The following is a 57,252-nucleotide window of genomic DNA, read 5'->3' as shown; positions in this document are numbered from 1 at the left end:
AGCAGTTGGCTTTTAACCAATTGGTCGATGGTTCGAATCCATCACGACCCACCATTATTAGCGATATTGGTGTGTAACACGAATGTCGGGCCGCGAGGCCAACCCGTTTTGGGTCGTTAGCTCAGTTGGTAGAGCAGTTGGCTTTTAACCAATTGGTCGATGGTTCGAATCCATCACGACCCACCAAATTGACGCCGGTTAGTATCAGCCAGACTGACACCCGGAGTCTCAAAAAAGAGCCTGAGGGCTCTTTTTTTTTGCCCATTATAGCCGCACATACAAACACGCACATACAAACAAGAATGGAAGCGTCAAACACAAGGGTGTTACAGGCCCATGTCACTTCATTGTTCAATGGTATACTGGCGTCGACCATGGCACGTCATAGGTAAGGTGAGGCGTAATGACACGATCTAAAGACCGAATTCTGGTTCAGGAACATCTGGCGCACGAGGCGGAGCCTAAGCCGGTGGGTGAGGCCCAGCGAAAAGAGCTTGAGGCTCGAATCAAGCAGGCACTCAAGGACCGTGATGCAGTGCTGGTCGCGCATTATTATACGGACCCTGACATTCAACGTCTGGCCGAGGAAACCGGTGGGTGTGTTGCAGATTCTCTGGAGATGGCTCGCTTTGGTAATCAGCATCCGGCTTCAACGGTTGTGGTGGCCGGCGTCAAGTTTATGGGCGAAACCGCAAAGATTCTGAACCCGGAAAAACGCGTGTTTATGCCCACCCTTGAGGCGACGTGTTCATTGGACATTGGCTGCCCTGCCGATGAGTTTTCGGCCTTTTGCGACCAACATCCAGACCGCACTGTCGTGGTCTACGCCAATACATCCGCGGCCGTTAAAGCGCGAGCGGACTGGGTGGTAACGTCCAGTTGTGCGCAGGCAATTGTCGAGGATCTGGATGCCCGCGGGGAAAAAATCCTCTGGGCGCCGGACAAGCACTTGGGCCACTATGTTCAGAAAACGACGGGTGCTGACATGCTGCTTTGGGACGGCTCCTGCATCGTGCATGAAGAATTCAAATCGCGCGGGCTTGAAGATCTCAAAGCTGTTTACCCTGACGCCGCAATTCTGGTGCACCCGGAGTCACCTGACGCGGTTGTTGAAATGGCCGACGTGGTGGGCTCGACATCACAGTTGATTCATGCCGTGCAGACTTTGCCGAATGAGCGCTTTATTGTGGCGACCGACAATGGCATTTTCTACAAAATGCAGCAGTTGGCTCCGGCCAAGACGTTGATTGAGGCGCCAACCGCAGGTAATGGCGCTACATGCAGAAGTTGCGCCCATTGTCCCTGGATGGCGATGAACGGCCTGGAAAACCTGTTGCAGGTGCTGGAGCATGGCGGACAGGAAATTCTGGTTGCGCCGGAGCTGCGAGAGCAGGCGCTGAAACCATTGCGCCGAATGCTTGATTTTACCGCAGCCAATGCCCCAAAAGCGGTGGTCACCCAGTAAGAATTGAGCGGGTGATCGAGTTCAGGCCTATTGTTGGCGCTGTCGTATCAGCGCTTGGGATACCTGAGATAGCCGCTCATTGATGATCTGCCGCATGGGGGCGTCGGGCGAGATCTTTTCCTGGGCCTCCCTGAGCTGACGTTGAGCAGCCTCCAGATCCCCCATCAGCAATTCATATTCCGCCCGCGCCCGATGCACGCCCACTATATTTCTCGCCAGGCCTTCAGCTTCCGCGAGTTTGAGCCAGATATCCTCACGCTGAGGAAAGTCCCGCGTCAGTCCTCGCAAATAGTCCGCAGCTTGTTGAGGGTTTCCGGCGTCGCGCTCTACATCCGCCAGCATGGCGGTGATGGGGAAATTTCCAGGGTTTCGGTTGAGTGCTTTTTTGAGAAGTTCACGAGCTTCATCAGACCGCTTCAGGTCGTGCAGCGCTTCGGCGAGAGTGACTTGATAGGTGATGCGCCCCGGTTGACGGGACAACAGATCCTGAAGCAGGCTCGACGCATCTCCCGGCCGGTTGGCGGCCAGGTAAGCAACGGCAAGTCCATAGTGCGCCGCATCTGCCTGCGGGTTTGAGCTGGAGCGGATGTAGTCTTCAAATACCTTCACCGCATCTTCCGGTGTGCGGGTGTAATGAACCTGCAATCGGGCTCTCACCAAGTGGTATTCCAATTTATCAGCAACATCCGTCATGCTGTACTGCTCAGCACGACTCCGGCTGTCCGACACCCGGCTCTGGGTCAGCGGGTGGGTGGAAAGGTATTCTGGTACCTGGTTACCCTGCAATCGGTTTTGACGCATCATGATTTCAAACATCTCAGGCATGCCGCGGGGGTTCATGCCAGCGTCTGCCATGATGTCGAGGCCTACGCGATCGGCTTCTTGTTCATTGGCGCGACTGTATTGCAGCATATTCTGGATGGCCATCGCCTGGGTACCTGCGATCGCGGCAATGCCAACGTCGGATTTAGTAACCGCAGACAAGATAATGCCGGCCACCATTCCGGCGATGGTCAGTGGGGCGCTGGTCTCTTGCTGCTCAAGCCGACGTGCAAAATGCCGTTGGCTCAAATGCGCCAATTCATGCGCGATCACCGATGAGAATTGCTGCTCGGTCTGGGCGTTGAGAAACAGGCCGCCATTGATGCCAATTATATTGCCGGGCACGGCAAAGGCGTTAATTGCCGGGCTATCGATGACCACCAGAGACAGCTGTTTATCTTTGATGGGAACGGAAGGGATCAGGCGGTAAACAATGGCGCTAAGGTAATCGTAGACGAGAGGGTCTCGCACCTGGTCTGCAGACTGGCGGAGCGAGCGCATGACCTGCTGGCCAATATCAGCTTCTTGCTGATCTGAGATCAGGCCACCGCCCACGCCTCCTAGCGTGGGTAGCAGGTCTTCATTGGCGAATGCCACGGAAGGTGCAGGCAGTGCCAACACTGCTGATATCAAGAGGCTGGCAGCTTTGTGGCCAGTTACGCCATGGAAAGCTAATGCACGAACGAATTTCATAGGTTGCCTGATATACTTGATGACAATCAGTGCAATGCCGGACACTCACCGGCATAATGCACCGCTCATTTTATAAAACCAACATTCCATCGTAGACGCGACGCAGTATCACCAAATTATGGCCGATTTCACTCTGGATGCATCCGGACTCATTTGCCCGATGCCGCTGTTAAAGACCAAGCTTCAGCTCAATGCCATGAAAATTGGTGAGGAGCTTGAAGTCATCGCGACAGATGAAGGGTCGGCGCGTGATATTCCGGCCTTTCTAAAGCTATCATCTCATGTGCTTGTAAGCACGTCGGAATCTGGTGGCCATTACCGTTTCGTTATACGACGTGGAGAGTAGAGGTTTGTTCCTGAAGGCCCGGAGACGCAGATGGTAAGAATTATACGCGGTCTTGCGCATAAATATTTTTCAGACGATGAAGCCGTTATCCTGTTTCTTCTGCTGGTTTTTGGCACCTTGGTCGTTGTCATGTTTGGCCATATGCTGGCGCCGGTTATTGCGGCCGTGATCATTGCCTTTATTTTACAGGGCCTGGTGACAAAACTGACCACTCACGGCGTACCCGAAATTGTATCCATTATTGGCGTTTTTTTGGTATTCCTGGGAACTCTTATTGGTTTTCTGTTCGGTTTGCTGCCCATCATCTGGACTCAGGTCACCTCGCTGGCAGGTGAAACTCCCCGAATCTTTCGGGAAATGCAGACGTATTTTGAGCTGCTACCCCAGCAGTATCCAAACCTGATTTCCATCGAGCAGGTGAACAATATCTATCAACAGGTGGCGGGTGAAGCCGCGAGAATGACGCAGGTGTTGGTATCGTTCTCGATTTCAAGCATTCCTGATTTGGTGGCCTTGCTGATTTACATGGTGTTGCTACCGATACTGGTTTTCTTCTTCTTAAAAGACCGGAACCTGTTATTGGGTGCTGTGGGGCGGATGTTGCCGCACCAGAGACCGATGATGCACAGGATTTGGAACGAGGTGAATATCCAGTGCGCCAACTATGTGCGGGGTAAGGCGGTAGAGATCCTTATCGTGGGCGGCGCCACTTATGTCTGCTTCAAATTGATGGGTATGCCGTATGCTGCCTTGCTGTCGTTGCTGGTGGGGATCAGCGTTGTCATACCCTATATCGGCGCGGCGGTGGTGACGGTGCCTGTGGCCATTATCGCTTTGTTTGCCTTTGGATGGGGGAGTCACTTTATCTGGGTCATGGTGATTTACGGTATTATTCAAGGCCTGGATGGTAATGTTCTGGTGCCCGTCCTGTTCTCGGAGGTCAACAACCTGCATCCGGTGGTGATTATTATTGCGGTGTTGTTCTTTGGTGGTATCTGGGGGCTGTGGGGGGTGTTTTTCGCCATACCGCTGGCGACCATGCTCAAGGCTGTGTTTTCGGCGTGGCCCGTTAAGAATTCCTCGGTCGCTCCGGAGTTGGATCAGCCATAACGGACCGGCCTACAACGGCAAGAGGCAGGCGGATTGTTGCTACCCGCCTGCCTCTTGTTTATGTAAGATTTTTGACGGCTTCGAGCACCTCATCCACATGGCCATTCACTTTAACGCTCCGCCATTCCTTTCGCAGTACGCCCTGTTTGTCGATCAGAAACGTACTGCGGTCGATGCCCATGTATTCTTTGCCATAAAGTTTTTTCAGCTTAATGACGTCAAAAAGCTGGCACAGGGCCTCGTCTTTGTCGGAGATCAGGTCAAACGGAAAATCGTGTTTCGCACGAAAATTCTCGTGGGCTTTCAGACCGTCTCTGGATACGCCAAAGATTAACGTGTCTTCGGCGCTGAAGGCATCGATACGATCACGAAAATCTTGGCCTTCGGTGGTGCATCCAGGCGTGTTATCTTTCGGGTAGAAGTAGATAACGACGTTGTATTGCCCCTTGAATTCAGAGAGTTGTATTGTTTTGTCTCGAGTTGCAACTGCGGTAAAATCCGGCACTGGCCGATTAAGCTCAACGGTTGGCATGGGTATACTCCAGTAGAGTGTTTGAAGATTCGGAGGTAAGCATTTTTTTGATGGGTTCTGAATGCTTGGAAATCAATGCCCTGGGGCTAAAAAACATGGTGGATGCCGAGTCTTACAAAACCCTCATGATAGCTCGATGTTCAGCGGGTCACGCTTAAAACAGCTTCCACGATGGGCGGCTTCTTTTCACGCGAACCGGTTCGACGCGGTTATTCTGTGCTGAGGGTTTCGATTTGTTGGGCGCCTCCCTTGTGTCGGTTCTCTGCCAACATTACCATTACGCTTTTATTCCGACGGAGTTTTTATGATTACTGGTAGCCTTGTCGCACTGGTAACGCCGATGTTCCCGAATGGCGATATTCATTGGGAGCACCTGGACAACCTGGTGGACTTTCATCTAGAGAATGGAACCCATGGCATTGTAGCCGTCGGTACGACCGGCGAATCCGCAACGCTGGATCCTGATGAGCATTGTCGGGTTGTCGGTCACATCATAAAACGGGTCAATGGTCGCATCCCTGTGATTGCCGGCACTGGTGGTAATTCCACCCGTGAGGCGATCGAGTTGACCACAGAAGCTCATAAACTCGGGGCTGATGCCTGCTTGCTTGTTGTACCGTATTACAACAAACCGACCCAGGAAGGACTTTATCGCCATTTCCGCACGATTGCTGAGGCCGTACCCGTCAATCAGATACTCTATAACGTGCCCGGCCGCACTGCGTGCGACATGCTGAATGATACGGTTGAACGGTTGGCGGACATTCCGAATATCATCGGTATCAAAGATGCCACCGGTAATATCCCGCGAGGAGCAGATCTGATTCGTGCAGTCGAGGGCCGGCTCGTGGTTTATTCAGGTGACGACGCCACCGCCGCTGATCTGATGCTGGCGGGGGGCAAAGGCAACGTGTCAGTAACCGCAAACGTGGCGCCGCGGGGTATGTCTGCGCTTTGTGAGGCAGCGATCGCTGGCAATAAGGACGAGGTTGCCCGAATCAATGAGTCGTTGATGCCACTGCATCGCAAGCTCTTTCTCGAAGCAAATCCGATTCCGGTCAAATGGGCCTTGCAACGCATGGGGCTGATCGGTGAGGGCATTCGCCTGCCACTGACACCATTGGACGAAAAATTCCGCGGTGAAGTTGAAGATGCTCTTATCGCGTCAGGTGCCCTCTGAACGCTACCGATTCCTTACGTTTGGCTCTTTGGAGTAACTCAATGGTTGTGCAGTTGAAAAAGGCCCTGTCAGGCCCGGTATGTGGCTTATGTTTCGCCATGGGTGTTACAGGGTGCAGTTTGATGGACGACCGCTCTGAAGAGTATGTAAACGAACCGGCGGGAACACCGCTGGTACTGGGTGACGGCCAGGTCATGGAGCGTAATACAGACGCTTTGCCGATTCGGTCCATTGGTGCCAGTAATGGTGGCAAGCTCAACCCTTCCGATATACCCCGGCCCCCGGATATGACGTCGGAAATACTTGAAGAGAACTACATCATCGAAGAAGTGGGCAATCAGTCTTGGGTGTTGGTTAACGACGTGCCGGGCAGGGTCTGGCCATCGGTGGCTGCCTTCTTCAATGACCGCGGCTTGGGCGTGGCCGAAGACAGCACTCAATTGGGAGTCATACAAAGTGATGTGGCGAATTTCAGTGAGCGTGCCCGCACGCTCCTGAAGCTGTCCGACATCGATAGTGATGAACCGATGGTGTTTGTACAGGCAAGGGTGACGCCGGGAGTTCGTCGCAAAACCACTGAAATTCAAGTGCGAAAGCGCTTGGCGAGCGAAAGTCCTGAACAATTGGTGCAATGGCAATCAGAGCCTCAGGACCCGGCTATTGAAAAATCACTGCTGGCGGATTTGGCCGGCTTTTTAAAGAGCCGGGAGGACAGTAAATCCTACTCACGAGCAGCGCTGGCGATGGCGTCGGCCCCCAAAGTGACCATGGTGACCGATGCTGGAGAACCGGCCATGGAGATCAATGTGAGTTTCGACCGCGCCTGGGCTGAGGTTCGCCGTGCGCTGGAAGAAGCCAAGATACCGGTGGTTGATCTGGATCGCAGTATCGGACAGTTTTACGTGGACTACCGCACAGACGAAGAGCGGGATCTGGGCTGGTTCAGTTGGTTTTCTGACGAGCCGAAACCGGTATACACCTTTTATGTCCGACTCGAAACACAGCAAGAGCGGATTTTGGTGACCACGGGCAAAGCGGATGGTTACGACGGCAGCGATCGCTCAAAGCGACTCCTTTCCGAGCTGTTTGAATATCTTTATTAACACTGGGGCTGCAGGCCGTTTAGCCTGCGACAACTGGAGAGCATGAATGGAAAAGCGCGATGAGCTGTACGCAGGCAAGGCGAAATCGGTCTACAGGACCGATGACCCTGAGCGTTTTATACTGTTGTTCCGAGATGACACGTCGGCCTTTGATGGTGAAAAAAAGGAGCAACTGAATCGTAAAGGCATGGTGAACAACCGATTTAATGCGTTCATCATGGAAAAGCTGGACGCGGCAGGAGTGCCAACCCATTTTGAGGGGTTGTTGTCGCCGGTGGAATCGCTGGTCAAAAAACTCGATATGATCCCGGTCGAGTGCGTGGTAAGAAACGTATCCGCCGGCAGTTTGTGCCGTCGGCTCGGAGTTGAGGAAGGGCAAACATTGACGCCCTCAACTTATGAACTGTTTCTGAAAAACGACGCGTTACACGACCCTATGGTGAATGAATCGCTTGCGGTAACGTTCGGTTGGGCGACTAAGGATGAACTGTCGCAGATGAAAGCACTGACGTACAAGGTTAACGATGTGCTGAAATCGCTCTTTGAAGACGCCGGAATGTTGCTGGTGGATTACAAGCTTGAATTTGGACGTGCCGGTGGCGCGATTGTGTTGGGCGACGAATTCAGTCCCGATGGTTGTCGGATCTGGGACAAGGCGACCCGAAAGAAGATGGACAAGGACCGTTTCAGGCAGGGACTCGGTGACGTAATCGAGACCTATGAGGAAGTTGGTCGTCGTTTGGGCATTCAGTTTGACTGAGTCTGGTCGGCGGTTATTCGATAATTATCAGAAGGTTGTTGTATGCGTAAACTGATTCTTGTGGCTGGTACTTCGCTGTTAATCGCTGCGCCGTTCGCCAGTGCCGATGTCGTAGGCCTGGGTGCCAGCGTTAGCTACTGGGACTCTGAACTTTCCGGACAAGCTGTCAATAAAGGCTCGGCGGTGGACGTGGAAGATGAATTGAATCTGGACAGTGATTCAAATGCGAACCTGAGCGCCTACCTTGAGCACCCGGTACCGGTGTTGCCCAACGTCAGATTGAATTACACCTCTATCAAGCAAACCGGTCGTGGTGAAGTCAGTTCGAGTGGGTTCGATCTCATCGGTTCCGGTGCACAGGTTGACTCTAAGTTGGAGCTTGATCAGATCGACGTCACGCTTTACTACGAGCTGCTTGATAACTGGGTGAACCTCGATGCCGGTTTGACCGTTCGTAGTCTTGACGGAGAGTTGCTGGTAGAAGAACGTTTCCCTGGCAACAATGCCAGTCGCACCGAGATCAAGGCAGTGCTTCCCATGGGGTACCTGGCTGCTCGTTTTGACTTACCTTTGACCGGTGTTTCCATCGGCGCGGAAGGCAATGGCATCAGTTACAGCGGTGACTCGATATTCGACTACAATGCCTACGCCCAGTATGAGGTGTCAGTTGTGCAATTACGGGCGGGTTATCGTCAGATGAGCGTCGATTACGAAGACGGTGACGATAAACTCGATATCGACATCGATGGGCCGTTCGCCAGTCTTGGTGTCACGTTCTGAGGAACGTCGATCGATAAAAAAAAAGCGTCCCTCCGGGCGCTTTTTTTATGTCCAGTTTTCGTTAGCTAAACAGGTTCTCATTAAATAAATTCATTCTGCCCGTCAATTCAGGGTGCGATAGTGTGCAGCTGTTCGGTAAACTAGGCGCCGACATCAAGACGATTTTTGACTGACTCCAGGGAGATAGCTTTGAAGATTCTGGTAACGGGTACCGCCGGATTTATTGGTTCACACCTTGCTCACCGTTTGTTGGATAGAGGCGATGAGGTGATTGGAGTCGACAATGTAAATGATTATTACGACGTCAATCTGAAAGAAGCCCGTCTTGCACGTCTGACTGGTCAGGCGGGATTCACCGAAATACGGAAGGATGTCTCCGATCGGGAAACCATGGAAGCGGTGTTTCGAGAGCACAAGCCCGAGCGCGTTGTTCATTTAGCGGCTCAGGCCGGAGTGCGGTACTCCATCGAGAATCCAAATGCCTACGTTGATGCGAACCTGGTGGGCTTCATGAACATTCTTGAGGGTTGCCGCCATAATGGTGTAAAGCACCTGGTTTATGCGTCCAGCAGCTCCGTCTATGGCGCGAATGAAGCCATGCCATTCTCCGTTCATGACAATGTTGATCATCCCCTGAGCCTTTACGCGGCCTCCAAGAAAGCCAATGAATTGATGGCCCACACCTACAGCCACCTTTACAACATGCCAACCACAGGGCTGCGGTTTTTTACCGTTTATGGTCCCTGGGGTCGTCCAGACATGGCGTTGTTTATTTTCACCAAAAAAATTCTGGCAGGAGAACCTATTGATGTCTTCAACCATGGCCATCACAAGCGCGATTTCACCTATGTAGATGACATCGTAGAAGGGGTTATCCGAACACTGGACAGCGTCGCGACACCCAATGCTGAGTGGTCTGGGCAGCAGCCTGATCCGGGCACAAGTAAAGCGCCATACAGAATCTACAATATAGGCAGTAACAGCCCAGTTGAATTGTCACGATTCATTGAGATTATTGAAGAGCGGGTGGGGCGAAAAGCTGAAAAAAATCTCCTGCCACTGCAACCCGGCGATGTACCGGCCACCTACGCCAACGTGGATGCACTGATAGACGATGTGGGCTATAAGCCGGCAACACCGGTAGAGCAGGGCATCGCCAATTTTGTGGACTGGTACCGGGATTTCTACAAGGTGTGACCGTCGGGTGATCTGACAATTTCCACAAACAAAAAAACTCCCGAAAGGGAGTTTTTTAATTGGTAGGACCAGGCAGATTTGAACTGCCGACCTCTGCCATGTCAAGGCAGCGCTCTAACCAACTGAGCTATGGTCCTACACCGCAACGGGGAGGAAATATACTGATCCTGACCTCGCCGGTCAACCTCTTTGTTGGCTTAGCGGTTAAATTTTCGATCGCGGGGCATGGGCTAACCAGCTTTTGAGCACCTTCCTTAAGACTGACCAACGGTTAATCAGCAGAGCTGTAAAGATCAAGCTGCAACCGCCAAGCTGAACCGAACCCATGCTTTCATCAAACCAACCCGCAGCGAACAACGCAACCCAGACGGGTTCGAGCACCATGATAACCACGCCATGGCTCTGGTTCGAGAGACTTTGGGCGTAGGTTTGAACGATAAACCGGCCGGCTGTTCCAATCACCGCACTGGCAATAATCCACCAAGCTAACTCAACTGAGAAAGCTTGGAAGGTGGAAACCCATGGCTCCAGGAGAGCAGACATTACTGTTGTTACCAATCCAACCGTCAGTAATGCAATTGCCGTCAGCGGCAACACCGGCACGCGCTCCAATTGACGGGTTGTGCCGGCCCTGTCGGTTATCAGACGAGGGTTTGCGGCCCGTGTGTTGAGCGTAAAGTACAACGCAAAGATAAACGCCGCGCCGACAAAAAACAGTTGCCCAGCCTCCGGGCGGAAGCCATTTTTGAGCGACAACATGGCAAGACCTGCTATCGCAACCGGGATCGCCAACCAGGTACTGGCAGGTTGCGCCTCTTTAAAGAGCGTGCGAGCAATGATGGGCACGATGACCACTCCCAGGCTGGTCAGAAAGGCGCCTTCACCTACGTGGGTGCCCAGGAACAACCCCATTACCCAGAAACACATGGCGGTGCCAAACACGAGCCCGACGCGAACGCATCGAAACAGTTGGTCGGTTGAAATGCGGGTCAGATGCCGGTGTGCGACTACCGCCAGCAAGAGACCGGCAATCAGGAATCGAACCGCCATGAATAATAACGGTGGCATCAGCTGGACGGCCTCTTTGGAGAACATCCAGCTGACGGCGGCTAACAGGGTGGTGGCCACCAGTAGAAGGTCCGACTTTCGGGCATCGGTTATGGGCATCATGGGTGGCACTCCGAACCGGCATGTAGTCAGTGTGTAGCCCACAACCTTAACATGGTTAGGATGCGAATTAGCTTGGCAAAAAGTAAGAGATCGCTGCAAGAATGGGATTCGGGTGTGGGTCTGAAGAGCGGCGTTGACGGTGCCAAAAAAGGAATAGGCGAGCCCATCCATGGGCTCGAACCATTCAGTTATTCAACGTGTTGAATACCAGAGATGACATGTCGGTATTGGCCGACCCTGGCACCTCTATGTACTGGTCGCCATTCCCCCACCACTGCCACCAGGCGCGCTGATTGTAGGTGCGGCTGGCAAAGTCGACCCGCAAGCCATTCAAAGTAGTGTTATTCACAACCGGTACTGAAATATTGCCGGTTTCGCTCCCCAAGACACCGCTATGACTTGCGCCCTCGTTCATCAGGATGGGAAAGTGATTCCAGTACAGGCTACCGGGGCCGTTCTGGCTGGACACTTTGCCGCCGAGACTGAGGCCGGAAGTACACGAGTCAATGCCGTTGGCAGACGTCGCACCACATGATGAGTGGGTTGGGACCACTCCGTCATCCGTGCCGGCAATAAAGGGTTTGGTAATGCCACCGTAACTGGACCCGCCAGCAACAAAACGCAGTCGTGGAATGCTGTTGGGCGCCACCGCCAGGTTGCGAGCGGAGTTGGTTTGTAAGTCATTCACCACACCCATTTTGGTGGGTTGTGGGTCAATGCCGGTGAAGGCCTTCACAGCCGCCTTCACTGGTGCAAGGTACCAACTGTCGTTATAGGCGACATTCACTGCGAGATCCGCTAACTCCGTTCCGCCACCTGCTCCGGAAAAATCAAGCGCAGTCAGAATCTTCAATGGTGGTAGTCCGTCTGCTTGCAGCCAGCGTGCTTGGTTTTCCAGAATGTACCGGGTCACCAGGTCGCCGGTTGAGTGTGAGACAACAACGCAAAAATTGTTGCACAAACCTTGCTGGCTGATTGTCTTTATCTGTTGATAGGCTTGTTGCGCAATACGGCCCTCGACGCGACCATCACTGCCCCAATCGATGCGGGCATCGGATCGGGCCAGTCAGAACGTACGCCAATAGTCGGCGCCGTTGTTTTTGACAGCCTGAAGGTTCTGCGGTGGAGATGACAGGTCTTCTTGCTGGAAACCGTGCACAAGCACCACGTTGTGGCCGGCTAACTGGGCATTGGCTGATGTTGATAGAAGGGATGTCGCCAGTAGTGCTGCCATTCCTACCGATTTGGTTATTGTTCTCATATTAACTCCATTTAGGCACTTTCGTTGTTGTTATCGTCATTTTCCTCGCGGTGTCTCCCTTTGATTGTCGACTCTGCGTTCCTGCAGAGATTAGAATTTCCCCGCCATGTTTTTTAAGAGCGTGACGCGTTGCTGGGAAAGCGGGTCCCTTGCGGGCTCGTCGATCAGTGAATCGAGGTCGGGTGGCGAAAATTCGAAACCGTCATCGGGGCCAAATGCAAAGTCAGTGCGGTCTCCGGGGCGCATAGGCAGCCGGCGAATTTGCAGGTTTTTGAGTTGCATTGGCCCGTTAATCTCGTGGGAAGCCAACACAGAACCGTGAGCCTTCAATGGGATATCATGGTGCCCGCTGGTCAGTTGATGTTCGGCAGTCAGGTGTGCAATCGGTTGGTTATTATTAAAAAGCTGTCCGCTGAGGGCGTAGTAGCCACTCTCTTTGGCAGCAAACTCAAACGGAATGACCAGGTCATTGTCCTGAATGCGGACTGATCCGATGCCCTCAAACCTTCCCAGATCAGGCTCGATGGTCAACGTGGACACGTGACGAAGCGGTTTGCCGTCTACCGTCGCCGCTACGATAAGACGGTATTCCCCTGGCGTGATATCGCTATCAATGACGCCTTCCATAAAGCCGCCTTCAGCGGCTGACAACTCGGTAGTGGCAACTCGTTCGCTGTGTGCTGTGGCTTCCAGTCGCGCCGACATTCGGTGGCCTACGACCATAGGGCCGCTGAGGCTTGCAACTATCAGCAGCGTCTCCCCTCTGGTAAACCGGTATTTTTCAAGGGATACCGTAAACTCGCCGCCATTGGACAGGGGTAATACGATGGGGTTGTAGTGATTGCCTGCGTAGGCATCGGCTTGGTCTTTGGTGAGTGGCACTGAATAACTCGGATAGCGGGAGGTGTGCTGGTATTGCTCCGAAACCTGCACCAGCATAAAGCCAAGAGCGCTGTCCGAGGGCGGCTCAGGTGCTGGGAGTGCAGGCTTGCTGGCGGGTACTAAGTTGTTGGGCGCGGTAAAGTTGGTGGCTGTCACTGAGTTGGATTGAGCCGGCATCGGGCGTATGGCCGCGTTATCAACGGCAACGGCCCAGCCAATTCCGACAGCGGATGCTGCCATCAGTAAAACAACTATCGGACCTCGAAAGCGCATCTGTGACTCCCGACCGGCTGATGATTGAATGCCGGTTCAATTATTTTTGTTATCTGGAAAATACAAACACTCAGCTCAGTGATCAAATAATAACGGCTAATTGACTGATTACCGGGCCGAACCGTGATGCAGTTCACTATTAGCCGCAGTATTCATTCGGGACGGGAGGGCTCATTGGCAGAGACCAAAAAGTTCTCGCAGGTTTTGTCTTGAGGAGAGAGTTTCTGGTTTTGCAAGAGAGTTTCAGAACACCCTCATCTCGGGTGTAAGATCAGTACAGCGTGTTCTGGCATATATTAAACGACCAGGGCGATGACGATGGAGGAGAGAGCTGTTTGCAAGATGATCATGAGGTCAGACTGGTAAGAGAAGGGGCGTTAGCGGTTATTGCATTGGGCGGTGGCCTTGATAATTATTGGACACTGCCCGCGCTGACGGCATTCAGTGATCACTTAACTGACTTGAATCGAACGGGCGACTGCCGTTGCCTCATTGTGACGGGTGGCGTCATTGCGGAGGACTCGGCCGCATTCTGTCGTGGCTTGGCTCCCTCTCTGATGGCAGACGGTGATGTTTTGACAGGTGCCAGTCTTAACCGTCTATTCGCAGCATCGTATACGGCCCTGCGCCGCTTTCCGGGTGTCACGATTGCCGCGGTCAATGGTCCGGCCGTTAATGAGGGCGTGGCATTGGCTTTAAATTGTGACTTTCGGCTGGCAACCGTTAATGCGAGTTTTCAATTTACGGCCGGGTCTTCGGGACTGTTGCCGTTTGGTGGCAGTACCCAGCTGCTGCCCAGGTTGGTCGGTGAATCCTGGGCAAAGCGCCTGATGCTTTTTGAGCATGCGATTAGCGCCGCTCAGGCAGAAGCGATTGGACTGGTCGACGAGGTGTGTCAAATTGATCGGGTCGAACAACAGGCCCGCCAATGGTCAGCGTCGGTGTTAAAGCAAAGCCCCAAAGCGATGCGGGCCACCAAGCAGTTAATCGAGCATGCCCGCATGCGGCCGCTCGAAACTGGCTTTGCCGCTGAGCGCGAATGGGCGGCGCAGTTGATTGATGCAGGTGACTACCGGGAGGCGCGTCAGGCTCAGTTGGAGATACGTGAGCCAAACTGGTCGGATTTATAAGCGGTATAGGCCGAAGGGGCACTCTGGGCGCAAGCGATGGCTTGGTCGGTTGTGAATCCAGTCGGGTAGCTGTTGGCAAACTACAGGAAATCCAGCATGCGGTATATGCAGTCTTTTTACCGACGCCTGAGACAGATGAGAGAGGCGCGGGGCCTTTCGCTGACCGATGTGGCCGATCTGTGTGGTGTTGACGAGTCCCAGGTAGAGCGATGGGAGTCTTTCGAGCCCAAACGTCGGGCCTACCCAAGTGTCGAAGAGTTTCTGGATATATGTCTGCGAACCGGCACACCCATTGATGAGTTGCTGGATTTCGACGATCTGGCGGATGCCGGTCAGTTAGAACTGCCGGGTCTGGCATTCAGTAATAACAATGACCTGACCGACGCCTTGGTGCTATTGGGCCGTGAATTCCAGCGTCTGCAGTTGCCTGAAAGCGAGGTCGAACTGCTGCGCCGGTTCAGAAGCAGTACGACTGAAAACCGGCGCAGGGTGTTGCGATTGCTCGGGAATCGTTAATCAGCCCTGTCGCCCGTTCAGAGCTCCCAGGGCGGGGTGGGCAAGCGGTGGTTACTATTTGCCGGCCTTGTAGATGTGTTCATACACATAATTGGTCGCTTCAACGAACCCGTCGATACTGCCGCAATCGAAGCGCCGCCCCTTGAACTTATACGCCAGCACACAGCCGTTTTTGGCCTGCTCAAGTAGAGCATCGGTGATCTGTACTTCACCATTCTTGCCCGCCGGTGTGCGTTCAATAATGTCAAAAATATCCGGTGTCAGGATGTATCGCCCGATGATCGCCAGGTTGCTTGGTGCGTCTTCCGGGCTGGGTTTTTCCACCATGTCGGTGATGCGGTAAAGGCCGTCTTTCATGGACTCGCCCGCAATGACGCCGTACTTATGGGTTTCGTCTTTTGGCACCTCTTCAATGGCGACGATCGAACAGCGGAACTGGTTATACAGTTTCACCATTTGAGTCAGTACGCCGTCTTCTGCGCCATCGGCCATACAAAAGTCGTCTGCCAGCACGACCGCAAAGGGGTTGTCGCCGACCAGGTTGCGGCCGGTGAGAATCGCATGCCCCAATCCTTTCATTTCGTTTTGTCGGGTAAACGCAAAGCTGTTGTTGTCAATGAGATCGCGAATCGACGTTAATAAATTTTCTTTTCCTGACCCGGCAATCTGATGTTCAAGTTCATAACTGATGTCGAAATGATCTTCGATGGCTCGTTTACCGCGGCCAGTGACGAATCCAAATTCGTGAATGCCAGCTGCGGCGGCCTCTTCGACCCCGTATTGGACCAAGGGCTTGTTAACAATCGGAAGTATTTCTTTGGGCATCGCCTTGGTGGCGGGCAGAAAGCGGGTTCCATAACCTGCGACGGGAAATAAGCACTTCTTGATCATCTGGGCATCCTTCTCAGTTCAGCATTATGATAAAAAGCAACAGGCTAGCAGTGTACCGGAGTTCAAAAATAATCGGGGAAAAGATCCTCCGTTTTTTTGGTGCATCCTGTCAGCAATGTTTAAACACGCTTCGGGTCGGATTGTTGACAAAAATGACTATGAGGCGTAGTTTTCCGCCTCTAATACTCACTATTGTTAACAAAATAATGACCCAAGCAGCCATTCAAACCCAGACCAGAGCGGATGATGCCTTTGATTGTCTACAAACAGCCATCATTAAGGGTGATCTCGCGCCGGGAGAAAAAATAGGCGAGGTGGAATTGTGCGCTCGTTTCAATCTCACTCGGGGGCCTTTGCGTGAAGCCCTCGGTCGTTTGGAGTCCCGGGGTTTGCTGGTCAGGCGTCCCCACGCCGGAGTAAAGGTTGTTTCAGTCAGCCCGGAAGAATTGCTCGAGTTATACCGTATTCGAGAGGCCATGGAGGGACTGGCCGCCCGACAGGCAGCCGAGCGCATGGCCGACCGTGAAGTCGCTGAACTTCATGCCACGCTCGACAGCCACGAAGCGATGATTGAAAAGGCGCACGGGCAAGCGTATTACCAAGGTGAGGGGGATTATGATTTTCACTACCGGATTGCGGTAGGCAGTCGCAATTCAAAACTTGCTCAAATGCTCTTGGGTGATCTGTACTACATGGTGAGAATGTACCGCTATCGCCTCAGCACCTCCGCGGGGCGTCCTCATAAGGCTCTGAGCGAGCATCGTCGTATTGCCGAAGCGATCGCCCAGCGCGATGGTGAGTTAGCCGAATTTCTTATGCGAAGACACATCAATGCGGCGCGCAGAAACATTGAGAAAAAAATCGAAGATAATTCTTTAGGTCTTTGATTTAAATATACAAAAAACGTATTCAATAGTAGTCATCTGCTGGATCAATAAAGAGGAACATCGCAATGGTCAGCCATCTCTCGCCAGGCGCCCGTTTTCGGGCCGCTCTAAAAGCAAATCATCCGCTTCAAATTGTAGGCGCGGTCAATGCCTACGCTGCAATGATGGCGGAAAAAGTCGGACACCAGGCTATTTATTTGTCCGGGGGCGGCGTTGCAAATGCCTCCTATGGGTTACCGGATTTAGGCATGACCAGCCTGAATGACGTTATTGAGGATGTAAGGCGGATTACCGCAGCAACCACGGTGCCCTTGTTGGTGGATATCGATACCGGGTGGGGTGGGGCGTTTAACATTACCCGAACCATTCAGGAGATGGAGCGCGCAGGCGCAGCCGCGGTGCACATAGAAGATCAGGTGGCGCAAAAACGTTGCGGCCACCGACCCAACAAGGAAATTGTCTCGAAAGAAGAAATGGTGGATCGCATCAAAGCGTGCGTCGATGCCCGTCAGGACGACGATTTTTTCATTATGGCTCGTACCGATGCGTTCCAGCAGGAGGGGCTAGAGGCCGCCATTGATCGGGCACAAGCTTGTATTGACGCGGGCGCTGACGGAATTTTCGCGGAAGCGGTTACGGAACTGGAACATTATCGCGCGTTCTCCGATGCCCTGGACGCGCCGATATTGGCGAACATCACCGAATTCGGCGCAACGCCGCTGTACAATCGGAAGGAATTGGCAGACGCCGGGGCCGATATGGTGCTTTATCCGCTGAGTGCGTTTCGCGCGATGAACAGGGCGGCACTGGAGGTTTATCAGACCATTCTGGACAAGGGTGACCAAAAAGACGTCGTGGATAAAATGCAGACCCGGATGGAACTTTATGATTTCCTGAATTATCACGAGTTCGAGCAAAAGCTTGATGCCCTGTTCCAGCAGAAAAAGAACTGAAGCCGGGACAGGCCGATTATGGCTGGTAAGTCCGGTTTTAACTGCAATCTTTAGCGTCTGTTCAGACACTGGACGCGGCTAACGACGCCACGGCTAATGTGTCAAGAATACCGTTGGGCTGGATTCCCGCACAGCAGACAGAGGAAAGCTAACGCCGGGCCTGGTTTTAGGGAGTGCGAGCACAGGTCATCGACCATCGCACCCTGCAGGTGCGGCTTTAGCCGAGAAGACTTGAGTGGTCATACATAAAGTCCAAGCCCTTTCCTACAGAAGATCAGGAACATTAGCAGGGCCAGTATCAATCCGATAAAAATAGAAAATACGAAGATCAATGAGGAGAGAATCCAATGGCTGAGAAAAAACCAAATACCGCAGGCCTGCGTGGGCAAGTCGCTGGCGAGACCGCGTTGTGCACTGTGGGTCAAAGCGGCGCGGGGCTGACGTACCGGGGTTATGACATCACGGATCTCGCCGAAAATGCCCAGTTTGAGGAAGTCGCCTACCTGCTGTTGCGCGGCAAGTTGCCCAACCAGCAAGAGTTGGATGCTTACAAGCACAAGTTAAGCAGTCTCAGGACGTTGCCCTACGCCTTGAAAACGGTGCTTGAGCATATTCCTAAAAACGCGCACCCCATGGACGTCATGCGCACCGGATGTTCCATGCTGGGCAACCTGGAGACTGAGACGGATTTCAGTCAACAGGATGACAAAATTGATCGCATGATGGCGGCGTTTCCGGGCATCATCTGCTATTGGTACCGCTTTGTTACCGAAGGCGTGCGGATCGAGACCGACTCTGATTGCGAGTCTATCGGGGGGCATTTCCTCCAGTTGCTGCATGACAAAAAGCCGAGTGAACTGCATGAGCGTGTGATGAACGTGTCACTCATCCTGTACGCAGAGCATGAGTTTAATGCGTCGACGTTTACCGCTCGGGTGTGCGCATCCACGCTGTCGGATATCCACAGTTGTGTGACCGGAGCGATTGGCACTTTGCGTGGTCCACTTCACGGCGGTGCCAATGAAGCGGCCATGGCCTTAATTGAGCGTTTCAAAACCCCTGAAGAAGCCGAATCCGGACTGCTCGGAATGCTCGAACGTAAAGAAAAAATCATGGGCTTCGGTCATGCGATTTATCGCGAATCGGATCCGCGTAACGGCATCATCAAGAAATGGTCCCAAAAACTGGCCGAAGAAGTCGGGGACAAGGTTCTCTACCCGGTGTCTGTCCGGTGCGAAGAAGTGATGTGGCGTGAGAAAAAGCTGTTCTGCAACGCTGATTTCTTCCATGCGTCGGCCTACCATTTTATGGGCATCCCGACGGAACTGTTTACTCCGATCTTTGTTATGTCCCGGGTGTCAGGCTGGACCGCTCACGTGAAAGAACAGCGTGAAAATAACCGCATCATCCGCCCGAGTGCCGATTACACCGGCCCGGAACACAAGCAATGGTTGCCAATCGACAAGCGCTGATCAAACTCTGGTGAGTCGCAGGCGTTGCCCTGCGGCGTTCCTGTTTTGCGCCCGATATCGTCCTGTTGACCCCCAATAGATTGAGCTTTTGCCATGAATACTGATTATCGCAAATCGTTGCCCGGCACTGACCTGGATTATTTTGATACGCGCACTGCCGTGAATGACATCCAGCCTGGAGCGTATGACAGGCTACCGTACACCTCACGGGTGTTGGCCGAAAATCTTGTGCGTCGGTGCGATCCTGCGTTGCTCACAGACGCTCTGAAACAGTTCATTGAACGCAAACGCGACCTGGATTTTCCGTGGTTTCCGGCCCGCGTCGTCTGTCATGACATTCTCGGTCAGACTGCGCTGGTCGATTTGGCGGGTTTGCGGGATGCTATTGCCGCGAAAGGGGGCGATCCTGCGAAGGTAAATCCGGTGGTGCCAACCCAGTTGATTGTGGACCATTCGCTGGCGGTGGAACACGCCGGTTTCGAAACAGATGCCTTTGAGAAAAACCGAAGCATTGAAGACCGTCGCAACGATGATCGTTTTCATTTCATCAACTGGACTAAAACCGCGTTTAAAAACGTGGACGTAATCCCTCCGGGTAATGGCATTATGCACCAGATCAATCTGGAGAAGATGTCGCCGGTGGTTCAGGTTCTGGATCGGGTCGCGTTCGCGGATACCTGTGTGGGTACCGACAGTCATACGCCAATGGTGGACGCGCTAGGCGTCATCTCCATAGGTGTCGGTGGCCTTGAAGCCGAGAGTGTGATGCTTGGTCGAGCCTCTTATATGCGCCTACCGGACATCGTAGGCGTGGAGCTCACTGGCCGCATTCAGCCGGGTATCACCAGCACCGATCTGGTCCTGGCGTTGACGGAGTTCCTGCGTAAAGAGCGCGTGGTGGGTGCTTATCTGGAATTCTACGGCGAAGGCGCCTCCAGGCTGACGGTAGGTGATCGCGCCACCATCTCAAACATGACACCGGAGTATGGCGCCACGGCGGCGATGTTCTACATTGATGAGCAGACTATTGATTACCTGAAGCTCACTGGCCGTGACGACGACCAGGTGCAACTGGTTGAGCAGTTCGCCAAGCACACCGGTCTGTGGGCGGATAGCCTGAAAGACGCGGAATACGAGCGTGTATTGACGTTTGACCTGTCCTCGGTCAGCCGGACACTGGCGGGGCCGTCCAACCCTCATGCTCGTTTGCCCACCTCCGAACTGGCAGCCCGAGGCATCGCCGGCAAGGTGGAGAACGAACCGGGTAAGATGCCGGACGGGGCCGTCATTATCGCCGCCATCACCAGCTGCACCAACACCAGTAACCCCCGTAACATGGTGGCGGCAGGGTTAATCGCCCGGAATGCCAACAAGCTCGGCCTGACCCGAAAGCCTTGGGTAAAATCGTCCCTGGCGCCGGGTTCCAAGACCGTAAAGATGTACCTGGAAGAGGCCAATCTGCTGTCTGAGCTCGAAAGCCTTGGGTTTGGTGTCGTGGCGTTCGCCTGTACCACGTGTAACGGCATGAGCGGTGCGCTGGATCCGGTGATTCAGAAGGAACTGGTCGAGCGCGACTTGTACTCGACGGCAGTGCTGTCGGGTAACCGAAATTTCGATGGCCGTATTCACCCTTACGCCAAGCAGGCGTTCCTGGCTTCGCCGCCGTTGGTGGTGGCCTATGCCATTGCCGGCACCATTCGTTTTGACATTGAAAAGGACGCTCTGGGCACTGACCAGGAGGGCAACCCAATCACGCTGAAAGACATCTGGCCGAGCGATGAGGAGATTGATGCCATCGTAAAGGCGAGCGTGAAGCCACAGCAATACCGCGACGTCTATATTCCGATGTTCGACATTACCCGGGACACCCAGGCACAGATTGAGCCGCTGTATGAATGGCGTCCGCAGAGCACTTACATCCGACGTCCGCCCTATTGGGAAGGTGCGCTGGCAGGGGAGCGTTCATTGAAAGATATGCGTCCACTGGCGGTGCTGGGGGACAACATCACCACGGATCACCTGTCACCCTCGAATGCGATCATGCTGGACAGCGCCGCCGGCGAATATCTCGACAAAATGGGGTTGCCGGAGGAAGACTTTAACTCCTACGCGACCCACCGTGGGGACCATCTCACGGCTCAGCGGGCCACGTTTGCCAATCCAAAGCTGTTGAATGAAATGGTGCTGGACAAGGGTGAGATTAAGCAAGGTTCGTTCGCCCGTATTGAGCCTGAGGGCAAGGTGACGCGCATGTGGGAAGCCATTGAGACCTACATGGAGCGGAAACAGCCCTTAATCATCGTTGCAGGCGCTGACTACGGCCAGGGTTCATCCCGGGACTGGGCTGCGAAGGGCGTCCGGCTGGCCGGAGTAGAGGCCATTGTGGCCGAGGGTTTTGAGCGTATCCACCGTACCAACCTCGTGGGCATGGGCGTGATGCCGCTGGAGTTTGAATCCGGGACCACTCGTAAAACTCTGGGACTTGATGGTACCGAGACCTACGATGTCGTTGGCGACTTTACCCCCGGCGCCACTCTGACGCTGGTCATTCACCGGCAGGACGGAGAACATCTTGAGGTTGCAGTGACCTGTCGCCTGGATACGGCGGAAGAACTGTCCATCTACGAAGCGGGCGGCGTACTGCAGCGCTTTGCCCAAGATTTTCTTGAATCTGAAGCGGTTGCTTGAGGAAGGCTATGGCACACGTACCCCAAATAAGAGTTCCCGCCACCTATATGCGCGGCGGTACCAGCAAGGGTGTCTTTTTCAATCTCAGCGATCTACCCGAGGTGGCGCAACAGGCGGGTGCCGCAAGAGATGCGCTGCTCCTGCGGGTGATTGGCAGTCCTGATCCCTACGGTAAGCAGACAGACGGTATGGGGGGCGCGACTTCCAGTACCAGCAAGACCGTGATCCTGTCCGCAAGCACTCAACCGGACCACGACGTCGATTATTTGTTCGGTCAGGTGTCAATCGACAAGCCGTTTGTCGACTGGAGCGGTAACTGCGGCAATCTGACCGCTGCCGTTGGCGCTTTTGCCATCAACAGTGGCCTGATGGATGCAAGCCTTATCCCCCGGAACGGAATCGCCACGGTGCGCATCTGGCAGGCCAACATCAAAAAGACCATTATTGCCCGGGTCCCAATGACCGATGGCAAAGTACAGGAAACCGGCGACTTTGAACTGGACGGTGTCACTTTCCCCGCAGCGGAGGTGGCGGTTGAATTCATTGATCCGGCCGATGGCGACGGTGCGATGTTTCCCACCGGTAACCTGGTCGACGACCTTGAAGTGCCCGGCATCGGCCAACTGAAAGCCACCATGATCAACGCTGGCATTCCGACCGTCTTTGTCAATGCCGCTGACATTGGGTACACCGGAACGGAGCTGCAGGGGGCAATCAACGAGGATCCTCAGGCGCTGGCGATGTTTGAACGAATTCGGGCTCACGGCGCTGTTCGGATGGGACTGATCGAGCATGTGGATGAGGTGGAGGGCCGACAGCATACGCCCAAGGTTGCGTTTGTGGCGCCGCCTGAGGGCTATGTGTCGTCGAGTGGTAAAGCAATAACCAGCACCGACATTGACCTGCTGGTAAGGGCGCTGTCCATGGGTAAGCTGCACCATGCCATGATGGGGACGGCGGCCGTTGCCATTGGCACCGCAGCCGCGATTCCTGGCACTTTGGTCAATCTCGCGGCCGGCGGCGGGGATCGCCAGTCGGTCTGTTTCGGACACCCTTCGGGCAGTTTGCGAGTGGGCGCCGAAGCCACGCAACATAGCAACGAATGGGTGGTGACCAAAGCCATCATGAGTCGTAGTGCAAGAATATTGATGGAGGGCTGGGTGCGCGTGCCGGGAGACGCGTTCTAGACTACCTTTGTGTAAGAGGCAGTCACTATTGGTGAAGGAGGAGACAAGTCATGTCCGCAACGTTTGATTTGAATGAACGTCCCGACTACGACGATGTTTTGCAGCACATTGCTGACTACGTCCTGACCTATAGGATCGACAGTCCCGAAGCATGGGATACCGCGCGCAATTGCCTGATCGATACCCTTGGTTGCGGTTTGCTGGCTCTTCGGTTTCCGGAGTGCACCAAGCACCTTGGACCCCTGGTTGAGGGAACGGTGGTGCCCCATGGCGCCCGAGTACCTGGTACGTCCTTTCGTCTCGATCCTGTTAAAGCGGCCTGGGATATTGGCTGTATTGTCCGGTGGCTGGACTATAACGACACTTGGCTGGCGGCTGAATGGGGTCACCCCTCTGATAATTTAGGCGGCATTCTGGCGATCGCCGATCATCTTTCCCAGCGGCGTGTGGCAGACGGCAAGTCGCCTTTGACCATGCGCCAGGTGCTGGAATGCATGATCATGGCCCACGAAATTCAGGGCGTGCTGGCGCTGGAGAACTCCTTCAACCGCGTTGGCCTGGACCATGTCGTACTGGTAAAGGTGGCGTCTACGGCGGTGACCGCCAAACTCATGGGTGCCAATCGCGAACAACTGCTGTCGGCGCTATCCCATGCCTGGGTTGATGGCCAATCCCTGCGCACCTATCGCCACGCGCCGAATGCCGGATCACGCAAGTCCTGGGCGGCCGGCGACGCAACATCAAGGGCCGTCCGCCTGGCGGATATCGCCATGCGGGGAGAAATGGGCATACCCGGAGTCCTGACAGCGCCGCAGTGGGGCTTCTACGATGTGTTGTTCAGCAAGACCAACAAAGATCAGGCCTTGAAGCCGGTCGATAAACGCCAGTTTTCTCTACCCCAGGCGTTTGGCAGCTACGTAATGGAAAATGTACTGTTCAAGATTTCCTTTCCCGCCGAGTTTCATGCACAAACAGCGGCAGAAGCGGCCGTGATCCTGCATCCGGTCGTGAAAGACCGCCTTCAGGAGATTGATAGAATTGTCATCACCACCCATGAGTCGGCAATTCGGATCATCTCCAAAGTGGGCAAGCTTGCGAATGCGGCGGATCGAGACCACTGTTTGCAGTACATGACGGCTGTTCCGCTGATATTCGGTAACTTGATCGCTGAGCAGTACGAAGACAGTTTCCATGCTGCGAATCCGATCATCGACGAACTTCGCGATAAAATGGAGGTTGTCGAAGACGAGGGGTACACAAAAGAGTATCTGGAGGCCGACAAACGCTCTATTGCCAACGCCATTCAGGTCTTTTTCCTTGATGGCAGCAGTACCGACAAAGTGGCGGTTGAGTATCCGATTGGCCATCGTCGACGTCGGGTGGACGGTATCCCACTGTTGGAAGACAAATTCAGAAATAACCTGATGACGCGTTTTGCCGGGCAGCGGTGCGATGAAATCTGGTCTGTATGCAAAGACCAAAAACGCCTGGAAGAAACGCCGGTCCAAGACTTTGTTTCACTTTTTGTTATCTGAATCAAAGGATTAATTCGGTACGGTAGTTTGATTGGGTGGATAGGCATTCACTTCTGGATTGTTGCTGGATAACCCATGCCAAAGCGCACGGATATAAAAAGCATACTCATTATCGGCGCAGGTCCCATTGTCATTGGGCAGGCGTGCGAATTCGACTACTCCGGGGCCCAGGCCTGCAAGGCGTTACGGCAAGAGGGTTACCGGGTCATTTTGGTTAATTCCAATCCAGCGACCATCATGACGGACCCGGTGATGGCCGATGCCACCTACATTGAACCAATCAACTGGAAAACCGTCGCCAAGATCATCGAAAAAGAACGCCCGGATGCCTTGTTGCCCACCATGGGTGGGCAAACAGCATTGAATTGTGCACTGGACCTGGAACGAGAGGGTGTCCTGATCCGGTTTGGTGTGGAAATGATCGGCGCCAACGCCAAAACCATTGACAAAGCTGAGGATCGGGAGCGCTTTATACAAGCCATGAAAGCGATTGGCCTGGAGTGCCCACGAGCGACCATTGCGCATTCAATGGACGAAGCCTGGGTCGCCTCGACGGATATTGGGTATCCGTGCATTATCCGTCCCTCATTCACCATGGGCGGATCGGGTGGTGGTATTGCTTACAATCGGGATGAGTTTGAAGAGATCTGTACTCGCGGGCTGGACCTTTCACCCACCAGTGAATTGCTCATCGACGAGTCACTGATCGGATGGAAAGAGTATGAGATGGAAGTGGTTCGTGATTGTGCAGACAACTGCATTATTGTCTGTACCATCGAAAACTTCGATGCCATGGGTGTCCATACGGGTGACTCAATTACCGTCGCCCCGGCGCAAACGCTCACGGACAGGGAGTATCAAATTATGCGCAATGCCGCATTGGCGGTGTTGCGCGAAATTGGCGTTGAAACCGGCGGTTCCAATGTTCAATTTGGGATAGATCCGGAGACCGGGCGCATGGTGGTGATCGAAATGAACCCACGGGTTTCACGGTCTTCCGCACTGGCCTCCAAGGCCACCGGTTTCCCCATTGCCAAGATCGCCGCGAAGTTGGCGGTGGGTTTCACCCTTGATGAGTTGCGCAATGAAATTACCGGAGGCGTTACCCCGGCTTCATTCGAGCCCGCCTTGGACTATGTTGTTACCAAAATACCGCGTTTCACTTTTGAAAAATTTCCCCAGGCCGACGCCCGGCTGACCACTCAAATGAAGTCCGTCGGTGAGGTAATGGCCATTGGCCGAACCTTCCAGGAATCCATTCAAAAGGCGTTGCGCGGATTGGAAGTGGGTTCGGACGGGTTTGATGAGAAACTGGCGCTCACTGCCGAGGATAGCCGGGAAATCCTGACCAGAGAGCTGAGTGTCCCCGGTGCGGAGCGCATTTGGTACATTGGCGATGCCTTTCGAGCGGGCATGAGCGTGGCGGAGGTGCATCGGTACACGAGGGTAGACCCTTGGTATCTGGTCCAGATAGCCGACCTGATCGACGAAGAACTCGCGCTTAAAGCCACAGGCAATGCTGACATTGGCAAGGATTGTCTGTTCAGGCTCAAACGCAAAGGATTCTCGGATGCCCGGCTGTCCAAATTAATGGGCATTTCCGAAACCAGTGTCCGCAGCCTGCGCCATGAACTCGGAATCCGCCCCGTGTATAAGCGCGTCGACACCTGCGCAGCGGAGTTTGCCGCCAGCACGGCCTACCTCTACTCCACCTACGAACAGGCGTGTGAGGCCAACCCGTCGACTCGGGAGAAAATTGTGGTGATTGGGGGGGGGCCTAACCGCATTGGCCAAGGTATAGAGTTTGACTACTGTTGCGTTCATGCCGCACTTGCTATGCGTGAAGATGGTTATGAAACGATCATGATCAACTGCAATCCCGAAACAGTATCCACCGACTACGATACCTCGGACCGCCTCTATTTTGAGCCCATCACGCTGGAAGATGTGCTCGAAATCATCCATGTGGAGCAACCCAAAGGGGTGATTGTTCAATACGGTGGCCAGACGCCCCTGAAGCTGGCCAGAGGCTTGGAGCTGGCAGGCGTGCCAATCATCGGAACCAGTCCGGATGCGATTGACAGGGCCGAAGACCGGGAACGCTTTCAACAGATGATCCGTCGTCTGGGTTTGGTGCAGCCTGAAAACGCCACCGTGCGCAGCTTCGAAGAAGGGGTCTTGGCGGCCAGGCAAATAGGCTACCCTCTGGTGGTACGACCCTCGTACGTGTTGGGTGGCCGCGCGATGGAGATTGTCTACGATGAGGAGGAACTGGTTCGCTACATGCACCACGCTGTGCTGGTTTCGAACGACAGTCCGGTCCTGCTGGACCGCTTTCTGAATGCGGCGATCGAAGTTGATATTGATGCCATTTGCGACGGCACGGACGTCGTGATTGGCGGCATCATGCAACATATTGAGCAGGCAGGAGTGCATTCTGGTGATTCTGCCTGTTCGCTACCGCCATACTCCTTGCCACAACGAGTTCAGGATCAGATGCGTGATGCCGTTCGAAAAATGGCTGTTGAGCTGGACGTTGTTGGACTGATGAATGTCCAGTTGGCCTGGCAGGACGATACGGTCTATGTGATCGAGGTCAATCCGCGAGCATCACGGACCGTGCCGTTTGTATCCAAGGCCATTGGGTGCTCGCTGGCCAAAGTGGCAGCCCGGACAATGGTTGGCTTGTCGCTTGCGGATCAATGCTTCACCAGGGAACGTGTGCCTTCTTATTTTTCAGTCAAGGAATCGGTGTTCCCGTTTAATAAGTTTCCAGCCGTTGATCCGATTCTCGGGCCGGAAATGAAGTCCACGGGTGAGGTGATGGGCATTGCCCGTACGTTTGATGAAGCTTTTGCCAAGGCTGAAATGGCGGCGGGAGAGTACCTGCCGGAATCGGGAACGGTGTTTATCTCGGTACGGGATGAAGACAAGCCAGCCATTGTGGCGGTAGCACGAGGCTTTATCGAAGCCGGATTTCAGGTGCTGTGCACTGCGGGGACGTGTGAGTACCTGACCCAGCGGAACCTTCTGGTAGGGCGGGTAAATAAACTCGAAGAAGGTCGCCCAAATGTGGTGGATGCGATAAAGAATGGTGAAATTCAACTGATCATCAATACGTGTGATGGGCGGGCAACTGTCGCGGCATCATCGCAGTTACGCAAGTCCGCGGTGAGTTCAAAAGTGCCAATTGTTACAACACTCGCCGGCGGGGAGGCTTGTGGACGGGCCATTCGGTTTGGCTCAGACCATCAAATTCTGTGCCTGCAGGAACTCCAAGGTGGGGAAACCCAATAACGCCAAGTAAACAGTCAGTCAGGTGTTTTTGCTTCGGGGATGCGTCAGTGGCTTCACATTGTCGCTACTGCCAATCTGATTGCGGTCGTCTGAACGGTCGGAATGCATCTGGTCAAGCCGGCCATCAATGCGTTCAAGCGCTTCGGCGATGCGCAGCAGGGCGTTCATCATTTCAGGCTTGGATATCGCAGCAGTTGATCGTGCTGAGGGTGTTTTTCGGGGTTGCTGGACCTTTGGTTTTCGAGGCGACGCTGTTTTCGCCGGCAAGGTTTCTCCCAAAAGATCCCTGCGAATACTTTTAAGGTCATAAGGATCAATAAACGGCCGGTCTTCAGAGTAAGCACACATCAACATGCCATCGCAAAGCTTGTTTATAAGCCGTGGGATCCCTTTGCTGACCTTATGAATCTCTTTAACGGTTTCATTGTCAAATAAACGATTCCCGCCGTGGCCTGATACGAGCAAGCGGTAGTCAATGTATTCTGACGTCTCGGCCATTGTGAGCCCTTCGAGGTGGAAGAAAAGCTTCACACGCTGGGACAGCTGGGGGATGGCCGTTACACTGCCCTTGAGTTCTGGCTGACCAAGGAGGATGACCCGCATCGCTGGCCCACCCATGCTGTCCATGCCAGTGAGCATGCGAATGTCTTCAAGATTTTCCTTCGTCAGGTTCTGTGCTTCATCAATGGTCAATACTACCGGTGTGCCGGCTTCCGCCATTTTTTCCAGGTAGTCCGTAATCTGGAACAGCATCGCGACCTTGCTTTGATCCTGTATCTCAAGCCCCGCTTTGCGAAGGATAAGTGCAAACAGGTCTTTGGATTCAAGGTTGGTGTAGGAAATGTTCAATAATTTGAGGTCACCCTCCATGTTGCGAATGGTTTTCTTTAGCAGGGTGGTTTTGCCGGAGCCGATTTCCCCGCTGATGACAACAAATCCCTCGGAGCTCCAAATGGCGGAAGACATATAGACATAAGCCCTGGAGTGTTGCTGGCTCATATAGATGAAATCGTCTTCCGGAGTGATCCGGAAAGGGTGTCTGTGGAGCCCGAAGAAGTCCAGATACATGGATAGTTCCTATCTGTTTCTCTAAGCCAAACGGATCATTTCATTGGCTTGAAGAATGGTTTTGTCCGACTCATAGGCATTATAGCTTTCCGTCACTGTCCCGAATCTGAAATCGGTCAGTAAGCGTTCGAGCCGGCCATAGCACCGGTCAAGGTTGGTGTAATGTCGGAATCGTGAAAACCAGCTGGCGTTGTTGTAACGAGGCTGCTCTGGGTCAATTTCCCACGGGTGCAGATAAAACATCTGTGGTTTAAGGCCACCCTCGGAAGCACGATAGAAAAGATATTTGAATAGCGGATAGGGGAACTGCCGGAAATAGCCACCACCTGCTGCCGGAACGGAAAGGCCCAGAATCTTGGCAGTGGTCAGCGGAAATTCTCTGATTGGGCGGCCGTTACCGGTTTTTATCGTATAGGGGGCTGACGGCGAGTCTGGAATGCCATAACGGTCGTGACGTATCGGAAAAATGCTCGAATCCCAGGTAAAACCGAGCTCCGAGAGTATGTCTAACGCCCAGATAGAGTCTTTTGTGATGGAGTAGCTTGCGGCGCGGTAACCCAGTACGGGCCTTTGAATAAGTTCTTCGAGAATCGATTTGGAACGGGCCGTTTCTTCACGAAACACTTCGGGACTTTGGTTGTAAATCAGCTGGTGGCTGTAGCCGTGGGATGCGATTTCATGGCCATGATCGGCCAGCTTCTGAATTAACCGAGGGTGCCGCTCAGCCACCCACCCGAGTACAAAGAAAGTGGCTTTGACATCGTGCGCGGCGAACAGCTCAAGCAGACGCTCTGTGTTTTGTTCTACCCGAGATGGAAGCAATGGCCACTGGTCCGGACGAATAACCCCTGACAGTGCTGCGACGTGGAAGTAATCCTCAACATCTATGCTCATCGCATGAAGAGGTTCTGACCGATTCGTTTTAGTGGCTTCCTTTGCCGATTTTTCACCTGGATTCAATTCCATTCCCTCCACATTGGGCAATCCGTCTCTTCGAACGGCCTATCATGGAATTTTCACCCAGAGCTGTTACAAATACAAATCAATAAGTCTGTTTTATTGGCACAAAACATAAATCAATGTAAAACTCAGTTACACAACGATACATTATTGTTGAGATTGGGGTTATGAAAGCGCAAACTATTTTGCTAGGAAAGGGCGTCCGTCGCATTCAGGCTATGTGGTGGAAGTTTGGTCAAAAGTAGATCTGTCGCTGATCTTAAAGCAGACGACAAGGAAGTTCAGTGTGTCTTACATTCGATTCAGACAGCATTATCTCCACATCTCCTATCTGGTGCTCGGGCTACTGGAGTTCGGAGTGTTGTTTGTTGTTTTTTCGCTTCTAACGGCCGTCCTGTCCACAATCGGTGTTGCCCATAATCCCGTCGAGCAGGGTATTCCGGGTGGGCTCCTGTTTGCATTTATCCTGAGCTGCGGCACCCTCGCCATGGGCGGCTATCTTTCCATGGTCCATGAAAGCCTTCCATCGCTTTTTTTTCGCACACTGGTCGCGTATTGCCTGGTTGGCGGTATTGGGCTGACTTTACTTTACAGCGTCCTGCCGGCAGTGGACCCAGGTAGCACCAACCTGCTTTGGGCTGTGCTTATAGCGTCGGTAAGCGTGGTAGCGATTCGCCTGGCATTTTTGCGGATTGTTGACTCTGATCAATTGGTGCGTCGCGTTGCCATCTTGGGGGCAGGGGAACATGCGGCCGCGCTTCTGGATGAATATCAGAAAAACCTCCGTGCCCTGGGCATCCGGATAGTGGGCTGTATTCCAGATACGGAACACGCCGTAGTGCCTGAGAACCAGTTATTTCCAATTCCTTATGACCTATACAGTTTCTGCAAGAGCAATCGCATTTCCGAGATTGTCGTCGTGCAGCAGGACAGGCGGCGCGTGGAAAACAGCTATCTTGCGACGCCCGAGTTAATGGAATGCAAACTGCGTGGCATAGCGGTAACCAATGGCATCGATTTTTATGAGCGTGAGCTGAAAAAAGCCAAGCTCGATCTGGTGCATCCCTCATGGATTGTTTTTTCGGACGGGTTTAAGCCGTCTAAGACGAGATCGTTTACCAAGCGGCTGCTCGATCTGGTCATCAGCCTGAGCCTGATGGTGATCATGTTTCCCTTTATCGTTCTTACCGCTCTGGCCATCTTCCTGGAAACAGGCCGCCCTATTCTTTATAGCCAGAACCGGGTCGGAATGATGGGCCGCGAATTTAGAATCTATAAGTTTCGCAGTATGCGACAAGACGCTGAAAAGGACGGTAAGGCTCGCTGGGCATCGGCAAATGATTCGCGGGTAACACGTGTTGGGGCATTCATCAGAAATACGCGTCTCGATGAACTGCCTCAGCTTTACAACGTGATCAAGGGCGAGATGAGTATCGTAGGCCCCAGGCCTGAACGCCCCGAGTTTGTGTCGGAGCTTAAGGAAAAGGTGCCATTCTACGACACTCGCCATTATGTAAAGCCTGGCTTAATGGGTTGGGCACAGCTTAAATATCCTTATGGCGCGTCTGTTGATGACGCCAGAGGGAAGCTCGAATTCGATCTTTACTATTCAAAAAATCATAGCTTGCTGATGGATCTGCTCATCATGATCCAGACGGTAGAGGTGATTCTTTTGGGCAAAGGGGTCCGGTAGCCACCACTATCGACGATAATTCATGGGGTTGGAGAGGTTCTATGTCTATGTTTAATACCATTCGGGTGAGTTTGGCACTGGCGCTTTCTTTTGTATTGGTGGCGTGTTCGAGCTTGGGCGGCTCGGGCCAGGCACCAATGGTGGGTATAGATAAGTCAGAGCCTTATGAAATTGGCGTAGGGGATATGGTTTCCGTGCACGTTTGGCGAAATCCGGATCTCAGTCAGGCCATTGTCGTTCGCCCTGATGGTTATATATCCATCCCGTTGATTGGCGACATCAAAGCAGAAGGTAAAGAGCCGGAAGTACTTGCAGATGAAATTAAAGTCGGATTGGCGCAACTGATTCGAAATCCCGATGTGACGGTCATGGTGACAGACCCCGTCAGCAAAGAATTTCGCAACCGAGTGCGCGTCACCGGGCAGGTGATGGCGCCGCAGTCGATTGCATTTCGCCCCGGCATGACGGTGCTGGATCTGGTGTTGCAAGCCGGGGGGCTTACGGATTTTGCGGCCGACAGTCGTGCGGTTCTTCACCGTGAAACCACCACCGGTTATCAATCTTTCAGAATCGATCTTGATGCTATTCTTGATGAAGGGAACATGCAGTCGAATTACATGTTGCAACCCGGCGATATCATCAGCATCCCTCGTAAACAGCTCTTTAGAGGCGAGCTCTAATGGATCTACAGTTCATTCTTGAGACCCTGCGAGCGGTCAGATTAGAGCTGTATCGCTATAGGGTATCCGCTTCAATAACCTTCATGCTGGTCACGGCGGGGGTATTGGTATTTGGGTACGTCACGCCCAAAACCTATACCTCCGAGGCGCTTTTATACGCGGATCAGTCCAACATCCTGGAGCCATTGCTTCGCGGGCAAGCAGAAGTAACCCAGCCTGAGCGTATCAATGAAGCGAGGGAGTTGTTGCAAAGCCGTTCGTTTCTCGAACAGGTCGGGCTTGAGAGTGGTCTTGTGAATGGTGGCGAGGCCGAGTCGACACGGAACGTCATCGTCGCTGGCTTAAGGCAGAATTTAAACCTCAAGGTGTCAAACCGGAACTTTCTGCAGCTGAGTTACAGCAGTGGCGACCCGGATCAGTCGTTTAAGGTGCTGAGCGCGGCATTGAGCCGCTTCATTGAGCGAACGGTCCGGAAAAAACGATCAGAAAGCCAGGGTGCGTATGAGTTCATCGACTCTCAGGTAAAGGCTTATCAACGACAGCTGGAAGAAGCTGAACAACGCTTAAAGCAGTTTAAGTCGGGCAATCAGGACGGTACAGAGGGCAGTGTGCAGGCACGTATTGAGGGCCTGAGGTCGGCCATCGAAAATCTTAAACTGGAAATTCAACAAACAGAGTCAGAAGTCCGGCTTACCCAGCGTCAGCTGGCAGTAGAGGAACCGGTCAGACGAGTGACATTGAATCCAGGGCAGTCATCGGCTGAACGCCGGCTCGCCGCACTGCGCCAGGAGCTTGATTCACTGCGTTTGCGATATCACGACAGGCACCCGGATGTTATAGGCATTAAAGGGCAGATCGCAGACCTTGAGGATCAGGTGAGTGGTGAGGGGCAGGTGGCCAGAGAAGGCGAAGTCACCGAAGTCATGGAAAATCCGATTTATGAGAGCTTAAAACTTCAATTGGGTGACAGCCGTACTCAACTGGAAGTGAAACGAAATCGTCTTGTCTCACTTGAGCGTTTGCTGGAAGAAGCATTTGAACGTGCTGAACGGGTTGCAGCGAATCAAGCCGAATTGTCTGAGTTAACCCGAGACTACACGGTGACGCGCGGTGTCTATGAAGACATGTTGCAGCGTCGGGAAAAAGCCAGGCTATCCATGACGCTGGACGTTCAGGGAGAGGGTGTCAGCTATCGCATTCAGGAGCCTGCCTCTTATCCGACACGTTGGGATGGGCTTCAGCTCTATCAAGTCGGTTTGGCCGGACCGTTTCTAGGCAGCGCAACGGTGCTCGGTTTGCTGACCATGCTGGTGTTGTTTGACCAGCGAATACGATCCGCCCGGGCGCTACAGCAGATGTTGCCCGAGACAATTTTGGTTCTAACATCGATTCCCCGTTATAGCAGCACCTGGAAAGACCGATTGTTGCGTCGCGACGTTATCTCCCTGTTGCTGCTCCTGGCATTTTTCATGGTTGGGTATTTGGGTATTTTAGTCTTCAGTATCATGGGTATTGAGCTGGAGCAAATCGTGGCGAAGCTCACGGAACTCTTTGGAAGTCGGGATTAGCGGATGGACGAAAGTAAACTCTACAATGCGCTGCTCAAGAGCCAGGAAGAACGACGCCAACAGGCGTTGAAGGAAGGCGAGGCCAGTCCGGACAATAATTTTCGCACGGAGCGGCCTTACGCAGGCTCCACGAGCGCCCGGTCAGAGTGGGCGGGAATTATCAGCGGTCACGCTGAATTGCCTCCGACACTTTATGACGCATCGGTTTCACTGGCACAAATAGAGAATCCACGTCCGTGGTCTCGTGAACAGTTGCGCGAGCGCAAGATTCTCTACCCGGGAATGCCCAACAAGGCAATCATGGATGCTTATCGTGAAATCCGGATCAAACTCCGCGACCAGGCCAGTGATAAACGTTTCACGGTCATGCTATCCAGTCTTGGCGGTAACATGGCGTCGACGTTAACCGCCTACAACCTTGCTGCCTCGTTTGCTTTGGATGCACAAACGTCTGCATTGCTTATCGACTGCGATCCCTACGACAAAGAACTGCCAAATCTGGTTTCCACGCCAATGGATTATGGTGTAACCGACTTTGTGTCAGACCCGAGCCTGAGCGTTAAACAAATTCTTTATCCCAGCGGTGTTGATCGCCTGAGCATTATACCAGCAGGTACCCAAGCATCGTCCGCAGTTGAGTTGTTCTCTGCTACTCGAATGAAAGACCTTATGACCGAGTTGCGTGGGCGCTACCCTGATCGTTGCATTGTTATCAATGCGCCGCCGTTCAGAGACAGCACCGAGGCACGGATTCTGGTTCGCTACGCTGATCAGGTTGTGTTTGGGGTTCCTTTCGGACAGGTGAATGGTGAAGAAATCATGGATTGTGTGGACGCTCTGGGCTTGGATAAATTTTCTGGTTTGATCTTTCAGGAATAAAACCAATGACTATGGACAGGTTGGTCACGTTGTTTAACCGGAAATTTCTGTGCACAGCGCTCGTATGCACGGTCTGCCCACTTCAGGCGCAGTCATTGAGCGACAGGGTCACGGGTTATTACGCGGAGACATCTGTTTTTTCTGAGGCAACACACACTCGAACGGATACCGCTAACGGCAAAGAGTCAGAAGACGAAGTCAGCATTGGGGTGGCAGGCGCGTTGGGAGCGGAACTTCAAAGTGGCTCCAATTTTTTGTCGGCGTTCTACAGTGGAACAGTTGAAACGAGTCAGGACGAAAATAATGAAAGTGATGATTCCAGTTCCTTCAACGGGGTATCCAATTATTTTTATCGTAACCCGGCCAGCAGGCTCGACTTCAATGCCGGCCACACGGTTCGTTCGGTAAGGAACAACACCGGATTTGTGATAGATCCAACCAAATATGACACCCAGAATGCGGTGAGTGCCGGCGCCGGTTTGCAGTTTTATCCGGGTGACGTTTCAACGCTACGCTTGTCGTCACAGGCGGCACGAACCTTTGAAGGAGGGGACCGGGAGGACAGCGAGTCATTGACCACCGCGGCTGAACTGACTCGCCGCCTCAGCAACCAGTCGTCAGGCAGTTTGATAGGTCGGAGAACCTGGTCAGATGAGCAAAACGACGAAATCACATTGGATACCGTGCAGTTGGGTTACCTACGGGAGCTTGAATCAGGTTTGTTCGCGGTGGCGGCCGGTGGAAGCCGTGCAGAAGCCGATTATGCAGACGGTAGTTCAAATGAAAGTGATGCCGCGACGGGCTACCTGGCGCGGACCTGGGCATCAGTAGAAACATTCACGGAATTCCGTTACGACCGTGAGTTGACCAGCACCGCACTGGATCTGGCCGTTGATTTTCCTGAGGTAGATGACTTCGCACAAGAGTCTGTTCGGATTAATGAGCTGAGTATCGAAGATACCCTTGAGTTGCGGCACATAACCACCCAGATCTGCGACGTTTGCGATGCGGGGGCACTGATCTCCGGCACCATCCGTGAATCCCAACGAACCCTTCAGACCACTCATGAATACCGAGGCATTCTCGATTTTGGGATTCGGTTAACGTCGCTGCTGAGGCTGGGGTTTGGTTACAGCTGGACCGCAGAGGCTAGCGAAGAGGCGGATGTGCTATTGGATCAGGTGCATCGTTTTGACATCAGCGTAAGGCGCTTACTGGACGAGCGAACCTTTGTAACGGTTCAGGGCCGATACTCGCTGACCGAGAGTCGACGAGATATACCCGATGAAGATCAGTTCGCCGTTCGCTTGTCGCTGACCCGTGGCTTTGGCATCACGAATCGATGAGCGAGTCGTCTGTTACCCCGTGTCCACTGCAGGGATGAAGTATGTTTGAAAGTCCCAGGGAAATCCGGTTGCCCGCTGACACTGCTCCGCAGTTGATGGTGGTCATCGATACGGAAGAAGAATTCGACTGGAATGCGGAGCCGGACCCGGACGCCAATGCAGTCACCGCCATGGACTACATTGGCAGGGTTCAGTCGATTTTCAACGACTATGGCATCCGCCCGTGCTATGTCGTCGATTATTCAATAGCGGCCCAGGCTTCTTGCGTTACACCACTGAAGCAATTTCTGGACGCGGGGCAATGTGAGATCGGAGCTCACCTTCACCCATGGGTGAACCCGCCGGTTGACGAGCCCATGTCACGCTCGAATATGTATCCGGGCAACCTTGATAGAGCACTCGAATTTGAAAAACTCAAAACACTGCGAGATACCATAACAGAAGCCTTTGGCCAGGCTCCAAACACATACAAGGCTGGACGTTACGGTTTTGGCCAGAACACCGCAGGAATACTGAGCGAATTGGGGTTCGACATTGACTTGTCCGTATGCCCTCCACTGGATGCGAGGGCTGACGGGGGGCCAGATTACCGTCGCTTCGACGCCCATCCATTCTGGTTCAACGAAAGCCATAAGCCTTTGCTGGAACTGCCTGTGACGGGTGGGTTTGTGGGCTGGGCGCCTCGTACGCTGGCGTTGCCCCTGTTTGAGCTGGCGATGTTGTTTCGTCGGTTCAAGGCACCAGGTGTGCTGTCACGATTACGTGCTGTTGATCGGCTAATGCTGTCACCCGAAGGCTTTACTCCGTTTGAACATATTAAACTGACGAAATTTTTGTATCAGCAAGGCGTTCGCACCTTTACCTGGAGTTTTCACAGCCCAAGTGTGGTGCCAGGGCATACAAGTTACGTTCAAAGTGAAAAAGAATTGCAAGAGTTCCTTGACTCTTTCAGGCACTACTTTGATTTCTTTTTCAATACCTTGGGTGGACAGGCATCGACCCCGACCCAGCTAAAAACGCTTATGGAGAAGTGCTCATGAAAGTGCTTGGTATATCCCCGATGGATAAGGATTCCACGGTGTCTGTGGTGGAGGATGGCAATGTGTTGTTTGCTGCCGGAGAGGAACGATTTTCCCGGGCCAAGCAGCAAGATGGATTTCCAAAATTGGCGTTGGAGACGGCGCTTGGCTACACCGGCTTTGCTTTGAACGACTTTGATCAGATCTGCTATCCCTTCCTGACCTGGGAAAACGAAGCCAAGCTCTTTAATAAAAATCTAGTCGATGAAAAACAATTTATTCGCGAATTCGAATCGTCCGATTTGAGCCGACAAGTCAAGGATGCTTTGGCACGAGTACCTGACAGGAATACCCCGATTCATGGTCTGGAACACCCCAATGCCATCATGGAAAAAGGCTTTTTACACAGCTCTTACTACTCCATGGCGGGTGCCCAAAGACTGGCGTCCAATAACGCGGCTTTAAAAGGCTCCAGACATTGGGCAGAAGACGCGACGCTGTCTTTCCAGAAATGGGAAAAAGAGTTGAAAGATGGTCTGGATAATTTGGGTTGGCAGAAACCTGTCAAACGCATGGAGCACCACTTGACTCACGCCGCCAACAGCTATTTGTGCAGTGGCTATGACCGGGCGCTGTGTATCACTCTTGACGGCTATGGGTCGGGTCTCGCCGGCTCAATCAGTGAAGCTCGAGACGGCAAAATCCAGCGCCTCCATGGCATTTCGTTTCCGAGTTCGCTGGGCACCCTGTATGAACATGTCACATCGAGTCTGGGTTTCAAACCGAGTCGTCATGAGGGCAAGATCGTTGGTCTGGCGTCTTATGGTGACCCTTCTGTCCTGGGTGAGATCCTGCTGAGTCGCATACAGCAGACACCAGGCGACTTTAAAGTCTACGAAGCAAACAATGTCTTTTTCTCACGTTACCTCGCCTCCAAATTTCCGAAAATTGATGTCGCCGCAGCCTACCAATACGTTTTGGAAGTGGTCGCGTGTAATTGCGTTCGTTATTGGGTAGAGAAAACCGGCATAGACACCCTGGTGCTCTCTGGTGGGGTCACGGCAAATGTAAAACTTAACCAACGTATTTTTGAGATTGAAGGTGTTAATCACATCTTTGTCTACCCAAACATGGGTGATGGCGGCTGTGGCACAGGTGCTGCTCTCTACCAGAGCTGGCCAGGCGGGGTTAAGCCGTCAATCACGAATGCTTACCTGGGGCCGGAATACAGCGAAGCGGAGATTGAAAGGGCCCTAACCACAGAGGGTCTGGAATTTTCGAAGCCGAGCAATCTGGCGGCTGAAGTGGCGGGGCTTATTCACAGTGGGCAAGTGGTTGCTCGATTTGATGGCCGAATGGAGTATGGCCCCAGAGCACTGGGTAATCGCTCGATTCTTTACCATGCCCGTGAGCCTGAAGTGAATCAGTGGCTGAATAAACGACTGGGGCGAACGGAATTTATGCCTTTCGCGCCGGTGACACTCTACGAAGCCAGAGAAAAATGCTACCACAACATTAAGGGTGCTGAGCACACGGCGGAATTCATGACCATCACATTTGACTGCACAGAGTTTATGCGTGACAGCTGTCCTGCGGCAGTTCATGTCGATGGCACTGCCCGGCCCCAGTTGGTGAGGCGGGAGGTGAATTCCGGGTATTACGATATTCTTAAGGAATACGAAAAGCTCAGCGGCATTCCAAGCCTGATCAATACCAGTTTTAACATGCACGAAGAACCGATCGTCGCCACACCGGAGGATGCGATCAGAGCCTTCGTGCAAGGCGCGTTGGATTACCTGGCCATCGGGCCTTTCCTGGTAAAACAGACGAGCACCGTTACCTGAATATGGCAACGGACGGAGTAGGGTGCGGATGACTGCCGCAAAGCTGGTCGCAACGCAGCAGGCGATCTCCAACATCGTGACGCTGAGAGACGAGTGGGAAGACCTTGAAAGCCGGTCATCCACCTCCGTTTTTCTGTCCTGGCAATGGCTTGGCCAGTGGCTTGCAGTTTATAAACCAGAGGCCCATGTCATCAGGGTGACTGAGGGCCATCGTTTGGTAGGGCTTGGGCTTGTTGTCGCCACGGATGAATGCAGGCATGGGGTGCTTCGTTCCCGTTGTCTGAGGCTTCATCAAACGGGCACCAAGGCGTTAGATCAGATATGGATCGAATACAATGGCTTTCTTGCGGAAGCTGGCCGCGAACAGGAAGTTGCCAGTGTCTGTCTGGCGTATCTGGGGGATGAACGCCAGGATTGGGATGAGTTCATCGTTGGGGCCATTGACTCGAAGGAAGGCGATTTTTATGCACGTTCAATGGGGTTGTACAAACACATCCGGTGGGAGGCGCCTTGTTACGGTGTCGACCTTGAGCAATTGCGTCGCTCCGGAAAACACTACCTGGATACGCTGTCGCGTAACACCCGTTACCAGATCAATCGTTCACACCGGATGTATGCGCAACGAAACGCGGTTGAACTGTATCGCCCAGATACGGTGGAAGAAGCACTTGAAATGTTTGAGAGCATTGGGCCCCGACACCTTGAACGCTGGGGCGGGGGAACTGACCAAAGCGGTTATGCCAACCCGGAATTTGTTCGCTTTCATCGGTCATTGATTCGGTCTGAGTGGGTAAAAGGTGGCATCGATCTGGTTTCAGTGAAAGCGGGGAATGAGACAATTGCCTGCTTTTACAACCTGCTGCACAAACAGGTTGTGTACTTCTATTTGGGTGGCATGTTGACGGAGTCGGATAACAAGTTAAAGCCCGGCCTGGTGGGGCACAGTTTGTGTATTGAGGATTATCGTCACCACGGATTCAAATACTACGATTTCATGGGTGGGGAAGAACAGTACAAGGTGAGCCTGGGCACGTTTCATAGGCAATTGGTCCAGGTCTCGCTGCAAAGACCTAGACTCAAACTGAAACTGGAACAGATGATCCGGGAAACCAGGCAGCAATGGCTGAAAGATGCAGGGACAGAGAATGGTCGCTAATCGGTTACAAGGCAGGGTAACAGAGGCGGAGGGAGAGTATACCGCTTCACTCACAGTGCAAATGGTAGCGCCAGACCAAGCGGTAGCCAAGGGTTGGGATGAATTTGTCAGCCAGCACCCCCAGGGCACCCCTTATCATCGGTTGGCATGGCTTGAATCGGTGGAGCAAGCCTATGGACATACCTGCAAGTTGCTGATGGTTTTTACCAAGGGCCTTGTGCTGGCGGGGGTATTTCCGCTGTGTCTGGTTAAGACGCCCTGGAGAAAAGTGGAGATCACATCGTTACCATTTTGCGATCTCGGCGGACCGCTGGCACTTGATCCGCCAACCCAGGAGGCTTTGCTCAAAGCGGCCTGTGAGCGAATGGAGGAATGGGGTGTCAGCAACTGCGAGATGAGGATGATGGGGGAACCACTGGACGACTCTTACACGAACGAGGACCACTGCTTTGCACCGAAAGTCAGTATGCTTTGTGAGTTGCCAGGCAGCAGCGAATTGCTGATAAAGAGTTACAAACCCAAACTTCGTAGCCAGATACGTAAGGCTCAGAAGAATGGTCTGACAGCGGAAGTGTCGGTTTCATCATCATTGGTTGATGCCTTTTACGAAGTGTTTGCCAAGAATATGAAGCGTCTCGGATCACCGGTGCACAGTTTGGCCTGGTTCCGTGCGTTAAAAGCCCGCTATGGCGATTGCATGCTTATTGGTCTGGTCTGGAATAAGCAGCAGATAGTTGGGGCCGGAGTTGTGCTGTTGAATGGCCGCAGGGCGGCGATTCCGTGGGCATCCACGTTGTTGGAATACAACCACCTGGCACCCAACATGCTGCTCTACTGGTCGTTGCTTGCGCATGTGACGGACAACGAGTGCAGATGGTTCGATTTTGGTCGCTCCACGTTTGGTGAGGGTACCTATCGGTTTAAAAAGCAGTGGGGTGCACGACCTTACCGATTAAACTGGGTTCAGCTTCAGCGAGATGGCAAGGTTGGGGCAATAAGCAGTGTAGCCGAGCCGTCGGTTGTATCGCGCAAGCTGCGTCACTGGATCGAAACTGGCTGGCAATGTCTGCCGCTGTTTATTGCCAACTGGCTTGGGCCACGGATTCGGAAGTACATAACATTATGATGGCTGCCGTTTTGATAGTGACCCTGCTCTGTTTGCTGGTACCTGTTTATGTGTACGCGGGCTATCCGTTGTTACTTTGGTTAACGAGCAGAATGCGTCGACCGATCAATCACAAGCGTGAGGAAATTACTCCGAGCGTTACGTTGATTATTTCGTGCTACAACGAGGCGGTTGTCATTGCTGAAAAGCTGGAGAATGCACTCAACCTTGATTACCCCAAGGACAAACTGCGTATTTTGTTGGTATCCGATGGGTCCGACGATGGCACAGACGATATTGTCAGGGGTTTTTTGAGTGAGCAGGTCGATTTGATCCGACAGGAAGGCCGGCTGGGAAAAACAATGGGGCTGAATCTGGCGATGGAAAAAGTCGCGAGTGAGATTGTTGTTTTTAGCGATGCCAATGCCCTTTACGATACGGATGCCATTCGTAAACTGGTGCGGAATTTTGCCGATCGAAGGGTCGGGTATGTCGTTGGTGCAGCGCTCTATACCGATGCTCACGAAGGTGCCAGCGCAAAAAGTGAAAACCTGTACTGGCGATATGAACTGGCCATCAAAACCATGGAGTCACGTCTGCATTCTGTGGTCGGCGGTGACGGAGCTATCTACGGTATCCGATCAGAACTCTGGGAGCCGTTGCAGCAAAAAGATATCAACGATTTTGTTAACCCACTTCAGATAATCAGCAAAGGCTACCGAGGAATCTTTGAGCCTGAAGCGCGGTGCTATGAGGAAACTGCTGGGGACTTCGGGCGTGAGATTGCCCGCAAAGAACGCATTGTAAATCGCAGTATACGTGGTTTGATGCGCGTAAAGACGGCCATGAATCCTGCAAAGGTAGGAATATTTGCATGGGAGGTTATCTCCCATAAGTTGTTGCGGTGGCTAATTCCTGCGTTTCTGGTGGTTGGGATTTCAGGCAGTGCCGTACTGGCGCTAGCGCATGTCCGAGTATTCCAGGCACTGACACTGGGCGGTTTGTTGATCCTGAGCCTTGCGCTGGTCGGACACTGTAAAGGCGATAAAAATCAGTTGGCAGTGTGGGTATCGGTTCCCTATTACTTTGTCATGGTCAACCTCTATGCGTTGCGCGGTATTGTTCGGGCGCTTAAAGGTGAAACTCAAGTTGTCTGGAGCAGTGCCCGCACTGAACGGGAGCGACGTTAATGTCCAAGTTCGCGCTTTTGTTCCTGATGGTATTTTTTGGGGGCATTACCGCCACGCTTTTCTACAGTGGTTCGTCTGCTTTTATCCTTTATCAGCTCGTCTATTTTTTTAATCCAGATCAACGATGGTGGTCAGCTTTTATACCCGGCATAAGCTACTCGCTTATTTCCGCCTTGCTGATGCTCGTGGTCTTCGGACTGGGTTACCGAAAATACACTGAAACTAGCCCCTGGAAAACCCAGCCGGTATTCAAATGGTTAATTGCGTTGGTCGCTGTTTATTTTCTGGCATATACCTGGGCGCTCAACCCAAGAGCTCATGACCAGTTCACCATTTACTACGTGAAGCTGATCGTCATTGTCATGGTGGCCTATAAACTGCTGCACTCGGAAAAGACACTGGATGCAGCGATCTGGGCCTACATCGCCGGTGCGACCTATATTGGCTATCTCGCCACGATTACAGGCCGTAACGTCGGTAGCCGCGTTGAGGGAATCGGTATGGCTGATTCACCGGATGCCAATGGTGTTGCTGCAGCGTTGGTGCCGGCTGGAGCGTTACTCATGTATTACGCGTGGATGGGTCGCTGGAAGACAAAACTGATATGCGTGGCCTGTGGGGCGTTGATTGCGAACGGGCTGGTATTGATAAACAGCCGCGGCGCATTCCTGGGGGTGGTGGCCGGCTCTGGCCTGTACCTACTTTTCATGATGTTTTCGAAGTATCGAAAGAAAGGCCAGCGTGCAATGGCCATTATGATTGCCGTTGCCGGTTTAAGTGGCGCTCTTTATGTTACGGACGACTTGTTTTGGGAGCGCATGCAAACGCTACAAAATCCAGAATCAAAGGAAAGTGGCTCTGGCCGGATAGTATTCTGGCTGACAACGTTCGACATGCTCGAGGACCATCCCATGGGGATGGGTATACAGGGATACAACCAACTGGCGTCGCTCTATATGGATGATGAGACCCGCGGCGGTGTCGAGAATCGCAGTGTCCACTCCTTATGGTTTCAAGGCCTGTCAGAGGTCGGTCCGCTTGGTTTTGGCATTTTTATTGCGGCCCTGTTTTCGCTACGTCGGGTTTCTCAAAAGGCCAAGCGGTGGGTTGTTCAAGAAGGCCACAATAGCCAGTACTTCAAATTGCTGGCGTTAGAGTGCGGTCTTGTCAGTTATTTGGTGGCCGGAACCTTTATCAATCAGTTTCGAGCTGAGATTCTTTATTGGATGATCTTGTTGATGGCGTCGGGCGTGAATGTGTATTACCTCCAAAAACAGGAATCCATTGCAAAATCGATCGTTCCTAACCGCAACGGTATTAAATCGCCAGTCAGGAAGGCAAAGCCAATATGAAGCCGATACGCGTTTTACAGTTCATCACTCCTGCAGGGTTCTATGGGGCAGAGCGCTGGGTCATCGCATTAGCCAATAACGCTCAACATGACCGTATGATATGTGAGCTGGCGGTGACGAAGGAGAGTGAAACCCAGGATCTTTCGGTCGCTGAGCAATACCCAGTGGATGCCGGCAAAGTTCATTACCTGCCCATGCGAGGTCGGTTTGACCTGCGTGTGGTGTCGCAATTGGTAGAGATCATCCGTGAGCGGGAAATCGATGTCATTCATAGCCACGGTTATAAGTCGGACATTCTCGGCTGGCTGGCGGCTCGGCGAGCGGGAATTCCCTGTGTCAGCACACCTCACGGGTTTTCTGGTGCAGTTGGTTTCAAATTGGGTATGTTCATCCGCGCTGGCACCTATATGCTGCGCCACTTTGACGCGGTGGCGCCGCTGTCAGAGGAACTTGTCGAAGACATGAGGCGATTTAATGTTCCCACTAAAAAGACCCGTTTTATCAGGAATGGTGTGGATCTCTTCGATATTGATAAAGAGCTTGCATCTTTGCCTAAAGCGAGTATCAGCGATGACGGTGGCAACACACGGACAATAGGCTTTATTGGTCAGCTAATTCCTCGCAAGGGCTTGGTTGATTTGCTGAAGGCTTTTGATTTGCTGCACCGGGACGATCCCGGATTGCGACTTGAATTATTGGGTGAAGGACGTCAGCGTAAAGAACTTGAGCATATTGCAAACGATCTCCAGAGTGGCCAGGCGATTCGGTTTTTAGGATTTTGTAATGACCGAATTGAGCGTCTGGCTGGGTTCGACCTTTTTGTAATGACGTCATCGCTGGAAGGTATTCCGCGCTGTTTGATGGAGGCCATGGCGGTCGGTGTGCCCGTAGTTGCCTACGATATTCCCGGCGTGGACCAATTGATTGATAATGGCAATACCGGAATGCTGGCACCACATGGCGATATTCAGACGCTGGTATCACAATGTCAGAAGGTTCTCGACAATACTGCTCTTTCTAATCAGTTGACGGCGGCCGGACGTCAAAAAATTGAGGCTCAGTATTCGGCATCGCGAATGGCGATTGAATACGAACAGCTATTCCATCGAATCCTGAATCGTGACCTCGCGGCCGGTTCAGAAAGCCAAAGGATTGGTTAATCATGTGTGGATTGGCGGGTTTTCTTAGAACCCTGGCAACGCCTGGCAGGGATGTTCACAGACAGTGGCTGGAAAGCATGGGGCAAGCCATTGTTCACCGTGGTCCCGATGCCAGCGGGCACTTCATAGACGACCATATCGGGCTCGCCCACCGACGACTCAGTATTCTTGATCTGAGTGACTCAGGCACCCAGCCAATGAAATCGGCAACAGGTCGATTCTTTATAGTTTTCAACGGTGAGATCTATAATTACCGAATACTGAAGCAGGCACTGGAAGAAGACGGTTACGCCTTTAAGACGGGCACGGATACCGAGGTTCTGCTCGCTCTGTTTGAGCAGAAAGGGTTCCGTTGCCTGGATGACCTCAATGGCATGTTCGCAATAGCCATCTGGGATACTGAAACCAAACAGGTGTTTCTGGCGCGAGATCGATTGGGTAAAAAACCCCTTTATTACTACGACGGAGGTGGGTGTTTTGCATTCGCCTCGGAAATCAAATCGCTCCTTGAGCTCCCGTTCATTCCACGCAAGCTACGCCCCGACGCGATCAAGGATTTTTTTGCCTATCAATATGTTCCCGACCCCAAAACCATATTCGAGAATGTCCACAAGTTGCCGCCGGGCTATTGGCTGACAACCAATGGTACGCAGAGTGAACTCAAACAATATTGGGATGTGTCGTTCTCAAAGGTGAACGGTCACACCTTGCCGGAAATCAGGGATGGCTTATACGATCTGATTGACGACGCCGTGTCATTGCGGATGGTCAGTGACGTCCCGTTGGGCGCATTCTTAAGTGGCGGGGTAGATTCCAGTGCGATAGTGGGTTTGATGGCAAATCAATCCAAACGGCCTGTCACAACCTGCTCCATTGGTTTTGATTCCAGGCGATTCGACGAAGTGCAGTACGCGAGTCAGGTGGCCAAACAGTTTCAGACGGATCACCATGAATTTACCGTCAGGGAAAACGTTGCCAGCCACCTGACCGACATTGCGCGATTTTTTGACGAGCCCTTTGCCGATCCATCGTTTGTGCCAACGTATTTTGTGTCCCAGTTAGCCCGGCGGCAAGTGACGGTGGCGCTGGCTGGTGATGGTGGTGACGAAAATTTCGCCGGGTACAGTAAATATCGCACTGATTACATTGAAAATCGTCTCAGGAATCTGATACCAAAAGCTTTGCGGATCGGAGTATTACCCTGGGCTGCGCAATTGGCTGGAACGATAAATTTGCCTGTCGCCCGAAAGGCTCAGTCATTGCTCGGAACCCTGGCACTAGAGCCAGACGAAGCTTTTTTTATAACCAACAGTTTCTTCCGGCGTTCAGTGTGGGACGAATTGGTTACCGGTGAGTTCAGCCGCGACACTGCGGATTATGACCCGGCCGATATCACCAGGCAGCATTATCGCAAAGCCGACACTGACGACCATCTTTCCAAAATCCTCTATACCGATATCAAAACCTATCTGCCGGGTGACATTCTGGTCAAAGTCGACCGAATGAGCATGGCCCACTCGCTTGAGACACGAGCTCCGCTGCTTGACTACCGGGTTGTTGAATATGCCGCGGGTATACCATCGGCTTTGAAAATGAACGGCAAGGAGAAAAAGTTTATCCTTAAAGATACCTTTTCAAGGCTATTACCCGATGACATTCTGTATCGGAAAAAAATGGGGTTTTCAGTGCCTCTGGCAGAGTGGTTGCGCACGGAAATCCGGCCTGCAGTTGAGACCGCGTTTCACAACGAGAATGCAGGGTTGGCTCAGATCTTCAATATCAATGCCGTGCGCAAACTCTGGCAGCGTCATTTAGCCGGAGACAATCAATACACCCAGGAGATCTGGAGTATGTTGGCTTTTGAGCTTTGGTGGCAGGCCTATAGTGGTGAACCACAAAGGGCAAGGCAATGAGCACCCATACTGAAAAAATTGAACACCAATACCGGTGGTTGTCAATATCGATGGCGGTGAGCCTGATATTGGGTGTTTGTCTTTTTGTGGTGAATTTATATGGCCTTAGTCAGCCAATACGCAAACCTGGCCTTGGTGTGACTGACCTGGAGCAGTTGCGATTTGTCCCAAAGGAAGTCTGGAGTTATTCCGAAAGTATGCATGCGATTGATGCTTTGGCGAAGATCGATTCGAAAAAGGAGCTTGCGGAATCGGCAACCCAAGTGATCAATCGCAGTTTGGTGCATATCGATTGGGAGCGGGTTAATGCATCGGACTATCGACAGCTGGTTCCGTTTTGGGAAAATTACTTTCTGTGGGCGGTTGGTCAGTTTTCGGGGCTTTCTCAGTTCCAGCGGTATCACTTTGCAGACTATCGCCGCAGTATCCGTCGAGGTGTTGGTATATGCGGTGATGCATCCATCGCGCTTTCGTCGGTGATGGACCGGTACAATGTACCGAATCGGATTGTTTCCTTCGACGGTCATGTCATTGTCGAATATGAGCGAGACAATGGTGCACGGTTTTTGGTTGACCCTGATTTCGGTGTCTCGCTGGGCACGTCTCTGCAGAACCTCAAGGCCAATACGGGCCAAGTCAAAGCGCGCTACCTGGCGTCTGGTTATACCGAACGTGAGGTTGACTATCTGTTTGAGGCCTACAACTCCAGCTTTACGCTGTTTGAGGATACCTATCACTTCATGACACTGCGATATCTGTTTGAGTACGTCAGCTACGTAATGAAATGGCTGTTACCGCTGGTGCTGGTGCTTGTGCCAGTTATTTGGGCACTTAGGTCAGGTCGACGCAAGAATTTCTGAAACAAGGAATTGGAGCACCATGGATCAGGCACAAAAACAGATCAAAATATTACACATCACCTTCAATATGGGAATTGGCGGTACCGAGCAGGTCATTCGGCAATTGGTACATCAGATACCCGAAACCGAAGCATTAAGCTGTGTAGTCTGTATTGACGGATCCGTTGGCGCGCTTGGGCAACTGATGCAAAAAGACGGTATTGAAGTGTCAGCCCTTAAGCGGTCCCCGGGGTTCGATCGGAAACTGGTCCGCTCCATTCGCGAAATGATCCGGGACGGTGGTTTTGATATTGTGCATTGTCATCAATATTCACCCTTCATCTATGGACGTTTGGCGGCATTTGGGACCAATGCCAAAACTGTATTTACGGAACATGGCCGGTTTCACCCAGATCGTTATCGCATAAAAGCGTCGGTGATCAATTGGGTTCTGGCCATGGCGACACCGTCAATCGTTGCCATTTCAAAGGCAACGAGAACGGCTCTAGCACGCTATGAGTTCATGCCGGCCTGGCGAATTCAGGTGATTTACAACGGTATTGGGTCACTGGTGAGTGATCCGGAGACGGAAGCAAAAACGCGAAAACATCTGGGTATCCCTGTCAACGCCTACCTTGTGGGCACTGTTTCCCGGCTCGATAGTGTCAAAAATCAGAAGATGATGCTTCGGGCATTCGCGCGATTTCTCAAGTATTGCCCCAACTCGTACCTGTTAATGGTCGGCGATGGCCCCGAACGCGAAGAGCTAGAGCGCCAAGCTCAGTCTACTGGCTGTTCTGAGAGAGTGCTGTTCACTGGTTTCATCGACCAACCATCCGGTTACCTTGCCATAATGGATACGTTTCTGTTGTCGTCTTATACCGAGGGCACCTCAATGACGTTGCTTGAAGCCATGAGTCTCGGAATTCCAGCGGTTGCCACCACCGTCGGCGGTAACCCGGAAATCGTCATTCATGGTGAAACCGGCTTACTCGTACAAAGCGATGACGATGCTGAATTTGCCGAGGCGATGGCCCGAATTTACAAGGATGCTGAGTTGCGGGAGACGTTGGCCCGCAACAGTCGTGTCCGATTCAGCGAGCGTTTTAGCGCGACGGTTATGGCTGGGCACTATTTGAAAATTTACAGACAAATCCTGGGCGGTTGGGACTGACTATGTCAAAGGTACGCCAGGCCATCCTGTTTTCTTCGGCGACTCGTTACAGCGCCGTGCTGATTGGGCTACTGTCCACAATGATCGTAGCCCGATTGTTGACGCCAGATGAGATCGGTACGTTTGCGATTGCCAGTGCCATCGTGATGGTCATGAGTGAGTTTCGGCTATTGGGAGCGGGAATGTATCTGGTCCGTGAGAAGGAACTTTCTCACGAAAAAATTCGGTCAGCAACAGGACTGACGGTCCTCATCTCGTGGGGGATGGGGCTGGGCATCTGGGCTGTTGCACCAGCGGTCTCCGAGCTCTACGGACTTGAACCTATTGTTGTGATCTTCAGAATTTTGTCGATCAGCTTCTTTCTCGCCCCGCTTATTAGCATACCCACCGCGCTACTCACGCGGGAGTTTTTATTTCGCGATCTGTTTGTTGTTCGAATTTTTACTGCATTGACCAATTTAGTGTCGACCATCAGCCTGATCTTGCTGGGGTATAGTTTTTATTCGCTGGCGTGGGGCTATACATTAGCCGTGATAGTAGAATTCTTTCTCATCTACTTCTTCCGACCCAAAGGGATGCCCTGGGCACCCTCATTCAGAAATCTTCGTCCAATCGCACGGTTTGGTATTTACAATTCACTGGCCGGTTTTTTCCGCCGCGGTGTTGTTACAGCACCGGACATGATTATCGGCAAAATGGGCACCACCGCTCAGGTTGGCATGTTTTCCCGGGGCCTCGGTTTTATCGAGTTTGTGTCACAAACCCTGATGATGGGCGTGAAGCCGGTTGTCCTGCCTTATCTCGCCGATGTCCAGCGTTCAGGCAAGGATGTCAATGATGCGTACATTGGCGCCAGTGTGCTGCTCGGGGGCTTGATCTGGCCGATTCTGGCCGTTGCCAGTGTTGTCAGCCTGCCGGCTATTCGCCTGTTTTTCGGCGACCAATGGGATGACGCCGCGCCCTATGCCACGCTAATCGCATTTTGGGCCATGTTCCGTTCAGTGCATTGGTTTTCAAGTGATCTACTCGTTGCTAGAGGCGAGGAAAAGCTGATGGTGTTGAAAGAGGGCACGATGTTTGCGCTTTATTTTGCGGGCATCATTCTGGCTTTTCCTTATGGATTGCTTCAGGTTGCTCGCACATTCACGATTGTCGGCTTTATAGATTTGGCGGCGACAACCTGGTTACTGACCCACTATTTAGGATTGCAGCCTTTATTGATGTTGAGAGCCTGGTTCAGCAATGGCGTTATTACATTTTTGTGTTGGGGTTCTGCCTGGTTGATTTACGTCTATGGGCCCAGTGCCTTGACAGGCGTCTCAAACGGTTTTTGGGCGGTTGTTGTTATCCTGCCAATTATTTGGTTGGCCACCATTTTTGCGGTACGCCACCCGCTAAGATCGGAGGTCGACCACTTTGTAAAATGGTGTGGCAAACGATTCTCGGGAGTCGGGAGTTAGATCGGGGATCTCTTTCGGTTGGATTTTTATTGCCAAACGGTACATCGATGAGATGGCAATACGGCGTAGCGGAGACGATACTTTAAAGGCTTCAATCAATGCTTACCTATCGTTCCGGAGTCTACTATGACAAAAGGAAAGTTAGCCTTCTTTTTTATGTCTGGTATTTTGCTGTCTGGTTGCCAATCCTGGTCTGTCCGTGATATCGATACACTCCCACCGCCTGCTGCATTGCCTGACGAAAGCGAGCAAGGCATTGTTGATGTTCGTTACTTTGATGATATTGAAGGCACCAATGTCAGTGACATGACAGGGCTTGCGCGGTATCCAGACAACCCTGATGTGGTCGAGCAACTAACCCGGCTTGAAAGGGCTGGCAATCGCGGCGATAACTACGGAAGCCTTGTCAGAGGGTACCTTCAAGCACCTGCTGATGGCAGTTATCGCTTTTTTGTTTCGGGCGATGATGAAACCCGGTTTCTATTGAGTACGGATCAATCCGCCGGGAATGCAAAAGTAATTGCGTCAGTGCCGTCCTACAGCGGCAGCGGTGAATACGGAAAGTTCAGTTCTCAGACGTCTGGCCTTATAAATTTGCAGGCAGGAAAGCGCTATTTCTTTGAAATTATCAACAAAGAAGGCATTGGTGGAGACCACTTCAGTGTTGCCTGGGAAGGTCCAGGTTTTGGCCAATCGGTTGTTGACGGGCAATACCTATATTCAGTGGCGAAATCGAGCGAGATTTACCCTGAGGATGAACTGGCGGTTGAGGGATATGTTCGGGGTTACAGAGTAGGTTTCTTTGACGGGGCGCAGGATCTCAAGTTCAGCTCAGTATATCCGCCACTGGATGAGGACCGGGATGGGCTGTACGACAACTGGGAAGTACAGGCAGGACTTGACCCTGCCGATGAAAATGATGCGCGGTCGGATACAGACAGTGATTTACTGACGGCAACCGATGAATATTTTCTGGGTACGGATACAACCCAGGCCGACACGGATGCCGATGGAATCCCTGATGGCGTCGAGTTTGCCTTTAAACTGGATCCTCTGGATGCTTCCGATGCGTCCCTGGACCAAGACGGCGATGGCTTCAGTAATCTGGAGGAATACCAGGCCAGTTCAGATCTTACGGATCCAAATGATCAACCCGAAGTCGCACCCGAGCCAGAACCTGAACTGTTGGCTGAGAGGGTGCCCGGGCTTATTGCACAGTATTTTAGTGGGCGGAACTTTGAGCGGTACGTCAGTTCTCGCCAGGAAACCGACGTCACATCGGACTGGGGCGGCAGTTCGCCCGTGAATGGCGTTCCCGACGACAGCTTCAGTGTTCGCTGGTTTGCTAAATTACTACCTCCACATAATAGCGGCGAGCGCGATTTTGAGTTCCGGGTCCTACGAGACGATGGTGTTCGGATCTACCTGGATGGCACTCTGGTGCTTGATGCTTGGGCCGGTCCGACCTCCCGGACCTATTCTGAAACAGTAAGGTTGGCTGCAGATACGGAATACAACCTGACCGTGGAGTATAACGAAGGTTATGGTGCTGCACGCGTATCATTGACCCTCGTCGATCGAACTTCGGGGTCAACGGTCAGCCCTGAATCGGTTTATTTCACCGTTCCAATAGATACAACAATCTCGGCGGACACTGACGACGACGGGATTCCCGATGTATGGGAAATGCGGAATGGTACAAATGCGTGGGAGTCTGATGCGTCAACGGTTTATAACCAACAGGGTGTCACCAGCTTGGATGCGTACCAGTCGGACTTGAATCCCTGGACTCTGGAGCCGGTGACGACGGCTGACACGGGAAGTATCAGTGATGGTGGCACAACTGAGCCGGCGCCAGAACCCGAACCAACACCGACCGTTAACTCGGCGACAATTACATGGACGGCACCCGGTAAGCGCACGGATGGCAGCTCAATCTCTCTGAGTGAAATTACCGCTTATGTAATTCGTTATGGTCAAAGCGCTGACCCAAGTAAACTGAGTCAGGCAGTGACCGTGCCAGGAGATGTCACTTCCTACACCTTTGAGGGGCTTGGCTCAGGCACCTGGTATTTTTACATTATTACCAGGGACACTGCTGACCAAGAAAGTGCGCCGTCGGTGGTGGTCAATACGGTCGTGGAGTAATTAAAGATTAGATCGAGTAGCGTACGAGTTTGTCCGCAAGAATGCCCGAGATACTCCGGATGTTGAACTCATCACGACTCTCGTAACCGCTAAATGTTCGATTGGCTTTGGCGTCCGCTTCACCGACAAGGATGTCGGTGAGAGCGGCAACCTCATCAAACCCTACAAGAATGCCTAGTTGCTTATCGGTCACTAGCTGACCAAGGGCACCGTCTCGGGACGTGATGTTAATAATTGGACGGTTAATGCCCAGGTAATCGTAAAGTTTTGACGGTATTTGACTTTGAGTCGCGGGTTGAACGTTGACAACGGCGTCAGCGGCGGCGAGCGCGGAGAGGCACTCCTGATAGGGGCGGGGAGCGTCTATTATGAGTGACCTGTCGTGAATTAAATCGGCATAGCGTTCATGGATATCGTAGTTTAACTGCACATCGCCAATTTGCCGGAAAACGACACGTTTTCCAGAACCGGACAGCCGTTGATTGGCGGCTTTAATGGCTTCAAGAAGAACTTCCGGATCCCTTACACCGTACAAAAATCCCGCGTGGCACAGCAGTAGGGTGTTTTCATCGTTCAACCTCGGTTCTGGTTTCAGATTGTCGAAATCGGCAGGGTCAAAGCCATTCGGCATAATAAAAAACTTGTCGCTTTTCAGTTGGGGGTAGCGCGTTAAAAATTCCTCCATCAGAGGAGGGGTGTTCAGCGACACTGCGCTGGCGTGTTGCACTACCTTTCGCTCAAGACTGGCGCCCCAGCGATCCAACAGGGCGCCTTTGGATTGATGAAACGGGTTGTTCATCCAGGGGTCCCTGAAATCCGCGATGAACGGTTTGCCCGTCAGTTTGCTAATAAGGTAGCCGGTAATCAATCCCGACCATGGCGACCCCGTTGCAAAAATGATATCCATGTTGTGCTTGCGCACAATCCTGCGACCGGCTAAGACGGCCGGAATAATCCATGGCCCAGCCTGATCCGGGAAGTAGCAGAGGTTATAGATGAAATCCTTTAACCGTTGAAAACCGGATTTTACCGACCCATGTTCCGATTGAGTATGTTTGAAGACGGGTTTACTTGTGCCCGAGTTTTTGGCGCCATTGCTACCTTGCTGAAAAAAATTGCGAAGCTTTTGACGGACAAAGAGCAGGAGCTTGAATATATCCCAGCTCGCAACCCGGTGGACATGTTCGCCATTGATCGGTATCGATAGGTGATTAAGGGCATTGTCGCGTTCGGGTATCGAGTGAGCTGAGGTCATTACATGACACTCGCCATTTGAAAGATTCCTCACAAACTTAACGGTACGCATGCTTCCAGGCACGCCCGTGCTTTCGGTTGGAGGGTAAAAATAGGCAATGAACAGCACCTTTTTACCCTGCAGATCTACCTTGGTGTTCGTCATTGTCTGTCCTTTGGCAATCTCATATTCAGCCGGTCAGGCCAACGGTGTCGATGAGGTACTGAAATGCGGCTATGCGCTCGCGAAACTCCTCAAACGGGCGGTGTTTGACCAGAACGCATATCACATCGGCTTTTTCGATCGCTTCCTCGACGGACACTTTCTGAATATTATCGGCGACGAGCGAATCGGGTAATTTTCGGACATTAGGCTCAACGACTAATACCTGACACCCAAGTTCGGCAATCGATTGGGTAATCTTAAGAGCAGGGCTTTCCCGAAGGTCATCAATATTTGGTTTGAAAGCAACACCCAGACAAGCAACGCGTAAATCACGTCTGGTTTTCGAGGGGTCGCCGGCATGCAAGTTATCGACAGCTTGCCTGACTTTGCCCACCACCCACTCGGGTTTGAAGTCGTTCACTTCGCGGGCTAACCGAATCAGTCTGGATTGATCTGGAGCACTGTCTACGATGAACCAGGGATCAACGGCAATGCAATGCCCGCCAACGCCAGGGCCCGGCGATAGTATGTTGACCCGGGGATGGCGGTTTGCCAGGCCGATCATTTCCCATACGTTGATTTCAAGGTGGTCACAGATCAATGACAATTCATTGGCGAAGGCAATGTTGACATCGCGGAAGCTGTTTTCAGTGAGCTTCGCCATTTCCGCGGTTCGAGCCGTGGTGACGATGCAGTCGCCCTGGACAACGAGTTTGTAAAGCGTCAGTGCGGCCTCGGCACATCGAGGCGTCATGCCTCCGACGACTCGATCGTTTTCAACTAATTCTCGGATGACGTGCCCGGGGAGAACCCGTTCCGGGCAATGCGCAACACGAATATCTGAATTTTCGCCATGGTTGTGGGGAAAGGTCAGGTCCGGCCGTTCCTCTGCCAGCCAAGAGCATACGCGCTCTGACGTTCCTACGGGTGACGTAGATTCCAATACCACAAGATTGCCGGCGTGCAATACCTTCGCGATGGAGCGCGTGGCAGTTTCAACATACGACAGGTCCGGAATTTTATTTCCCTTAAAGGGCGTGGGCACTGCAATCAAAAAAGCGTCCGCGGCTTCCGGTCGGGTGGCGGCTTTAAGATAACCCTCAGTCACGGCCGCTCTCACGACAATATCAAGCGAGGGTTCAACAATGTGGATATTGCCCTGGTTTATCGTGTTTACGGCCGACTGATTCACATCGACGCCCAGCACTGACATTCGACGCGAAGCGAAAATTGCAGCCGTTGGCAGTCCGACGTATCCCAGGCCCATGACGACAATTGATGGTGCATCCATAGCTTGTATCCTTAATCCTACTTGGTTCAGGCATTTCCATTAAGGTCCGAAGCTGCCAGAGACTCCAGAATTCGCTCACAAGCCTTGCCATCGCCATAGGGATTATGGGCAAGGCTCATCCGTTGATAGGCCGACTCATCATTCAGTAATTCATTGACCGAGCTCGTAATTGCCGCAACATCGGTTCCAACGAGGCGAACCGTGCCTGCATTGACGGCTTCCGGTCTCTCGGTGGTATCCCTCATCACCAGAACAGGCTTTCCAAGGGAGGGTGCCTCTTCCTGGATGCCGCCGGAATCCGTCAATATCAAATGTGATCGCTTCATTAAATAGACGAACGGCAGATAATCCTGGGGTTCGATCAAATGAATATTCTTCAGGCCGTTCAGCCGTCGCCGAACGGGTTCCTGAACATTGGGGTTTAGGTGGACGGGGTAGAGTATTTCGCAATCAGGATGAGTGCAGGCAATACGCGATAGCGATTCACAAATACGCTCAAATCCACCACCAAAACTTTCCCTGCGGTGGCCGGTCACCAAGATAAGGCGCTTTTCAGAATCAAGGAAAGCGAATTGCCGGGCCAGATCGGCGTTAAGACTGGCATCACGGTCAATTCGGTTCGCTATTGTCAACAAGGCATCGATCACCGTATTCCCAGTTACAGTAATCTTGTTATCCGGTATACCCTCAGATAACAGGTTGTCCCGGGACGAACGGGTCGGCGAAAAATGCAGGGCGGCCAGTGCGCCGGTAAGCTTCCTGTTCCCTTCTTCCGGCCACGGAGAATATAGGTTGCCAGTTCTTAATCCCGCCTCCACATGGCCGACAGGAACCTGTTGGTAGTATGAGGCGAGGCTTGTGGCGAATGTTGTGGATGTATCGCCATGAACCAGCACAATACCCGGACGGAAATCACGGATGACCTCCTCAACACCGGTGAGAATGCGGCCGGTAAGCTCAGATAGAGTTTGACCCGCTTTCATGACGTTCAGGTCGTATTCCGGTTTGAGACCAAACAAGCCAAGTACCTGGTCAAGCATTTCCCGGTGTTGTGCCGTGACGCAAACTCTGGCCTCAAATCGTGGATCACTTGCAAGCCTCAGTGCCAGGGGGGCCATTTTGATGGCTTCTGGGCGTGTTCCGAAGATGGTAAGCACTCTCATATGACTGCCTTCCGTGGAGAGCCAGTTCCAGTAATGTCTGTTACAAAACTTTACCAGAAAGGGGCTAATAACTGTACAAGATATAGAAGGTTTTTTGGGGAAAATTAGGTCTATCGCACGCTGTGTCGGTGTTCTTATTAGATGCTAGACTGAAACGATAGGTTACAAAAACACTGTTGTTTTTACAGAAGTTTGCTTGAAAAGCGTGATGCTGTCACACCTGTAATGCCCGTGATGTCTTATTCTCAAGTATCTGAACTTCATCAAGTGAAGGGTGGTTGTTATGAAATTTCTCAAGGGTCACATTGGTAAATACCTAATGGCCATATCGATTGTTTTAGCGTCGACAGGGAGTCAGGCGGAGGTTCTGTTTCAGGATAACTTTGATAATCAGCCAGATTGGACGCCAGTCCTGAATGGCAGCAGTGATGGCACCCAACGTGCTGCGACTCACGACATACCTGATGGTTGGTATTCAATTCGTCATGATCCAACCTGGGCTCCTTCAACCGGCCATCCAGACAGGCATGAAACAATTGAGATCCTTGGTTCGAATGCCGATAAAGCACGTGGGGGAAAAGGCAAGTCAATGGTCAGTTATCGGGATTCACATGACCCCGGATGGAAGCGGTGGAATTCCGAATCAATGATGTTGAAGTATTTACCGCAAGGATACGATCAGTTGTATGTTGAATTTTGGATTCGATTTGATAAC

Annotated in this window: 47 protein-coding genes and 2 tRNA genes; 36 read left to right on the top strand and 13 right to left on the bottom strand. The window is 52.5% G+C overall.

The annotated features are described in order from the left end of the window. Window positions 1–110 precede the first annotated feature (110 nt). Both GRX64_RS14670 and nadA read left to right on the top strand, forming a co-directional pair. Window positions 111–186: transfer RNA gene (locus GRX64_RS14670), tRNA-Lys, on the top strand. Window positions 187–403: 217 nt separating this feature from the next. Continuing rightward, the gene (nadA, locus tag GRX64_RS14665) at window positions 404–1,465 is read left to right on the top strand and encodes a quinolinate synthase NadA (RefSeq protein WP_166268494.1); all 1,062 of its coding nucleotides are present in this window, start codon (window positions 404–406) and stop codon (window positions 1,463–1,465) included. Window positions 1,466–1,492: 27 nt separating this feature from the next. Here the strand turns inward: nadA and GRX64_RS14660 are convergent, their stop codons facing one another. After that, a complete protein-coding gene (locus tag GRX64_RS14660; RefSeq protein WP_166268493.1) occupies window positions 1,493–2,980 on the bottom strand; it encodes a M48 family metalloprotease in 1,488 nt (495 codons plus the stop codon). A gap of 118 nt (window positions 2,981–3,098) precedes the next feature. On the opposite strand from GRX64_RS14660, the gene GRX64_RS14655 reads away from it, so the two are divergent. Both GRX64_RS14655 and GRX64_RS14650 read left to right on the top strand, forming a co-directional pair. Next, on the top strand, window positions 3,099–3,326 hold the full coding sequence (locus GRX64_RS14655; protein WP_166268492.1) for a sulfurtransferase TusA family protein: 228 nt from the start codon (window positions 3,099–3,101) through the stop codon (window positions 3,324–3,326). 30 nt (window positions 3,327–3,356) lie between these two features. Next, window positions 3,357–4,436 (top strand): AI-2E family transporter, encoded by a 1,080-nt coding sequence (locus GRX64_RS14650; protein ID WP_166268491.1) that lies wholly within the window; start codon window positions 3,357–3,359, stop codon window positions 4,434–4,436. Between the two features lie 58 nt (window positions 4,437–4,494). Here the strand turns inward: GRX64_RS14650 and GRX64_RS14645 are convergent, their stop codons facing one another. Then, window positions 4,495–4,968, bottom strand: a complete 474-nt coding sequence (locus GRX64_RS14645) for a peroxiredoxin (RefSeq protein WP_166268490.1) — start codon at window positions 4,966–4,968, stop codon at window positions 4,495–4,497. Window positions 4,969–5,272: 304 nt separating this feature from the next. Between GRX64_RS14645 and dapA the strand changes: the two genes are divergently transcribed. The 5 genes from dapA (at window position 5,273) to GRX64_RS14620 (ending at window position 9,988) form a co-directional block, all read left to right on the top strand. After that, complete coding sequence (gene dapA / locus GRX64_RS14640; protein WP_166268489.1) at window positions 5,273–6,148, top strand: 4-hydroxy-tetrahydrodipicolinate synthase; 876 nt, start codon at window positions 5,273–5,275, stop codon at window positions 6,146–6,148. Window positions 6,149–6,189: 41 nt separating this feature from the next. Beyond that, window positions 6,190–7,251 (top strand): NlpB/DapX family lipoprotein, encoded by a 1,062-nt coding sequence (gene bamC, locus GRX64_RS14635; protein WP_166268488.1) that lies wholly within the window; start codon window positions 6,190–6,192, stop codon window positions 7,249–7,251. A gap of 46 nt (window positions 7,252–7,297) precedes the next feature. Then, window positions 7,298–8,011, top strand: a complete 714-nt coding sequence (gene purC, locus GRX64_RS14630) for a phosphoribosylaminoimidazolesuccinocarboxamide synthase (protein ID WP_166268487.1) — start codon at window positions 7,298–7,300, stop codon at window positions 8,009–8,011. A 42-nt stretch (window positions 8,012–8,053) separates the two neighbouring features. Further along, window positions 8,054–8,791: a TIGR04219 family outer membrane beta-barrel protein gene (locus GRX64_RS14625; RefSeq protein WP_166268486.1), complete on the top strand. Its 738-nt coding sequence runs from the start codon at window positions 8,054–8,056 to the stop codon at window positions 8,789–8,791. A 189-nt stretch (window positions 8,792–8,980) separates the two neighbouring features. Beyond that, window positions 8,981–9,988: an NAD-dependent epimerase gene (locus tag GRX64_RS14620; RefSeq protein ID WP_166268485.1), complete on the top strand. Its 1,008-nt coding sequence runs from the start codon at window positions 8,981–8,983 to the stop codon at window positions 9,986–9,988. Between the two features lie 60 nt (window positions 9,989–10,048). Here the strand turns inward: GRX64_RS14620 and GRX64_RS14615 are convergent. The 5 genes from GRX64_RS14615 to GRX64_RS14600 all read right to left on the bottom strand — a co-directional run bounded on the left by GRX64_RS14615 (window position 10,049) and on the right by GRX64_RS14600 (window position 13,574). Further along, window positions 10,049–10,125: transfer RNA gene (locus GRX64_RS14615), tRNA-Val, on the bottom strand. Window positions 10,126–10,192: 67 nt separating this feature from the next. Then, window positions 10,193–11,149 carry a DMT family transporter gene (locus tag GRX64_RS14610; RefSeq protein WP_166268499.1) on the bottom strand — a complete coding sequence of 319 codons (957 nt, stop codon included), beginning with the start codon at window positions 11,147–11,149 and terminating at the stop codon, window positions 10,193–10,195. A gap of 193 nt (window positions 11,150–11,342) precedes the next feature. Beyond that, window positions 11,343–12,071 (bottom strand): hypothetical protein, encoded by a 729-nt coding sequence (locus GRX64_RS14605; RefSeq protein ID WP_235937702.1) that lies wholly within the window; start codon window positions 12,069–12,071, stop codon window positions 11,343–11,345. A gap of 153 nt (window positions 12,072–12,224) precedes the next feature. Then, window positions 12,225–12,419 carry a hypothetical protein gene (locus GRX64_RS19635; protein ID WP_235937701.1) on the bottom strand — a complete coding sequence of 65 codons (195 nt, stop codon included), beginning with the start codon at window positions 12,417–12,419 and terminating at the stop codon, window positions 12,225–12,227. Window positions 12,420–12,509: 90 nt separating this feature from the next. Beyond that, a complete protein-coding gene (locus tag GRX64_RS14600) occupies window positions 12,510–13,574 on the bottom strand; it encodes a hypothetical protein (protein ID WP_166268484.1) in 1,065 nt (354 codons plus the stop codon). Window positions 13,575–13,909: 335 nt separating this feature from the next. Between GRX64_RS14600 and GRX64_RS14595 the strand changes: the two genes are divergently transcribed. After that, entirely contained in the window at window positions 13,910–14,704 is a 795-nt protein-coding gene (locus GRX64_RS14595) for an enoyl-CoA hydratase-related protein (RefSeq protein ID WP_166268483.1), read from the top strand. Window positions 14,705–14,800: 96 nt separating this feature from the next. Then, window positions 14,801–15,220 carry a helix-turn-helix domain-containing protein gene (locus tag GRX64_RS14590; protein ID WP_166268482.1) on the top strand — a complete coding sequence of 140 codons (420 nt, stop codon included), beginning with the start codon at window positions 14,801–14,803 and terminating at the stop codon, window positions 15,218–15,220. Window positions 15,221–15,274: 54 nt separating this feature from the next. Here GRX64_RS14590 and galU read toward each other — a convergent pair whose 3' ends face one another. Further along, complete coding sequence (gene galU, locus GRX64_RS14585) at window positions 15,275–16,111, bottom strand: UTP--glucose-1-phosphate uridylyltransferase GalU (protein ID WP_166268481.1); 837 nt, start codon at window positions 16,109–16,111, stop codon at window positions 15,275–15,277. A 206-nt stretch (window positions 16,112–16,317) separates the two neighbouring features. Here galU and GRX64_RS14580 point away from each other — a divergent pair, with 206 nt between their 5' ends. The 7 genes from GRX64_RS14580 to carB all read left to right on the top strand — a co-directional run bounded on the left by GRX64_RS14580 (window position 16,318) and on the right by carB (window position 28,130). After that, window positions 16,318–16,998 carry a GntR family transcriptional regulator gene (locus tag GRX64_RS14580; protein ID WP_166268480.1) on the top strand — a complete coding sequence of 227 codons (681 nt, stop codon included), beginning with the start codon at window positions 16,318–16,320 and terminating at the stop codon, window positions 16,996–16,998. Between the two features lie 65 nt (window positions 16,999–17,063). Further along, on the top strand, window positions 17,064–17,951 hold the full coding sequence (gene prpB, locus GRX64_RS14575) for a methylisocitrate lyase (RefSeq protein WP_166268479.1): 888 nt from the start codon (window positions 17,064–17,066) through the stop codon (window positions 17,949–17,951). Window positions 17,952–18,298: 347 nt separating this feature from the next. Beyond that, complete coding sequence (gene prpC, locus GRX64_RS14570; RefSeq protein WP_166268478.1) at window positions 18,299–19,423, top strand: bifunctional 2-methylcitrate synthase/citrate synthase; 1,125 nt, start codon at window positions 18,299–18,301, stop codon at window positions 19,421–19,423. A 93-nt stretch (window positions 19,424–19,516) separates the two neighbouring features. Beyond that, window positions 19,517–22,111 (top strand): Fe/S-dependent 2-methylisocitrate dehydratase AcnD, encoded by a 2,595-nt coding sequence (acnD, locus tag GRX64_RS14565; RefSeq protein ID WP_166268477.1) that lies wholly within the window; start codon window positions 19,517–19,519, stop codon window positions 22,109–22,111. 8 nt (window positions 22,112–22,119) lie between these two features. Further along, on the top strand, window positions 22,120–23,298 hold the full coding sequence (gene prpF, locus GRX64_RS14560; RefSeq protein ID WP_166268476.1) for a 2-methylaconitate cis-trans isomerase PrpF: 1,179 nt from the start codon (window positions 22,120–22,122) through the stop codon (window positions 23,296–23,298). A 50-nt stretch (window positions 23,299–23,348) separates the two neighbouring features. Then, window positions 23,349–24,833: a 2-methylcitrate dehydratase gene (prpD, locus tag GRX64_RS14555; RefSeq protein ID WP_166268475.1), complete on the top strand. Its 1,485-nt coding sequence runs from the start codon at window positions 23,349–23,351 to the stop codon at window positions 24,831–24,833. A 75-nt stretch (window positions 24,834–24,908) separates the two neighbouring features. Further along, window positions 24,909–28,130: a carbamoyl-phosphate synthase large subunit gene (gene carB / locus GRX64_RS14550; RefSeq protein WP_166268474.1), complete on the top strand. Its 3,222-nt coding sequence runs from the start codon at window positions 24,909–24,911 to the stop codon at window positions 28,128–28,130. Window positions 28,131–28,148: 18 nt separating this feature from the next. Here the strand turns inward: carB and GRX64_RS14545 are convergent, their stop codons facing one another. Together GRX64_RS14545 and GRX64_RS14540 are read right to left on the bottom strand one after the other, a co-directional pair. Beyond that, on the bottom strand, window positions 28,149–29,198 hold the full coding sequence (locus tag GRX64_RS14545) for an ExeA family protein (RefSeq protein ID WP_166268473.1): 1,050 nt from the start codon (window positions 29,196–29,198) through the stop codon (window positions 28,149–28,151). Between the two features lie 21 nt (window positions 29,199–29,219). After that, complete coding sequence (locus tag GRX64_RS14540) at window positions 29,220–30,164, bottom strand: XrtA system polysaccharide deacetylase (protein WP_427901666.1); 945 nt, start codon at window positions 30,162–30,164, stop codon at window positions 29,220–29,222. 217 nt (window positions 30,165–30,381) lie between these two features. Here GRX64_RS14540 and GRX64_RS14535 point away from each other — a divergent pair, with 217 nt between their 5' ends. The 17 genes from GRX64_RS14535 to GRX64_RS14455 all read left to right on the top strand — a co-directional run bounded on the left by GRX64_RS14535 (window position 30,382) and on the right by GRX64_RS14455 (window position 52,684). Next, window positions 30,382–31,851, top strand: a complete 1,470-nt coding sequence (locus GRX64_RS14535; RefSeq protein WP_235937700.1) for a TIGR03013 family XrtA/PEP-CTERM system glycosyltransferase — start codon at window positions 30,382–30,384, stop codon at window positions 31,849–31,851. Between the two features lie 41 nt (window positions 31,852–31,892). After that, a complete protein-coding gene (locus GRX64_RS14530) occupies window positions 31,893–32,531 on the top strand; it encodes an XrtA/PEP-CTERM system exopolysaccharide export protein (RefSeq protein ID WP_166268472.1) in 639 nt (212 codons plus the stop codon). Beyond that, on the top strand, window positions 32,531–34,099 hold the full coding sequence (locus tag GRX64_RS14525; RefSeq protein WP_166268471.1) for an XrtA system polysaccharide chain length determinant: 1,569 nt from the start codon (window positions 32,531–32,533) through the stop codon (window positions 34,097–34,099). The genes GRX64_RS14530 and GRX64_RS14525 overlap by 1 nt, the downstream gene beginning before the upstream one ends. Before the next feature lie 3 nt (window positions 34,100–34,102). Continuing rightward, window positions 34,103–34,978, top strand: coding sequence for a P-loop NTPase family protein (locus GRX64_RS14520; protein WP_166268470.1), 876 nt, complete (start codon window positions 34,103–34,105; stop codon window positions 34,976–34,978). A gap of 5 nt (window positions 34,979–34,983) precedes the next feature. Continuing rightward, window positions 34,984–36,324, top strand: a complete 1,341-nt coding sequence (locus tag GRX64_RS14515; protein ID WP_166268469.1) for a putative porin — start codon at window positions 34,984–34,986, stop codon at window positions 36,322–36,324. A 41-nt stretch (window positions 36,325–36,365) separates the two neighbouring features. Beyond that, window positions 36,366–37,364 (top strand): polysaccharide deacetylase family protein, encoded by a 999-nt coding sequence (locus tag GRX64_RS14510; protein WP_166268468.1) that lies wholly within the window; start codon window positions 36,366–36,368, stop codon window positions 37,362–37,364. Beyond that, window positions 37,361–39,187 (top strand): carbamoyltransferase family protein, encoded by a 1,827-nt coding sequence (locus tag GRX64_RS14505; protein WP_166268467.1) that lies wholly within the window; start codon window positions 37,361–37,363, stop codon window positions 39,185–39,187. The genes GRX64_RS14510 and GRX64_RS14505 overlap by 4 nt, the downstream gene beginning before the upstream one ends. Before the next feature lie 28 nt (window positions 39,188–39,215). Further along, window positions 39,216–40,343 (top strand): GNAT family N-acetyltransferase, encoded by a 1,128-nt coding sequence (locus GRX64_RS14500; protein ID WP_166268466.1) that lies wholly within the window; start codon window positions 39,216–39,218, stop codon window positions 40,341–40,343. Continuing rightward, window positions 40,333–41,469: a GNAT family N-acetyltransferase gene (locus GRX64_RS14495; protein ID WP_235937699.1), complete on the top strand. Its 1,137-nt coding sequence runs from the start codon at window positions 40,333–40,335 to the stop codon at window positions 41,467–41,469. Before GRX64_RS14500 ends, GRX64_RS14495 begins: the two co-directional genes overlap by 11 nt. Window positions 41,470–41,561: 92 nt before the next feature. Then, window positions 41,562–42,638 (top strand): glycosyltransferase family 2 protein, encoded by a 1,077-nt coding sequence (locus GRX64_RS14490; RefSeq protein ID WP_235937698.1) that lies wholly within the window; start codon window positions 41,562–41,564, stop codon window positions 42,636–42,638. Beyond that, window positions 42,638–43,990 carry an O-antigen ligase family protein gene (locus GRX64_RS14485; protein ID WP_166268465.1) on the top strand — a complete coding sequence of 451 codons (1,353 nt, stop codon included), beginning with the start codon at window positions 42,638–42,640 and terminating at the stop codon, window positions 43,988–43,990. Before GRX64_RS14490 ends, GRX64_RS14485 begins: the two co-directional genes overlap by 1 nt. Further along, on the top strand, window positions 43,987–45,150 hold the full coding sequence (locus GRX64_RS14480) for a glycosyltransferase family 4 protein (protein WP_166268464.1): 1,164 nt from the start codon (window positions 43,987–43,989) through the stop codon (window positions 45,148–45,150). The genes GRX64_RS14485 and GRX64_RS14480 overlap by 4 nt, the downstream gene beginning before the upstream one ends. A gap of 2 nt (window positions 45,151–45,152) precedes the next feature. Further along, on the top strand, window positions 45,153–47,063 hold the full coding sequence (gene asnB / locus GRX64_RS14475) for an asparagine synthase (glutamine-hydrolyzing) (protein WP_166268463.1): 1,911 nt from the start codon (window positions 45,153–45,155) through the stop codon (window positions 47,061–47,063). Beyond that, window positions 47,060–47,923: a hypothetical protein gene (locus tag GRX64_RS14470; protein ID WP_166268462.1), complete on the top strand. Its 864-nt coding sequence runs from the start codon at window positions 47,060–47,062 to the stop codon at window positions 47,921–47,923. The genes asnB and GRX64_RS14470 overlap by 4 nt, the downstream gene beginning before the upstream one ends. A gap of 19 nt (window positions 47,924–47,942) precedes the next feature. Next, a complete protein-coding gene (locus GRX64_RS14465) occupies window positions 47,943–49,076 on the top strand; it encodes a glycosyltransferase (RefSeq protein WP_166268461.1) in 1,134 nt (377 codons plus the stop codon). 2 nt (window positions 49,077–49,078) lie between these two features. Beyond that, window positions 49,079–50,536 (top strand): oligosaccharide flippase family protein, encoded by a 1,458-nt coding sequence (locus GRX64_RS14460; RefSeq protein WP_166268460.1) that lies wholly within the window; start codon window positions 49,079–49,081, stop codon window positions 50,534–50,536. 126 nt (window positions 50,537–50,662) lie between these two features. Further along, on the top strand, window positions 50,663–52,684 hold the full coding sequence (locus tag GRX64_RS14455; protein ID WP_166268459.1) for a PA14 domain-containing protein: 2,022 nt from the start codon (window positions 50,663–50,665) through the stop codon (window positions 52,682–52,684). Window positions 52,685–52,691: 7 nt separating this feature from the next. Here GRX64_RS14455 and GRX64_RS14450 read toward each other — a convergent pair whose 3' ends face one another. The 3 genes from GRX64_RS14450 to wecB all read right to left on the bottom strand — a co-directional run bounded on the left by GRX64_RS14450 (window position 52,692) and on the right by wecB (window position 56,537). Further along, on the bottom strand, window positions 52,692–54,047 hold the full coding sequence (locus tag GRX64_RS14450; RefSeq protein ID WP_166268458.1) for a glycosyltransferase: 1,356 nt from the start codon (window positions 54,045–54,047) through the stop codon (window positions 52,692–52,694). A 61-nt stretch (window positions 54,048–54,108) separates the two neighbouring features. Further along, window positions 54,109–55,374 carry a UDP-N-acetyl-D-mannosamine dehydrogenase gene (gene wecC, locus GRX64_RS14445; RefSeq protein WP_166268457.1) on the bottom strand — a complete coding sequence of 422 codons (1,266 nt, stop codon included), beginning with the start codon at window positions 55,372–55,374 and terminating at the stop codon, window positions 54,109–54,111. 26 nt (window positions 55,375–55,400) lie between these two features. Next, the gene (wecB, locus tag GRX64_RS14440; RefSeq protein WP_166268456.1) at window positions 55,401–56,537 is read right to left on the bottom strand and encodes a non-hydrolyzing UDP-N-acetylglucosamine 2-epimerase; all 1,137 of its coding nucleotides are present in this window, start codon (window positions 56,535–56,537) and stop codon (window positions 55,401–55,403) included. 283 nt (window positions 56,538–56,820) lie between these two features. Between wecB and GRX64_RS14435 the strand changes: the two genes are divergently transcribed. After that, a partial coding sequence (locus GRX64_RS14435) for a hypothetical protein (RefSeq protein WP_207308815.1) occupies window positions 56,821–57,252 on the top strand: 432 nt, incomplete at its 3' end.

This window comes from Marinobacter caseinilyticus, from assembly GCF_011074955.1.
Classification (GTDB): domain Bacteria; phylum Pseudomonadota; class Gammaproteobacteria; order Pseudomonadales; family Oleiphilaceae; genus Marinobacter; species Marinobacter caseinilyticus.
This window is presented reverse-complemented; position numbering and strand designations above follow the sequence as displayed.

Excerpts from the sequence above, each read along its gene's own strand:
- nadA (WP_166268494.1), top strand. The coding sequence starts at position 404 with ATGACACGATCTAAAGACCGAATTCTGGTTCAGGAACATCTGGCGCAC.
- GRX64_RS14660 (WP_166268493.1), bottom strand. The coding sequence starts at position 2,980 with ATGAAATTCGTTCGTGCATTAGCTTTCCATGGCGTAACTGGCCACAAA.
- GRX64_RS14655 (WP_166268492.1), top strand. The coding sequence starts at position 3,099 with ATGGCCGATTTCACTCTGGATGCATCCGGACTCATTTGCCCGATGCCG.
- GRX64_RS14650 (WP_166268491.1), top strand. The coding sequence starts at position 3,357 with ATGGTAAGAATTATACGCGGTCTTGCGCATAAATATTTTTCAGACGAT.
- GRX64_RS14645 (WP_166268490.1), bottom strand. The coding sequence starts at position 4,968 with ATGCCAACCGTTGAGCTTAATCGGCCAGTGCCGGATTTTACCGCAGTT.
- dapA (WP_166268489.1), top strand. The coding sequence starts at position 5,273 with ATGATTACTGGTAGCCTTGTCGCACTGGTAACGCCGATGTTCCCGAAT.
- bamC (WP_166268488.1), top strand. The coding sequence starts at position 6,190 with ATGGTTGTGCAGTTGAAAAAGGCCCTGTCAGGCCCGGTATGTGGCTTA.
- purC (WP_166268487.1), top strand. The coding sequence starts at position 7,298 with ATGGAAAAGCGCGATGAGCTGTACGCAGGCAAGGCGAAATCGGTCTAC.
- GRX64_RS14625 (WP_166268486.1), top strand. The coding sequence starts at position 8,054 with ATGCGTAAACTGATTCTTGTGGCTGGTACTTCGCTGTTAATCGCTGCG.
- GRX64_RS19635 (WP_235937701.1), bottom strand. The coding sequence starts at position 12,419 with ATGAGAACAATAACCAAATCGGTAGGAATGGCAGCACTACTGGCGACA.
- GRX64_RS14600 (WP_166268484.1), bottom strand. The coding sequence starts at position 13,574 with ATGCGCTTTCGAGGTCCGATAGTTGTTTTACTGATGGCAGCATCCGCT.
- GRX64_RS14590 (WP_166268482.1), top strand. The coding sequence starts at position 14,801 with ATGCGGTATATGCAGTCTTTTTACCGACGCCTGAGACAGATGAGAGAG.
- galU (WP_166268481.1), bottom strand. The coding sequence starts at position 16,111 with ATGATCAAGAAGTGCTTATTTCCCGTCGCAGGTTATGGAACCCGCTTT.
- GRX64_RS14580 (WP_166268480.1), top strand. The coding sequence starts at position 16,318 with ATGACCCAAGCAGCCATTCAAACCCAGACCAGAGCGGATGATGCCTTT.
- prpB (WP_166268479.1), top strand. The coding sequence starts at position 17,064 with ATGGTCAGCCATCTCTCGCCAGGCGCCCGTTTTCGGGCCGCTCTAAAA.
- prpC (WP_166268478.1), top strand. The coding sequence starts at position 18,299 with ATGGCTGAGAAAAAACCAAATACCGCAGGCCTGCGTGGGCAAGTCGCT.
- acnD (WP_166268477.1), top strand. The coding sequence starts at position 19,517 with ATGAATACTGATTATCGCAAATCGTTGCCCGGCACTGACCTGGATTAT.
- prpF (WP_166268476.1), top strand. The coding sequence starts at position 22,120 with ATGGCACACGTACCCCAAATAAGAGTTCCCGCCACCTATATGCGCGGC.
- prpD (WP_166268475.1), top strand. The coding sequence starts at position 23,349 with ATGTCCGCAACGTTTGATTTGAATGAACGTCCCGACTACGACGATGTT.
- carB (WP_166268474.1), top strand. The coding sequence starts at position 24,909 with ATGCCAAAGCGCACGGATATAAAAAGCATACTCATTATCGGCGCAGGT.
- GRX64_RS14545 (WP_166268473.1), bottom strand. The coding sequence starts at position 29,198 with ATGTATCTGGACTTCTTCGGGCTCCACAGACACCCTTTCCGGATCACT.
- GRX64_RS14540 (WP_427901666.1), bottom strand. The coding sequence starts at position 30,164 with ATGGAATTGAATCCAGGTGAAAAATCGGCAAAGGAAGCCACTAAAACG.
- GRX64_RS14530 (WP_166268472.1), top strand. The coding sequence starts at position 31,893 with ATGTCTATGTTTAATACCATTCGGGTGAGTTTGGCACTGGCGCTTTCT.
- GRX64_RS14525 (WP_166268471.1), top strand. The coding sequence starts at position 32,531 with ATGGATCTACAGTTCATTCTTGAGACCCTGCGAGCGGTCAGATTAGAG.
- GRX64_RS14520 (WP_166268470.1), top strand. The coding sequence starts at position 34,103 with ATGGACGAAAGTAAACTCTACAATGCGCTGCTCAAGAGCCAGGAAGAA.
- GRX64_RS14515 (WP_166268469.1), top strand. The coding sequence starts at position 34,984 with ATGACTATGGACAGGTTGGTCACGTTGTTTAACCGGAAATTTCTGTGC.
- GRX64_RS14510 (WP_166268468.1), top strand. The coding sequence starts at position 36,366 with ATGTTTGAAAGTCCCAGGGAAATCCGGTTGCCCGCTGACACTGCTCCG.
- GRX64_RS14505 (WP_166268467.1), top strand. The coding sequence starts at position 37,361 with ATGAAAGTGCTTGGTATATCCCCGATGGATAAGGATTCCACGGTGTCT.
- GRX64_RS14500 (WP_166268466.1), top strand. The coding sequence starts at position 39,216 with ATGACTGCCGCAAAGCTGGTCGCAACGCAGCAGGCGATCTCCAACATC.
- GRX64_RS14495 (WP_235937699.1), top strand. The coding sequence starts at position 40,333 with ATGGTCGCTAATCGGTTACAAGGCAGGGTAACAGAGGCGGAGGGAGAG.
- GRX64_RS14490 (WP_235937698.1), top strand. The coding sequence starts at position 41,562 with ATGCGTCGACCGATCAATCACAAGCGTGAGGAAATTACTCCGAGCGTT.
- GRX64_RS14485 (WP_166268465.1), top strand. The coding sequence starts at position 42,638 with ATGTCCAAGTTCGCGCTTTTGTTCCTGATGGTATTTTTTGGGGGCATT.
- GRX64_RS14480 (WP_166268464.1), top strand. The coding sequence starts at position 43,987 with ATGAAGCCGATACGCGTTTTACAGTTCATCACTCCTGCAGGGTTCTAT.
- asnB (WP_166268463.1), top strand. The coding sequence starts at position 45,153 with ATGTGTGGATTGGCGGGTTTTCTTAGAACCCTGGCAACGCCTGGCAGG.
- GRX64_RS14470 (WP_166268462.1), top strand. The coding sequence starts at position 47,060 with ATGAGCACCCATACTGAAAAAATTGAACACCAATACCGGTGGTTGTCA.
- GRX64_RS14465 (WP_166268461.1), top strand. The coding sequence starts at position 47,943 with ATGGATCAGGCACAAAAACAGATCAAAATATTACACATCACCTTCAAT.
- GRX64_RS14460 (WP_166268460.1), top strand. The coding sequence starts at position 49,079 with ATGTCAAAGGTACGCCAGGCCATCCTGTTTTCTTCGGCGACTCGTTAC.
- GRX64_RS14455 (WP_166268459.1), top strand. The coding sequence starts at position 50,663 with ATGACAAAAGGAAAGTTAGCCTTCTTTTTTATGTCTGGTATTTTGCTG.
- wecC (WP_166268457.1), bottom strand. The coding sequence starts at position 55,374 with ATGGATGCACCATCAATTGTCGTCATGGGCCTGGGATACGTCGGACTG.
- wecB (WP_166268456.1), bottom strand. The coding sequence starts at position 56,537 with ATGAGAGTGCTTACCATCTTCGGAACACGCCCAGAAGCCATCAAAATG.